Source organism: Rhizobium sp. LC145, assembly GCF_001005825.1.
In the GTDB taxonomy this organism is placed as follows: Bacteria; Pseudomonadota; Alphaproteobacteria; order Rhizobiales; family Rhizobiaceae; genus Neorhizobium.
Window position 1 is genome coordinate 559,838 of the sequence record NZ_LBHV01000003.1, and the last position, 55,756, is coordinate 615,593.

61 protein-coding genes (2 of these 61 cut by a window edge) are annotated in these 55,756 nt (G+C 62.2%); 46 read left to right on the top strand and 15 right to left on the bottom strand.

The annotated features are described in order from the left end of the window. The 13 genes from YH62_RS11085 to YH62_RS11145 all read left to right on the top strand — a co-directional run. A protein-coding gene (locus YH62_RS11085; protein ID WP_046794219.1) for a globin-coupled sensor protein crosses the window boundary here: on the top strand, window positions 1-1,114 show its 3' portion. 509 nt of this gene lie to the left of the window's left edge; 1,114 of the gene's 1,623 nt are visible here — the last part of the coding sequence; the start codon falls outside the window, past its left edge; the stop codon is at window positions 1,112-1,114. Beyond that, window positions 1,114-1,407 (top strand): STAS domain-containing protein, encoded by a 294-nt coding sequence (locus YH62_RS11090; protein ID WP_046794220.1) that lies wholly within the window; start codon window positions 1,114-1,116, stop codon window positions 1,405-1,407. Before YH62_RS11085 ends, YH62_RS11090 begins: the two co-directional genes overlap by 1 nt. 2 nt (window positions 1,408-1,409) lie before the next feature. Further along, the gene (cheY1, locus tag YH62_RS11095) at window positions 1,410-1,775 is read left to right on the top strand and encodes a chemotaxis response regulator CheY1 (protein WP_046794221.1); all 366 of its coding nucleotides are present in this window, start codon (window positions 1,410-1,412) and stop codon (window positions 1,773-1,775) included. Between the two features lie 16 nt (window positions 1,776-1,791). Then, window positions 1,792-4,074, top strand: coding sequence for a chemotaxis protein CheA (locus YH62_RS11100; protein WP_046794222.1), 2,283 nt, complete (start codon window positions 1,792-1,794; stop codon window positions 4,072-4,074). Between the two features lie 3 nt (window positions 4,075-4,077). Continuing rightward, window positions 4,078-4,545 carry a chemotaxis protein CheW gene (locus YH62_RS11105; protein WP_046794223.1) on the top strand — a complete coding sequence of 156 codons (468 nt, stop codon included), beginning with the start codon at window positions 4,078-4,080 and terminating at the stop codon, window positions 4,543-4,545. Then, window positions 4,542-5,450 carry a protein-glutamate O-methyltransferase CheR gene (gene cheR / locus YH62_RS11110; protein WP_046794224.1) on the top strand — a complete coding sequence of 303 codons (909 nt, stop codon included), beginning with the start codon at window positions 4,542-4,544 and terminating at the stop codon, window positions 5,448-5,450. The genes YH62_RS11105 and cheR overlap by 4 nt, the downstream gene beginning before the upstream one ends. Beyond that, the gene (cheB, locus tag YH62_RS11115) at window positions 5,447-6,487 is read left to right on the top strand and encodes a protein-glutamate O-methylesterase CheB (protein ID WP_046794225.1); all 1,041 of its coding nucleotides are present in this window, start codon (window positions 5,447-5,449) and stop codon (window positions 6,485-6,487) included. Before cheR ends, cheB begins: the two co-directional genes overlap by 4 nt. Then, window positions 6,488-6,877 carry a response regulator gene (locus YH62_RS11120; RefSeq protein ID WP_037158816.1) on the top strand — a complete coding sequence of 130 codons (390 nt, stop codon included), beginning with the start codon at window positions 6,488-6,490 and terminating at the stop codon, window positions 6,875-6,877. It abuts the gene before it with no gap. Beyond that, a complete protein-coding gene (gene cheD, locus YH62_RS11125) occupies window positions 6,874-7,428 on the top strand; it encodes a chemoreceptor glutamine deamidase CheD (protein ID WP_046794226.1) in 555 nt (184 codons plus the stop codon). Before YH62_RS11120 ends, cheD begins: the two co-directional genes overlap by 4 nt. Window positions 7,429-7,470: 42 nt before the next feature. Beyond that, entirely contained in the window at window positions 7,471-7,857 is a 387-nt protein-coding gene (locus YH62_RS11130) for a hypothetical protein (RefSeq protein WP_046794227.1), read from the top strand. A 155-nt stretch (window positions 7,858-8,012) separates the two neighbouring features. Further along, window positions 8,013-9,686 carry a flagellar basal-body MS-ring/collar protein FliF gene (gene fliF, locus YH62_RS11135; protein WP_046794228.1) on the top strand — a complete coding sequence of 558 codons (1,674 nt, stop codon included), beginning with the start codon at window positions 8,013-8,015 and terminating at the stop codon, window positions 9,684-9,686. A 288-nt stretch (window positions 9,687-9,974) separates the two neighbouring features. Further along, window positions 9,975-10,709: a helix-turn-helix transcriptional regulator gene (locus YH62_RS11140; RefSeq protein WP_052760388.1), complete on the top strand. Its 735-nt coding sequence runs from the start codon at window positions 9,975-9,977 to the stop codon at window positions 10,707-10,709. A 9-nt stretch (window positions 10,710-10,718) separates the two neighbouring features. Continuing rightward, on the top strand, window positions 10,719-11,468 hold the full coding sequence (locus YH62_RS11145) for a helix-turn-helix transcriptional regulator (RefSeq protein ID WP_046794230.1): 750 nt from the start codon (window positions 10,719-10,721) through the stop codon (window positions 11,466-11,468). Window positions 11,469-11,510: 42 nt separating this feature from the next. On the opposite strand, the gene YH62_RS11150 is transcribed toward YH62_RS11145, so the two are convergent. The 6 genes from YH62_RS11150 to motA all read right to left on the bottom strand — a co-directional run bounded on the left by YH62_RS11150 (window position 11,511) and on the right by motA (window position 16,694). After that, entirely contained in the window at window positions 11,511-11,951 is a 441-nt protein-coding gene (locus YH62_RS11150; protein ID WP_046794231.1) for a hypothetical protein, read from the bottom strand. A 5-nt stretch (window positions 11,952-11,956) separates the two neighbouring features. After that, a complete protein-coding gene (gene flhB / locus YH62_RS11155; RefSeq protein ID WP_046794232.1) occupies window positions 11,957-13,033 on the bottom strand; it encodes a flagellar biosynthesis protein FlhB in 1,077 nt (358 codons plus the stop codon). 166 nt (window positions 13,034-13,199) lie between these two features. Beyond that, window positions 13,200-14,249, bottom strand: coding sequence for a flagellar motor switch protein FliG (fliG, locus tag YH62_RS11160; protein ID WP_046794233.1), 1,050 nt, complete (start codon window positions 14,247-14,249; stop codon window positions 13,200-13,202). Between the two features lie 27 nt (window positions 14,250-14,276). After that, window positions 14,277-14,801 carry a flagellar motor switch protein FliN gene (fliN, locus tag YH62_RS11165; RefSeq protein WP_046794234.1) on the bottom strand — a complete coding sequence of 175 codons (525 nt, stop codon included), beginning with the start codon at window positions 14,799-14,801 and terminating at the stop codon, window positions 14,277-14,279. A gap of 73 nt (window positions 14,802-14,874) precedes the next feature. Beyond that, the gene (locus YH62_RS11170; protein ID WP_046794235.1) at window positions 14,875-15,828 is read right to left on the bottom strand and encodes a FliM/FliN family flagellar motor switch protein; all 954 of its coding nucleotides are present in this window, start codon (window positions 15,826-15,828) and stop codon (window positions 14,875-14,877) included. Next, complete coding sequence (gene motA, locus YH62_RS11175) at window positions 15,825-16,694, bottom strand: flagellar motor stator protein MotA (RefSeq protein ID WP_046794236.1); 870 nt, start codon at window positions 16,692-16,694, stop codon at window positions 15,825-15,827. Before motA ends, YH62_RS11170 begins: the two co-directional genes overlap by 4 nt. Before the next feature lie 199 nt (window positions 16,695-16,893). Between motA and YH62_RS11180 the strand changes: the two genes are divergently transcribed. The 29 genes from YH62_RS11180 (at window position 16,894) to YH62_RS11320 (ending at window position 42,350) form a co-directional block, all read left to right on the top strand. After that, window positions 16,894-17,673: a DUF1217 domain-containing protein gene (locus tag YH62_RS11180; protein ID WP_046794237.1), complete on the top strand. Its 780-nt coding sequence runs from the start codon at window positions 16,894-16,896 to the stop codon at window positions 17,671-17,673. A gap of 1 nt (window position 17,674) precedes the next feature. Further along, window positions 17,675-18,409 carry a flagellar basal-body rod protein FlgF gene (flgF, locus tag YH62_RS11185; RefSeq protein WP_046794238.1) on the top strand — a complete coding sequence of 245 codons (735 nt, stop codon included), beginning with the start codon at window positions 17,675-17,677 and terminating at the stop codon, window positions 18,407-18,409. 21 nt (window positions 18,410-18,430) lie between these two features. Further along, window positions 18,431-19,828 (top strand): flagellar protein export ATPase FliI, encoded by a 1,398-nt coding sequence (gene fliI, locus YH62_RS11190; RefSeq protein ID WP_046794239.1) that lies wholly within the window; start codon window positions 18,431-18,433, stop codon window positions 19,826-19,828. 3 nt (window positions 19,829-19,831) lie between these two features. Next, window positions 19,832-20,395, top strand: a complete 564-nt coding sequence (locus tag YH62_RS11195) for a hypothetical protein (protein ID WP_046794240.1) — start codon at window positions 19,832-19,834, stop codon at window positions 20,393-20,395. 53 nt (window positions 20,396-20,448) lie between these two features. Then, a complete protein-coding gene (flgB, locus tag YH62_RS11200) occupies window positions 20,449-20,835 on the top strand; it encodes a flagellar basal body rod protein FlgB (protein WP_046794241.1) in 387 nt (128 codons plus the stop codon). 4 nt (window positions 20,836-20,839) lie between these two features. Beyond that, window positions 20,840-21,259: a flagellar basal body rod protein FlgC gene (gene flgC, locus YH62_RS11205; protein WP_046794242.1), complete on the top strand. Its 420-nt coding sequence runs from the start codon at window positions 20,840-20,842 to the stop codon at window positions 21,257-21,259. Then, window positions 21,256-21,591: a flagellar hook-basal body complex protein FliE gene (locus YH62_RS11210; RefSeq protein ID WP_046794243.1), complete on the top strand. Its 336-nt coding sequence runs from the start codon at window positions 21,256-21,258 to the stop codon at window positions 21,589-21,591. Before flgC ends, YH62_RS11210 begins: the two co-directional genes overlap by 4 nt. A gap of 18 nt (window positions 21,592-21,609) precedes the next feature. Continuing rightward, on the top strand, window positions 21,610-22,302 hold the full coding sequence (locus YH62_RS11215) for a flagellar hook-basal body complex protein (protein ID WP_046794244.1): 693 nt from the start codon (window positions 21,610-21,612) through the stop codon (window positions 22,300-22,302). Window positions 22,303-22,333: 31 nt separating this feature from the next. Next, window positions 22,334-23,827, top strand: coding sequence for a flagellar hook-associated protein FlgK (gene flgK, locus YH62_RS11220; protein WP_046794245.1), 1,494 nt, complete (start codon window positions 22,334-22,336; stop codon window positions 23,825-23,827). 3 nt (window positions 23,828-23,830) lie between these two features. Further along, window positions 23,831-24,916 (top strand): flagellar hook-associated family protein, encoded by a 1,086-nt coding sequence (locus tag YH62_RS11225; protein ID WP_046794246.1) that lies wholly within the window; start codon window positions 23,831-23,833, stop codon window positions 24,914-24,916. 38 nt (window positions 24,917-24,954) lie between these two features. Further along, window positions 24,955-25,302: a flagellar biosynthesis regulator FlaF gene (gene flaF / locus YH62_RS11230; RefSeq protein WP_046794247.1), complete on the top strand. Its 348-nt coding sequence runs from the start codon at window positions 24,955-24,957 to the stop codon at window positions 25,300-25,302. Further along, the gene (gene flbT / locus YH62_RS11235; RefSeq protein ID WP_046794248.1) at window positions 25,299-25,748 is read left to right on the top strand and encodes a flagellar biosynthesis repressor FlbT; all 450 of its coding nucleotides are present in this window, start codon (window positions 25,299-25,301) and stop codon (window positions 25,746-25,748) included. Before flaF ends, flbT begins: the two co-directional genes overlap by 4 nt. Beyond that, complete coding sequence (gene flgD, locus YH62_RS11240) at window positions 25,739-26,227, top strand: flagellar hook assembly protein FlgD (RefSeq protein WP_046794249.1); 489 nt, start codon at window positions 25,739-25,741, stop codon at window positions 26,225-26,227. The genes flbT and flgD overlap by 10 nt, the downstream gene beginning before the upstream one ends. 32 nt (window positions 26,228-26,259) lie before the next feature. Then, window positions 26,260-26,526 (top strand): flagellar biosynthesis protein FliQ, encoded by a 267-nt coding sequence (gene fliQ / locus YH62_RS11245; RefSeq protein WP_046794250.1) that lies wholly within the window; start codon window positions 26,260-26,262, stop codon window positions 26,524-26,526. A 113-nt stretch (window positions 26,527-26,639) separates the two neighbouring features. Further along, window positions 26,640-28,727: a flagellar biosynthesis protein FlhA gene (flhA, locus tag YH62_RS11250; RefSeq protein WP_046794251.1), complete on the top strand. Its 2,088-nt coding sequence runs from the start codon at window positions 26,640-26,642 to the stop codon at window positions 28,725-28,727. Beyond that, a complete protein-coding gene (fliR, locus tag YH62_RS11255) occupies window positions 28,724-29,476 on the top strand; it encodes a flagellar biosynthetic protein FliR (protein WP_046794252.1) in 753 nt (250 codons plus the stop codon). The genes flhA and fliR overlap by 4 nt, the downstream gene beginning before the upstream one ends. Window positions 29,477-29,487: 11 nt before the next feature. Further along, window positions 29,488-29,907, top strand: a complete 420-nt coding sequence (locus YH62_RS11260) for a hypothetical protein (RefSeq protein ID WP_046794253.1) — start codon at window positions 29,488-29,490, stop codon at window positions 29,905-29,907. Between the two features lie 123 nt (window positions 29,908-30,030). Then, window positions 30,031-30,588 carry a rod-binding protein gene (locus YH62_RS11265; RefSeq protein ID WP_046794362.1) on the top strand — a complete coding sequence of 186 codons (558 nt, stop codon included), beginning with the start codon at window positions 30,031-30,033 and terminating at the stop codon, window positions 30,586-30,588. A 25-nt stretch (window positions 30,589-30,613) separates the two neighbouring features. Continuing rightward, window positions 30,614-30,979: a hypothetical protein gene (locus YH62_RS11270; RefSeq protein ID WP_046794363.1), complete on the top strand. Its 366-nt coding sequence runs from the start codon at window positions 30,614-30,616 to the stop codon at window positions 30,977-30,979. After that, entirely contained in the window at window positions 30,979-31,521 is a 543-nt protein-coding gene (locus tag YH62_RS11275; protein ID WP_046794254.1) for a hypothetical protein, read from the top strand. The genes YH62_RS11270 and YH62_RS11275 overlap by 1 nt, the downstream gene beginning before the upstream one ends. Window positions 31,522-31,652: 131 nt before the next feature. Further along, entirely contained in the window at window positions 31,653-32,294 is a 642-nt protein-coding gene (locus YH62_RS11280; protein ID WP_197082519.1) for a hypothetical protein, read from the top strand. 89 nt (window positions 32,295-32,383) lie between these two features. Next, entirely contained in the window at window positions 32,384-34,084 is a 1,701-nt protein-coding gene (locus YH62_RS11285) for a hypothetical protein (protein ID WP_046794256.1), read from the top strand. 130 nt (window positions 34,085-34,214) lie between these two features. Next, the gene (gene folD, locus YH62_RS11290; protein WP_046794257.1) at window positions 34,215-35,114 is read left to right on the top strand and encodes a bifunctional methylenetetrahydrofolate dehydrogenase/methenyltetrahydrofolate cyclohydrolase FolD; all 900 of its coding nucleotides are present in this window, start codon (window positions 34,215-34,217) and stop codon (window positions 35,112-35,114) included. 145 nt (window positions 35,115-35,259) lie between these two features. Next, window positions 35,260-36,621 carry an ABC transporter substrate-binding protein gene (locus YH62_RS11295; protein ID WP_046794258.1) on the top strand — a complete coding sequence of 454 codons (1,362 nt, stop codon included), beginning with the start codon at window positions 35,260-35,262 and terminating at the stop codon, window positions 36,619-36,621. A gap of 187 nt (window positions 36,622-36,808) precedes the next feature. Beyond that, entirely contained in the window at window positions 36,809-37,822 is a 1,014-nt protein-coding gene (locus tag YH62_RS11300; protein ID WP_046794259.1) for a sugar ABC transporter permease, read from the top strand. Window position 37,823: 1 nt separating this feature from the next. Further along, entirely contained in the window at window positions 37,824-38,984 is a 1,161-nt protein-coding gene (locus YH62_RS11305) for a carbohydrate ABC transporter permease (protein WP_046794260.1), read from the top strand. Between the two features lie 35 nt (window positions 38,985-39,019). Next, window positions 39,020-40,675, top strand: coding sequence for an alpha-glucosidase family protein (locus YH62_RS11310; RefSeq protein WP_046794261.1), 1,656 nt, complete (start codon window positions 39,020-39,022; stop codon window positions 40,673-40,675). A gap of 18 nt (window positions 40,676-40,693) precedes the next feature. After that, on the top strand, window positions 40,694-41,782 hold the full coding sequence (gene ugpC / locus YH62_RS11315) for a sn-glycerol-3-phosphate ABC transporter ATP-binding protein UgpC (RefSeq protein WP_046794262.1): 1,089 nt from the start codon (window positions 40,694-40,696) through the stop codon (window positions 41,780-41,782). Window positions 41,783-41,993: 211 nt separating this feature from the next. Continuing rightward, the gene (locus tag YH62_RS11320; protein ID WP_046794263.1) at window positions 41,994-42,350 is read left to right on the top strand and encodes a hypothetical protein; all 357 of its coding nucleotides are present in this window, start codon (window positions 41,994-41,996) and stop codon (window positions 42,348-42,350) included. Between the two features lie 33 nt (window positions 42,351-42,383). Here YH62_RS11320 and YH62_RS11325 read toward each other — a convergent pair whose 3' ends face one another. The 6 genes from YH62_RS11325 to YH62_RS11350 form a co-directional block, all read right to left on the bottom strand. After that, window positions 42,384-42,806: a type II toxin-antitoxin system VapC family toxin gene (locus YH62_RS11325; protein ID WP_046794264.1), complete on the bottom strand. Its 423-nt coding sequence runs from the start codon at window positions 42,804-42,806 to the stop codon at window positions 42,384-42,386. A 227-nt stretch (window positions 42,807-43,033) separates the two neighbouring features. Beyond that, window positions 43,034-44,851 carry a phosphogluconate dehydratase gene (gene edd / locus YH62_RS11330; protein ID WP_046794265.1) on the bottom strand — a complete coding sequence of 606 codons (1,818 nt, stop codon included), beginning with the start codon at window positions 44,849-44,851 and terminating at the stop codon, window positions 43,034-43,036. A 99-nt stretch (window positions 44,852-44,950) separates the two neighbouring features. Next, entirely contained in the window at window positions 44,951-45,649 is a 699-nt protein-coding gene (pgl, locus tag YH62_RS11335) for a 6-phosphogluconolactonase (protein ID WP_046794266.1), read from the bottom strand. 5 nt (window positions 45,650-45,654) lie between these two features. After that, window positions 45,655-47,127 carry a glucose-6-phosphate dehydrogenase gene (gene zwf / locus YH62_RS11340; RefSeq protein ID WP_046794267.1) on the bottom strand — a complete coding sequence of 491 codons (1,473 nt, stop codon included), beginning with the start codon at window positions 47,125-47,127 and terminating at the stop codon, window positions 45,655-45,657. A 108-nt stretch (window positions 47,128-47,235) separates the two neighbouring features. Further along, the gene (locus YH62_RS11345; protein WP_082118319.1) at window positions 47,236-48,525 is read right to left on the bottom strand and encodes an FAD-binding oxidoreductase; all 1,290 of its coding nucleotides are present in this window, start codon (window positions 48,523-48,525) and stop codon (window positions 47,236-47,238) included. A 19-nt stretch (window positions 48,526-48,544) separates the two neighbouring features. Then, window positions 48,545-49,903, bottom strand: coding sequence for a glutamine synthetase family protein (locus YH62_RS11350; protein ID WP_348625754.1), 1,359 nt, complete (start codon window positions 49,901-49,903; stop codon window positions 48,545-48,547). Window positions 49,904-50,110: 207 nt separating this feature from the next. Between YH62_RS11350 and YH62_RS11355 the strand changes: the two genes are divergently transcribed. The 4 genes from YH62_RS11355 (at window position 50,111) to YH62_RS11365 (ending at window position 54,730) form a co-directional block, all read left to right on the top strand. After that, window positions 50,111-51,292, top strand: coding sequence for an NAD(P)/FAD-dependent oxidoreductase (locus YH62_RS11355; RefSeq protein WP_046794270.1), 1,182 nt, complete (start codon window positions 50,111-50,113; stop codon window positions 51,290-51,292). Between the two features lie 142 nt (window positions 51,293-51,434). Next, entirely contained in the window at window positions 51,435-51,566 is a 132-nt protein-coding gene (locus YH62_RS31000) for a hypothetical protein (protein ID WP_280950050.1), read from the top strand. 168 nt (window positions 51,567-51,734) lie between these two features. Further along, window positions 51,735-53,579 carry a methyl-accepting chemotaxis protein gene (locus YH62_RS11360; protein WP_046794271.1) on the top strand — a complete coding sequence of 615 codons (1,845 nt, stop codon included), beginning with the start codon at window positions 51,735-51,737 and terminating at the stop codon, window positions 53,577-53,579. Window positions 53,580-53,866: 287 nt separating this feature from the next. After that, window positions 53,867-54,730 carry a LysR family transcriptional regulator gene (locus YH62_RS11365; protein WP_046794272.1) on the top strand — a complete coding sequence of 288 codons (864 nt, stop codon included), beginning with the start codon at window positions 53,867-53,869 and terminating at the stop codon, window positions 54,728-54,730. 49 nt (window positions 54,731-54,779) lie between these two features. On the opposite strand, the gene YH62_RS31005 is transcribed toward YH62_RS11365, so the two are convergent. The 3 genes from YH62_RS31005 to aceA form a co-directional block, all read right to left on the bottom strand. Further along, entirely contained in the window at window positions 54,780-54,902 is a 123-nt protein-coding gene (locus YH62_RS31005) for a hypothetical protein (RefSeq protein WP_280950052.1), read from the bottom strand. Next, a complete protein-coding gene (locus YH62_RS11370; protein ID WP_046794273.1) occupies window positions 54,899-55,135 on the bottom strand; it encodes a hypothetical protein in 237 nt (78 codons plus the stop codon). The genes YH62_RS31005 and YH62_RS11370 overlap by 4 nt, the downstream gene beginning before the upstream one ends. Before the next feature lie 183 nt (window positions 55,136-55,318). Then, window positions 55,319-55,756 carry the 3' end of an isocitrate lyase gene (aceA, locus tag YH62_RS11375; protein WP_046794274.1) on the bottom strand. It continues 852 nt past the right edge of the window, so the window shows 438 of its 1,290 coding nt (coding positions 853-1,290); its start codon lies beyond the right edge, outside the window — the gene reads right to left on this strand; it ends in the stop codon at window positions 55,319-55,321.

The following is a 55,756-nucleotide window of genomic DNA, read 5'->3' on the forward strand; positions in this document are numbered from 1 at the left end:
CGTTTCGCTGCGTTTCAACGAACAGCGCCAGAAGCATCAGCGCGCGCTTGCCGAGCAGCGCGAGGCCGACCAGGTGGAAGTGGTGCAGCTCTTCTCGGGCGTGGCCGCCTCGCTTGCCGAGCGGGACCTTACGGTAACCGCTCCGATGGATGTCCCGGAAGCCTATGGCGAACTTGCAGCGCTTCTTGGCCAGGCCGTGGAGACCATGCGCACCTCCGTCGAGCGGGCGGAAACGCAGGGGAGGGAGGCGGCAGGCCTTTCCGAAACGCTGGGCCGGGATGCGCGCACCTTCGCCGCCGCTTCCGTCGAGCACGCAGATCGCCTTGAGGAGGCAGCGCGCCAGCTCACGGCGATCACCGGCAAGGTGAGGGAAAGCGCTGCCGAAACCGCGGCGGCGGAAAAAGCGGCCGCGGCGACGCGCCGCTCCGTCGAACAAAGCGGTGAAGTGGTGGGACGCGCGATCAACGCCATGGCGGATATCGAAGCCTCCGCGGAAAAGATCGGCCAGATCATCGGTTCCATCGACGAGATCGCTTTCCAGACCAATCTCCTGGCGTTGAACGCCGGCATCGAGGCTGCCCGCGCGGGCGAAAGCGGCCGCGGCTTTGCCGTCGTCGCCCAGGAAGTGCGCGCGCTCGCGCAGCGCTCGGCGGAAGCCGCCCGCGAGATCAAGTCGCTGGTCAACGGCACCAAGACGCAGGTCGATGCGGGCGTGGAAATGGTCCACCGCACGCAGGATGCCATCGGCGGTATCGTCCGGCAGGTTTCCGAAATCAACGATGCCATCGCCGGCATCGCCCGCGAAAGCGGAGAGCAGGCCGCCGGTCTGGACCGGGTGAGCGCCGAAATCGGCGTGATCGGTGAGGGTGTCGCCGCGAATGCCGGCATCGCTTCCCGCGCGGGAGGGGGCGCCGACGAGCTGCACAGCGTGATCGTCGAGCTCGGCCGCACGATCCGCGAGTTCCGCATCGAAAGACAGACCCGCTACCAGTCGGATGCGCCTCGGCCGCCGGCCATGAAAGCCTCGCCGTCCCTCGTTGCAATCGGCTCCTCGGCCGGCGCGCGTTTCGGCGAGGACGAGTTCGAAATGCACAAGCGACAGGGAATGAGCTGATGGCGAGCAATAAGCCTGCACCGGGGAGCTTGAAGCTTTCCCCGATACTGGACCTGAACGAGGCTTCCGTGCTGCACGGCAAGCTGATGTCCATGCGCGGAAGCGACGTCGTCATCGACGCTTCGGACGTGGAACGCGCCGGCGTGCAATGCGCGCAGGTGCTTGTCGCCGCGGCCAGGGCCTGGGCGGCGGATGGAAAGTCTTTCCTGGTCGAGAGTGCCTCGGATGCCTTCGACAAGACGGCGCGGCTCATCGGCATCGATGCCAAGCAATTGGTTGCTAAGGAGATTTGAGCATGAAGAAGAAAGTGCTGACCGTGGATGACTCGCGGACGATCCGGAACATGCTTCTGGTGACGCTGAACAATGCCGGCTTCGAGACCATTCAGGCCGAGGATGGCGTGGAAGGCCTCGAGGTTCTCGAAGGCGCCAACCCCGACGTCATCGTGACCGACATCAACATGCCGAGGCTGGATGGCTTCGGTTTCATCGAGGGCGTGCGCCGCAACGAGAAGTACCGCGCGGTGCCGATCCTCGTGCTGACCACCGAAAGCGACCAGGAAAAGAAGAACCGGGCGCGCCAGGCCGGTGCGACCGGCTGGATCGTCAAGCCCTTCGACCCCGCGAAACTGATCGATGCGATCGAGCGTGTAACTGCCTGAACCGGGATTTCCTCCGATGGACATGAACGAAATCAAAGAGATCTTCTTTCAGGAATGCGAAGAGCAGCTCGCTGAACTGGAATCCGGTCTTCTCAAGCTGAACGACGGGGATCGCGACCCCGAGACGGTGAATGCCGTTTTTCGCGCCGTTCATTCCATCAAGGGAGGTGCTGGCGCCTTCGGGCTCGATGACCTCGTCTCCTTCGCGCATGTCTTCGAGACGACGCTGGATTGCGTCCGCTCCAACCGCCTGGAGCCGACACCCGACGTGCTGAAGGTGATGCTGAAATCGGCCGACGTGCTGGCCGATCTCGTGACAGCCTCGCGCGATGGAGGCAGCGTCGACGCCGCGCGCAGCCGTGGCCTGGTGAAGGAACTCGAGGCGCTTGCCAATGGTGAGCTGCCGGCCCCTTCCGTTCATACCGAGGCGGCCGCTGCAAAGCCGGCCGAGGCCGCTCCGCAGCCGACCGATGAAAGCGGCTTCCAGCCCATTCCGTTCTCCTTCGACGGGTTTGACGAAGAGGACGAGGTGACGCTCGAAGGCTCCGCCTATGAGATCGTCTTCAAGCCTCGCCGCGAGCTCTATTCGAAGGGCAATGAGGCGGCACTTCTCCTGCGCGACCTTTCCCGCCTGGGCGAGATGAGCATCCATTGCGATACGGACGCGCTGCCTGCCCTGGACCAGATGGACCCGGAGGAGGCCTATTTCGCCTGGAAGATTTCGCTGAAGACGACCAGGGGCGAGGAGGATATCCGGACGGTCTTCGAATTCGCCGAATGGGATTGCGATCTCGAGGTGAAGCTCGCCGAACCGGCTCGTCCGGACGAAGAGCAGCCGATGGTGCCGGTTCCCTTCGATCTCTCGATCCTGGACGAGACGCCCACCTCGGAAGAGGAAAGCGAGGAGCCCTCGGCCTCCGGAATCGTCGCTGCTACTCTCGCGGCTGCCGAGACCGCCACGAACGTCACGCGGCTTGCGAGCGTCGCGGCGCGCGTGGCCGAGCGGCAGGAAGCGTCGGCGGCCGCCGCCGCACCCGCGATTGCCGCGCAGAACACGGCCGCCGCTTCCAGCGCCGGCCAGACGATCCGCGTCGATCTTGACCGTGTGGACCGGCTCATCAACCTGGTGGGCGAGCTCGTCATCAACCAGGCGATGCTTTCCCAGAGCGTCATCGAGAATGATGCGACCGGCACCTCCTCCATCAACATGGGTCTCGAGGAGCTGCAGCAGCTCACCCGCGAGATCCAGGATTCGGTCATGGCGATCCGCGCCCAGCCGGTGAAGCCCGTCTTCCAGCGCATGTCACGCATCGTCCGCGAAGTGGCCGACATGGTGGGCAAGTCGATCCGCCTGGTGACCGAGGGCGAGAACACGGAAGTTGACAAGACGGTCATCGACAAGCTGGCCGAGCCGCTCACGCACATGATCCGCAATGCCGTAGACCACGGTATCGAGACGCCTGAGAAGCGCGAGGCCGCCGGCAAGTCCCCGGAAGGCACGATCAAGCTCACCGCGAAGCATCGTTCGGGCCGCATTCTCATCGAGCTGCAGGACGACGGTGCCGGCATCAACCGCGAACGCGTGCGCCAGAAGGCGATCGACAACGACCTGATCGCGGCGGATGCGAACCTCACCGACGACGAGATCGACAACCTGATCTTCATGCCGGGCTTCTCGACCGCCGACAAGATTTCCGACATTTCCGGCCGCGGCGTCGGCATGGACGTGGTCAAGCGCTCGATCCAGGCGCTCGGCGGCCGCATTTCGATCTCGTCCAGGCCGGGACACGGCTCCACCTTCACCATGAGCCTGCCGCTGACGCTCGCCGTGCTCGACGGCATGGTCGTGACGGTCGCGGGCCAGACGCTGGTGGTGCCGTTGACGGCGATCGTGGAAACGCTGCAGCCGGAAGCCTCCGCCATCCATTCCTTCGGCGCGAACCACCGGCTGATTTCGATCCGCAATTCCTTCTGCCCGCTGGTCGATGTCGGCCGTATCCTGAACTTCCGCGCCATCCAGGCGAACCCGGTCGAGGGCGTCGCGCTGCTGGTGGAATCGGAGGGCGGCGGCCAGCGCGCCCTGATGGTGGATGCCATCCAGGGTCAGCGCCAGGTGGTCATCAAGTCGCTCGAAGCGAACTACACCCATGTGCCGGGCATCGCGGCCGCCACCATTCTCGGCGATGGTCGCGTCGCCCTCATCCTGGATGTCGATGCGGTCGTTGCGGCCTCGCGCGGCCAGGCCCTTAAACCGGAATTGGCGCTGAAGCCTGAAATGCCTCTTGCAGCCGCGGGATAATCCATGTCGTACGCCGTGAAGAATCTGACCCAGGGAAGCCGCGAACTCATCGCCTTTCGCATCGGCGAGCAGGAGTTCTGCGTGAACATCATGTCGGTCCGGGAAATCCGCGGGTGGACGCCCGCAACCCCCATGCCGCATGCGCCTGCCTATGTGCTGGGCATCATCAACCTGCGCGGCGCGGTGCTGCCGATCGTCGATCTGTCGGCCCGGCTCGGAATGAAGCCGACCGAGCCCTCTCCCCGCCACGTCATCATCGTGGCGCAGGTGAAGAGCCGGGTGGTGGGCCTGCTGGTTGAGGCCGTTTCCGACATCCTGACGGTTACAGACGAGAACATGCAGCCGGTGCCGGAAATCTCCTCCGATATCGAGAAACAGTATGCGCGGGGCATTCTCGCCATCGAAAAGCGGATGATCTGCATGATCGAGCTGGATGCGCTCTTCCCCGAGAAGGAAAGCGAAGCCGCATGACGTCCCTGGGCCTTGCCGAAAGCCGGCAGCATCCCGATGAGATCATGGCGAACGGAGAATATCCGCTGACGCGCCGCGATCTCTCCGAAATCGCGGCGATGATCTATTCCGATGCCGGAATCTATCTGAACGAATCCAAGGCCTCGCTGGTCTATTCGCGGCTGTCGAAGCATATCCGCGCGCTCGGCCTCAAGGGTTTCCGGGAATATTGCGCGCTCGTCGCCTCGCCGGAAGGCGCGGTCGCCCGGCGCGAGATGCTCTCGCATCTGACGACCAATTTCACCCGTTTCTTCCGGGAGAACCACCATTTCGAGCACCTGCGTGATCACGTACTGCCGGGGCTCATTGCCCGTGCGAAGAACGGCGGCCGCGTCCGCATCTGGTCGGCGGCCTGCTCGGACGGGCAGGAGCCCTATTCGATCGCGCTGACGGTTCTTTCCATGCTGCCGAACGCGGCCGATTACGACTTCCGCATCCTGGCGACCGATATCGACCCGAAGATTCTCGCGGCTGCAAAGGCCGGCATCTATGACGAGGGCGCGCTGGAGACGGTCTCGCCGCCCATGCGCAAGCAATGGTTTCGCGAGGTGGAGGCGGGCGGCCGCCGCAAGTTCCAGGTCGATGACCGGGTCAAGAAGCTCATCACCTTCAACGAGCTGAACCTGATGGCCCAATGGCCGTTCAAGGGAAATTTCGACGTCATCTTCTGCCGCAACGTCGTTATCTATTTCGACGAGCCGACGCAGATGAAGATCTGGTCGCGCTTCGCAGCACTCCTTCCGGAAGGCGGCCACCTCTATATCGGCCATTCCGAGCGCGTCTCGGGAGACGCCAAGCATCTCTTCGACAACACGGGTATCACCACCTACCGCCATATCGGCAAGAACGTGGGGAGGAAGGCATGAGCGCCCCTGCACGCGTTCTCGTCGTCGACGATTCCCCCACCATGCGCGGGCTGATCACGGCCGTGCTGAATTCCGATCCGGAAGTCAACGTGATCGGCCAAGCCGGCGATGCGCTCGAAGCGCGCGAAGCGATCAAGCGGCTCGATCCCGACGTGGTGACGCTGGATATCGAAATGCCGAACATGAACGGCCTCGATTTCCTCGAAAAGATCATGCGGCTGCGCCCCATGCCGGTCATCATGGTTTCGACGCTGACCCATAGGGGCGCGGACGCGACGCTCGCGGCACTCGAGATCGGCGCTTTCGACTGCGTCGGCAAGCCGGTTCCGGGCGATGTCCGGCCGTTCGTCGATCTCGCAGAGAAGGTAAAGGCGGCGGCCCGCTCGCAGCGCCGCGGCCGCAGTCCGGTTTCCGCTCCCGCCGTCACGCCGGCTGCCGACTACAGGGTCGGCCGCAAGATCGTGGCGATCGGCTCATCGACCGGGGGCGTGGAAGCACTGATCACGGTGCTGCAGAAGTTCCCGAAGAACTGCCCGCCCACCATGATCACTCAACATATGCCGCCCACGTTTACCAAAAGTTTTGCGGAGCGGCTTAATCGTATCTGCGCTCCCGTGGTGCAGGAAGCGACCGATGGCGCGCGGCTGGAGATCGGCAAGGTCTATATAGCGCCAGGTGGCGACCGGCATCTCCAGGTGGTCAATCCGTCGGCCCCGAGCTGCCGCCTTGTCGAGCGGGAACCGGTCAACGGCCACAGGCCGTCGGTGGATGTCCTGTTCGATTCGGTCGCGGAACTCGCCGGCCGCAGCGCCGTCGGGGTGATCCTGACGGGCATGGGCCGCGATGGAGCGGCCGGACTGCTCCGGATGCGCAGCGCAGGCGCGCGCACCATCGGGCAGAACGAAAAAACCTGTGTGGTCTACGGCATGCCGAGGGTTGCCTACGAGATGGGAGCCGTCGAGCAGCAATTGCCGCTGGGCTCCATCGGAGAAGAAGTTTTGAAATTAACTGCCGCCCGGAAGGAAGGTACCGAATAAATGTCTCTCGCGGAAAAAATCAAAGTCCTGATCGTCGATGATCAGGTGACCAGCCGCCTGCTGCTCAGCGACGCTCTGACCCAGCTCGGTTTCAAGCAGATCACCGCCGCCGGCGATGGCGAGCAGGGCATGAAGATCATGGCCGAACAGCCGCATCACCTAGTCATCTCGGATTTCAACATGCCGAAGATGGACGGCATCGGCTTCCTGCAGGCCGTCCGCAGCAATCCGAACACGAAGAAGGCCGCGTTCATCATTCTGACCGCTCAGGGCGACCGCGCACTCGTGCAGAAGGCCGCCCAGCTCGGCGCCAACAACGTTCTCGCCAAGCCGTTCACCATCGAGAAGATGAAGGCAGCCATCGAGGCCGTGTTCGGAGCGCTGAAATGACAGACGCCGCCGCGGCCAGGCGTGTCCACATCATCCAGGGCGAGTACAAGGTCGAAAACGACCCGAACGTCGTCCTGGCGACGATATTGGGCTCATGCGTGGCTGCCTGTCTTCGCGATCCGGTCGCCGGTGTCGGCGGCATGAACCATTTCCTGCTCCCCGGCTCCGGAGGCGCGGCAGCCTCCGGCGGGGATGCGACGCGCTATGGCGTGCATCTGATGGAACTGCTGATCAACGGTCTCCTGAAGCGGGGAGCCCGACGCGACAGGCTGGAGGCGAAGATCTTCGGCGGCGCGAAGACCATTGCGAGCTTTTCGAACGTCGGTGAGCAGAACGCGGCCTTCGCCATGCAGTTCCTCAAGGACGAGGGCATTCCGGTGGTCGGCTCGTCCACCGGGGGCGAGCACGGCCGCAAGCTCGAATACTGGCCGGTCAGCGGCAGGGCGCGCCAGTATCCGCTCACCGGCGCCGAAACGCAGAAGACCGTGGCCATGGAGCAGCGCCCGGTGCGCGCGCCCAAGCCCGCCGAAAGCTCCATCGAATTCTTTTAGCCCTGAAACGCTCTAAGCAATGCCTTTTCCGGCGAGGAAACCATGAACGAAGTCGTCACACACGCCGCCTCTACCGAGGAATCCCTTCCTGAGGTCCTGATGCGGCTGGTTTCCGAACTCCACGACGTCGCCTATCTCATCGAGCGCGTCGAGCCGCAGCTGCTCGAGCTTGGCGGACCCGACGTCCTCCAGTCGCCGGAGAGCATCAAGGTACTGCAAGGCATCGATCTCGCCGTCCAGAAGACGCGGGGGCTCGCCGAATTCATCGACACCATCACCGCTACCATTCCGGACCAGTGGACCGTAGACGTGTCCACCGCGCTCAGCCTCGTCAAGCTTGCCGACATGCGCAAGGCGCTGGCGAACGGGCTCCGTCACGGTCATTCCCAGCCGCTCGGCAAGGCAGCCGGCGATTTCGATTTCTTCTGATTGCGGGCCTTCTTGCACGGCTGGCTATAAATCACCCGCCACTTTTCACCGTCCCATGAGCGTCGAGCGCACTCGTCCGAAACGCTCGCACAAGCTTCGCTTCCTAGGGTGAGCCTGGAAAAGGCTCTATTTCCTTGTTTGCGATGTGGGACAGAATGAATCTGTTGGCTCAATTTTCACCTGTTTTCAAGAATCTGGCGGGTCTCGGCCAGACGCGGCTCATTGCGTTGGCCGGTGTCGGCGTGCTGTCGATCGCGATCGTGCTCGCGGCGGCGATTTTCGTGAACAAACCCGCCTATGAGACCTTGTATGTGGGGTTGGAAACCACCGACCTGAACCAGGTGAGCATGGCGCTTGCCGAAGCCAGCCTGCCATTCGAGGTCGGCCCGGACGGGACGAGTATCCGGGTGCCGGTCGGCAGCACGAGCAAGGCGCGCCTTCTGCTCGCCGAGCGCGGCCTGCCGAACAGCGCCAATGCCGGTTACGAACTCTTCGACAATGTCGGTTCGCTCGGTCTTACCTCCTTCATGCAGGAAGTCACCCGGGTGCGGGCGCTCGAAGGGGAGATCGGCCGCTCGGTCCAGCAGATCAACGGCGTGTCCGCCGCCCGCGTCCACATCGTCATGCCGGATGTCGGCAACTTCCGGCGCGGGGAGCAGAAGCCGACCGCCTCCGTCATGATCCGTGCGAGCACGTCGGCCGGCCGGAAGGCCGCGGCAGCGATCCGGCATCTGGTGGCCTCCGCCGTGCCTGGTCTCGATGTCGATGACGTCACCATTCTCGATTCCACGGGCCAGTTGCTGGCCGCCGGCGACGAATACGGTAACAACGAACTCAACCGGTCCCTGAACATCGTCCAGACCGTCCAGCAGGAAGTCGAGTCGAACATCGACAAGGCGCTTGCGCCCTTCCTCGGAATGGACAATTTCCGCTCCAGCGTGACGGCCCAGCTCAACACCGACAGCCAGCAGATCCAGGAGACGGTCTTCGATCCGGAATCGCGGGTCGAGCGTTCGGTGCGGGTCACCCGCGAAGAGCAGCGCTCGCAGCAGTCCCAGAACGATTCCGCGACGACCGTCGAGCAGAACGTGCCCCAGGCCGCGCCCGAGCCGGGCGGAGCCGCCGGTCCCCAATCCTCCGACCAGTCGAACAAGCGCGAAGAGCAGACCAATTACGAGATCAACTCGAAGACGGTCGCGACCACGCGTAACAGCTACCAGATCGAGAAGCTCTCGGTGGCGGTTGTGGTCAATCGTGGCCGGATCGCCAAGATGGTCGGCGAGCCCGCGGACCAGGCCAAGATCGATGCCTATCTCGCCGAGATGCAGAAGATCGTGACCTCGGCCTCCGGTCTGAACCCGGAGCGCGGCGACGTTGTTACGCTGACGGCAATGGACTTTCTCGAGACCCAGCTTCTGGATGAAGCTGCGGGCGGCCCCGGCGTCATGGAATCGCTCAGCCGCAATCTCGGCACCATCGTCAACTCGCTTGCCTTCGTCGCGGTCGCCTTTCTCGTGGTCTGGCTCGGCATCCGTCCGCTGGTGCGCAGCGTCACCGGCACCGGCGTTGCAGCGGAGACGACGGCGGACGCAGCCGGCCTGGAACTGCCCGACTTCTCTCCGGCCGGCGGCAGCCCGGGACTCATGGAAGGTTTCGGCGCGGACTTCGGGTTCGACAGCTCCGACGATCTTCTGGGCGGAGGCGACGAGGGCGGCTTCAACCGCCGCCTCAAGGAAGGTCCGGAACGGCGTCTCTCCCGCATGGTGGAGATCAGCGAGGAGCGCGCCGCCAAGATTCTCCGCAAATGGGCGGTCGACGAAGCGGCCTGAGCAGCCTTCACAAAAAAATGATCAGCATGGGCCGGACAAAATCCGGCCCATGCCTTTTAATGCATGTGTACATTCGGTCCACGACAGGCGTATCAGTAGACGCTGTCGTCCAGGCCACAGGAAACGGCGGAAGCTCCAATGGCGATTCCCCGGACGTTTCCTACAATGCTCTCGATTTAATGAGACGCGCCGAACCATGATGGTGGGCCTGCGGGAATGCGGCAGCGAGTATTTTGTTGGAGGTGAACTTGCCGGGACATGCGTCCCTGCAAGGCGATACAGATAGGAATGGGGTTGTTGGGGGCAGACACGGCATCGGAGGGGCGACATTTGGAGCCCACGGACACCAAGGCCTTGTCGCGCGAACAGCTGGCCCGGCGGATCACTGTTGCCGCGGGCGCCAACAACATCCAGGCCGTCATGCGCATCCTGGCCGATTATGTCGGGGCCTCACACTTCCTGCTCGCCAGATACGACCTCATTCAGGAACAGGGCCTCGATTTCATCGTCACCTCCAACTGGCCCTTCGATCTCGTTCGCAGGCTCGGATCGGAACTTGCGAGCGGTTACTCCCGCTCGACCGAGCTGGAAAAATGCCTTTCCCTGCTGACGCCGACCTTCTCGGTGCTGCCGGAAGATGCGCAGGTTCCGCATGAACTCGGCAGGCGATATTGTTCTCTTACCTTCTGCGTCGGGCGCACGCGCTTTTCCCTGATGCTGCTGTTCCTCGAAGGAGCCATCCTGTCCCAGGAGCGCCTGCGTGAGATCGGATTGCTGGCGGCCTACGGAGCGAGCTTCGCGGAGAGCAGGGATGTCCGCTCCGAGCGGGATTTCGAACTGACGGAACGCGAGCTCGAATGCCTGTTCTGGATCGCGGAGGGCAAGACCAGCGACGAGATTGCCGTCATTCTCGGTATCTCGCGCAATACCATCAACAACTACATCACCAGCGTGATGCGCAAGACGGCGACGAAAACCCGCTCCGAGGCGATTGCCTATGCGGTGCGGAACAATCTGGTTTAGGCGGGGCATATGGCGTATACACGCGGCGGTTCAGAAGGCCAGGGGGGCATCCAGTATCTGCGCCTCCAGCGCGCTTCCAGCCGATCGGATATCTTTCCGAAAATGATCGCCATGCAGAAGAATCTGAAGGCCCGCAACTTCGCGGTCTTCCGGATCGCCGGCGCCGGCCTGCCGAACAAGCGCAAGCTGGTCTGCGAGCTGGAGAATTGGGGCGCGGGCGGTCTCGAGAACGGCAACAGGCTCATCGAAGGCTATGGCGAGGTTTTCCTCGAACATATGGAACTCTCGCTGTTGCCGCTGATCTGGCGCGGCGCGGACGCAACCGGGGCCGGCTCTGCCGAGGCTGGCGAACTTTCTCCCCTTGTCCGCCGGCTCGAACCGGACGTGGTGCCGGTTTCCGGCGTCGCCTTTCCGGTGCGGCTCGGCGCGCTCGGCAACGGCTATGCCGTATTCCTCGGCAATTCGATGGATCTGGGAAGCGATGCCATCATCGAGCAGCATATCCGCAGTTGCCAGGTGATGATGGACCTGCTGGCCCTCGACGAAAAGCGAAGCGTGCCCGCCGAATCGCTCAGCGAGCGCGAAATCTCCTGTCTGCAGCTCGCCGGTGACGGCAGGATCAGCGAGGAGATTGCCGAAATCCTTGGGCTTTCGGTTCACACCGTCAATGCCTATCTCGGCTCGGCGACCATCAAGCTGGATTCGGTCAACCGCATCCAGGCGATCGCCAAGGCCATCCGGCTCGGCTACATCAACTGACGCAGGCCGTCGGTCCGCGTCAGTCCGTACTGCATTAGATGGCTAAAACACCGCCGCGGAGGATTCGCTCCGCATGAATTGCGCTTCCGCAAGGCTCCGCTCCAGAAAAGCGGTGTTCTCCTCCGGGCTCTCCGACGGATCGTGAAAGGCGATGTGATCGATCTCGATGCCCGCCTGCGCGTCGGTCAGTGTCAATCGCGCGTAGACGTTTATGCCCGGCGGCTTGATCTCGAGGTCGAGGATGACCTCCGCGGGACCGCTCCATTCCAGCCTGTATTCTCCGCCGGCGCCGAAATTGACGGTTCCGGGGTGGAAATAAAGCTCCGCGGCCGAGGCGACCAGGTCGGAGAGATTGCCGTAGCATTCGAAGCGCAGCAGGGAAATGAGGTCTGCGGCGTCGAGAAGGCGCAATTCCGTCGCCACGGGGCTCAGGGCTCGGGCGAGGATCTTTTCACGTTCTGTGGAATGGGAGCATTTCTTCATGACGCCTAGCGTGTCCGTTGCTTGAGCGACCGGGTTGCGTAGACCCGGTGCACGAGTTCTGCCACTGCCTTGTAGAAGGCTGGTGGTATGACACTATCTACCGAGACTTGCGCAAACATGGAGCGCGCAAGCGGCGGGTCCTCGAAGACGGGGATGGCATTGGCCTCCGCGATCTCGCGAATTTTCAACGCGATGAGATCCTGGCCCTTGGCGACGACGATCGGCGCATCGTTTTCTTCCCGCACATAGCGGAGCGCCACCGCATAGTGGGTCGGGTTGGCGATCACCAGCGTGGCGCGGGGAACATTGTTGATCATGCGCCGGCGGGCGCGGTCGCGCGCCACGGATCTCTGGCGGGATTTGACCAGCGGATCGCCCTGCGACTGCTTGTGTTCGTCCTTCACTTCCTGCTTCGTCATCTTCAGCTCGGTGAACCAGTGATGGCGCGTCCAGAGGAAATCGATGACCGAAAGCACGGCGGTCGACAGCAGGATGACGACGACCATCTTGCGCGTGATCGTATCGAGCTTGACGAGAATCACCTGCGGATCGGAAAACATCGCGTCCAGCGAGGCGAAGAACTCGCCCCGCAGCGCGAAATACATGATGATCGAGACGACGACGATCTTGAATACCGATTTGCCGAACTCGATCAGGCCCGGCAGGCTGTAGATGCGCTTGAAGCCCTTGGCCGGCGAAAGCCGTGACGCCTGCGGCCTGATTCGCTCGAGCACCAGTGACGGCATGTTCTGCGAGATCGAGGACACGATGCCGAATACGATGAAGAGCAGCATGGCGGGCGCCAGCACCGCGGCGGCGGCCCAGGCAAGATGCACGCCGAGCGAAATCAGGTCCTGTGTATTCTCCAGGCGCCATTGATCGGGCTGCTCGAAGAGGTCCTTCAGCGTTTCGCCGAGTTGCGAGACGCTTGAGGGAAGAAAGAAGACGAGAAAGAGATAGAAGGCGAGCGTCGAGGCGAAGATCGTCACCTCGCGGGAAAAGGGCACATTGCCTTTCTCGGCCGCCTCGGTCAGCTTCTTGGCTGTCGGGCTTTCTGTTTTGCTGTCTTTATCGTCCGACAAGGCTCATCCCTGCACGCGAATCGGCTCCCTGCCTCGCTTCACGTTATCTCATTGCCGGCTAAATCCCATTCGGGACGGCAAAAAGCCTGTGTACGAGAGTGCCAAAACGGCAAGGGCGGAACCGGCATCAGCCCGCTCCGCCCCTTAATAGTTTTCATATTCAGGCTCAGGCGGCTTCCGCGGCCTTCTCGTCCTCGGTCTTCTCCTTGAGCAGGATCTGGCCAGAATTGGAAAGCCGGATCGCTTCCTGGGCGATGGCGCGGCGGGCGATGGCGATCTCGCGCGGGTTGAGCGGCGCGCCGAGAACTTCCAGATCGGACTCGATCATGCGGCGCTGGCGAGGGCTGATCGCCGAAAGGACGCATTCCTTCATCTCGACCGTCGCGCCGCGCAGCGCCATGGTCAGCACGTCGGATGCCACGTCGTTGAGCAGAAGAACACGGCTGCGTTGCGGCATGTACAGAAGGTCCTCGAAAAGGAAGATCTTCGGGCGCACCTTGGTCGCGGCTTCCTTGCTGATCGATTCCAGCGAGGTGAGAAGCGTATCGACCTGCGGCTTTTCGAGCTCGTTCATCAGCTCGGCGACCTTGTTCGTGCCATTGGAGTTGCGCTCCGCCTCGATGGCCTTGGTAAGCTCGACCACCCGGTTCTCGATGATCTGCGCGGCCTTCGGGCTGACTTCCTTCATGTTCACCGTGCGGTTCATGACATCGGCGCGGCGGCTTTCGGGAAGCTTGAGCAGAACCTTGGCGCCGAAGGAGGAAGGCATCATCGAAAGGATGTAGGCGATCGTCTGCGGGTGTTCGCGCGAGACGAACTTCGCCACGAATTCCGGCTCGGCTTCCTGCAGCTGATCCCAGATGGAGGCTTCATAGGCCTGGAAGGCCGTGCGGCGGCCGAGCAGCCCGTCGACTTCTTCCGGCGTCAGGCCTTCCTCCAGGATGGCCTCGATCGCCGTGGCATTGTCCATGAGGCCCGTGCCTTCGGTGAAGAGGTCCTCGAATTCGTTGACGAGCTGGGCGAGCTCGTCCGGCGGGATTGCCCGGAGCGTCTGCGCCGAAGCGATGATCCGCTGCAGTTCGTTCTGGGTGAAATACTTGAGAAGTTTGCCGGCGACGCCCTTGCCCATAGCGAGGAGGACAGCCGCCGCCTTTTCAGTATGGGACAACGGCTTCTCGGCGACTGCACCGCCACCGAAATCGTCAAAGTCCATCATGGCCTTTCCTCTCTGTCCCCACAGGGATCAGGTTCTTCTCGTGCTCAGCACTTCCGTCAGTTTCACGCCGAAGCGCGTGTCGTCGTGTTCCAGCACGGTGATTTCACCCTTGCCGATCCGGCGTCCGTTGACGGTGATTTCCACGGGCTCGCCGATCCTCTTGTCGAGGGCGATGGTCGCGCCTTCCTCGAGGTTCATCAGACCGGAGACCTGCATGCGGCTGGAGCCGAGGACGATCTCCACGTCGATCGGGATATCCATGATGAGGTCGAGATTGGCGTTGAGCGCGCTGCCAGGTTGCGGCATGGCTTCCGCGGAAGCGGAGAAATTCTCGCTACCGAAGCCTGCGCCGTTCATGTCGAACCCGCCGCCGAAGGCCGGGGTCTCGGCGGCGGAAAAATCGCTGCCGCCGATGTCGAAATCGGCGGGCGGCACGTCGGCATCGGCCTTCAGCACGCCGCGCAGATCGTCGATGGCCTGATCCAGTGCGACTTCATTGCCGACCGGCATCAATGCGTCGTCTTCGGTAAGGGGTATTTTCTTCGTAGCCATGCGATCATTATTCCCATTGAAACTTGCGTCAGCCTGCCCTTGGCGAATGAGACATGCACTCGGCTTGCGAGGCTCATCCCATAAGGTGCTTCAGGATCTCGTCGTCGGTGCTGATATTGTCCTTCACGCGGACCGTATAGCGCTCGCCCGAACGCCCGAACTCGCACGAATACATGTCCTTGCCGTTGGCGCTCACCCGAACCTGCACGTCTCCCTTGTCCTTGAAGGCGATGATATCACCCACCGCGAGCCGGGAAACCGTACCGAGCGTCAGGGCCTGCAGGCGGATCGTCGCCTCGAGCGTCACCTGGGACCGGCGGACTTGCTCTTCCATCCGCTCGGTCCATTCCTGCTTGCTCTTCGAAACCTGCCCTTTCGATCTCGGTGCGACCACCTTGGTCTTCAGGAAGGCGCGCTGGGGAATGATGAGGGCGAATTCCGAAACGACCGGGCCGAGCTCCAGCCCCATGCGGATCGCGACGCCGTATTCGAGCGGAGCGGCCTCGTCCGGCTGCGGCCGGTCTTCCGCATTGAGGGGCCGTTCGAGGCTAGCCTCGAAGCCGCCGGGCGCGTTGACGCCGGAGCGCAGAACATTCGCCATACGATCGAACACCATGGACGCAAGGTCGAGTTCGATATCGGAAAGCGGCCGCTCGATCGGCTGTTCGACGGTATGAGGACCGGCGCCCAGCATCAGCTCCATCAGCGCGATCACGAAACTGTTGCCGCAGGCGAACACGAAATTCGGGCACCAGTTGCGCAAGGTCCCGTCGGTAAGAGCGAAGGTATCCCCCAGGTCGGCGATCAGATCCGGCATCAGGCCGGATGTGCAGCCCTGATAGGAGACGGCGATGTCGATGCCGGTTTCGCTCTGGAACACGTCGGGGAAGAATTCGGTGTAGAGCTGCGCGAACTCGCCGCCGATCCTCTCGACCGTATTTCTGTCGCCGAGCCCTCCCGTCAGCTTCGCGAGAAGGGCGTGGTTCATGGCTGGTGGTGTGCTTCGCATCGCCTGGCTCATCGTCATGCCGCCTTTTCACCGCCCGGATTCATCATTTCCTGCTCGACGGAGTCGATCGACGGGCGCTCCTTGTTGGAAATCGTCTTGCGGCCGTATTCCAGAGCGACCTGCGGCACCGAGCCGTTCATGTAGGCGAGCAGGGTCTGCTTGACGATGATGTAGAGCCGGTGCTGCTTGTTGCGCACGATCTTGATCTGCGAGGCGAGCGGGTTGCAGACCGAGTAGGAAAGCACGATGCCGAGCATGGTGCCGACGAGGGCCGCGCCGACCAGGCCACCGAGAACTTCCGGCGATTCGTTGATCTTGCCCATCGCCTTGATGACGCCGAGCACGGCCGCGACGATGCCGATGGCGGGGAAGCTGTCTCCCATGGCGGTGATCGCGTGATACGGCTTCATCTTGTCGTGGTGCATGGTCTCGATTTCCTCGTCCATCAGCGCCTCGATCTCGTGGCTGCGGGCATTGCCGATGATGATGAGGCGCACGTAGTCGCAGATGAACGCGGTCAGTTCCTTGTTCTTCAGCACGGCTGGAGCGGACAGGAAGATCGAGGATTCTTCCGGGTTGTCGATATGGGCTTCGATCTCGTTGCGCGATTTGGTGCGCAGGTCGCGCATCAGCGAATAGAGCACGCCGAGAACGTCGAGATAGTCCCGCTCCTTGGGCACGACATTCCTGAAGGCTTCGCCCAGCGCCTTGCCGGAATCCTTCACGACCTTCATCGGGTTCGCCATGATGAAGCCGCCGATCCCCGCACCGCCGATGATCACCAGCTCGAACGGCTGGACGAGTACGTCGATGTGGCCGCCCATCGCCATGTAGCCGCCGATGATGCAGCCGAAGGTGATGACGAAACCGATGATAATGTTCATCCCATACCTGCGCTTGGTCGTTGTCCAATGCTCTCGGGATAAGGCGTCTGGCTTGCGTGAGGCTGGTTGGCCAAGCGTTTTCACCTGCGGGAAACGGAACAGTTTCGCGCAAGTCTTTTCCCATAGCTTCGGCAGGATCGGACCGGATTGCCGGCCGTAGAGCGATCTCCCGCGTTTTCCACGAATTTGGGCGAAGAAGATGATCACGACCTATGTCAGCTATACCCTGATCAGCCGCGACCTTCCGAAGTCGCTGGCCCGCGTCGCCGAGAAGCCGGATGTGGCGCGCGAGACGGAATATTATCTTTCCAAGATCGGCAGCATCAAATCGGTCGACGAATTCATGGCCGACAGCCGCCTTTATAACTATGCGCTGAAGGCGCATGGCCTGGAGGACATGGCCTATGCCAAGGCCTTCATGCGCAAGGTGCTGACCGAGGGCAACCGCGACGAGAACGCCTTCGCCCGCCAGCTGTCGGACAGCCGCTATGCGTCGCTGGTCGAATCGCTGAATTTCGAGACTCACGGCGCGGCGGCGACATCCTTCGAACGGGCGCAGAAGGGCGTGGTCGACAAATTCCAGCGCCAGACCCTGGAAGAGGAGGCGGGCGAGGAAAATCCCGGCGTGCGGCTTGCGCTTTATTTCGCGCGCACGGCTCCTTCCATCAAGTCTGGCATGGAAATCCTTGCCGACGACGCGCTCACGGAAGTGGTGCGCACCGTCCTCCAGATGCCCGTCGAGATGGCGTCGCTCGATGTCGACCGCCAGGCGGCCTTCATCGAGGAGGCTCTGAACATCGAGGATTTCCAGGATACGACGAAGGTCAACAAGTTCCTGGAGCGCTTCTCGGCCATGTGGGAGCTGCAAAATCCCTCCGATACCGGAACGAGTGCATCGGCGCTTTTTGCTCCCGCGTCGCAGGGGATCTCGCCCGATCTGCTTCTTTCCATCAATAACCTGAAACTCGGAGGCAAATGACATGCAATCCGGACTTTACGTCGGCATTTCTTCGCAGATCGCGCTGGAGCGCCGCCTGAACACGATCGCCGACAACATGGCCAACATGAACACGGTCGGGTTCCGGGCGACCGAGATCAAGTTCGACGAGGTCATGAGCAAGACGCGCAACGAGCAGAACGCCAAGATCGCATTCGTGACACAGGGCAACGACTATCTCGCCACGCGCACCGGGCAGTTGCAGCAGACGGGCAATCCGCTCGATTTCGCCGTCAAGGGCGATGCCTGGTTCGCGCTCGATACGCCCGCCGGCCAGGTGCTGACCCGTGACGGCCGCTTCACGATGGACGAAACCGGCCAGCTCCGCTCGATCCGAGGCTTTTCCGTTCTCGGTGCCGGCGGCGCGCCGATCCAGCTGAACCGCGACGGTGGTCCGCCGAGTGTCGGCGCCGACGGCATCATCATGCAGGACGGCCGGCCGGTCGCCAATCTCGGCCTCTTCACCGCAGACGTTTCGCAGGGCTACCTGCGCTACGACAACAGCGGCGTGATCCCCGTTCAGGCGCCGCAGCCGGTGGTCAACAATTTCGAATACGGCGTGGTCCAGGGCTATGTCGAGCAGTCGAACGTCAACGGCCTCGGCGAGATGACCGAGCTGATCCAGGTCAACCGTGCTTTCGAGAGCATTTCCGCCCTGATGCGGGATTCCGAATCCTCCTTCGGCGAGGCGCTCAGGACCCTCGGCGGCGCCCGATAAGGCTGAGAGAGACAACGGATCATGAGCATTCAGGCAACGGTATTCGAAACGGCAAATGGCGGAAGGCTGGCGCAGCTGGCCGGGCTCACGACGCGTTATGCCGATCCGGCGTTCTCGGTCGCGCCGGGCGGGCATGTGCGCACCATCGCTGCCGGGCACTATACCGTTGCAGGGCTTTCGCGGCATGTGCGGCTCGGCGAGTTCGTGGCGCATCGCAGCGCCACCGGCATCCATCTTGGCGAAGTGGTGCGCGTCGAACCCGACCTCGTCTATGTCTGCCCGATCGAGCCCGGCGAACCGATCGGCATCGGCGATACCGTCATCCGCAAGGGCGCCTTTCGCGTCGCGCCCGACGATAGCTGGTGCGGCCGCACCATCAATGCCCTTTGCGAACCGATAGACGGCAAGGGGCCGCTCTCGAAAGGCCTCGATCCGCGTTCGATTTCCAGCACCGCGCCGCCTTCCATGACGCGCAGCCGGGTCGAGACCGGCTTTCGCACCGGGGTGCGCGCGATCGACATCTTCTCGCCGCTCTGCCTCGGCCAGCGTCTCGGCATCTTCGCGGGCTCGGGCGTCGGCAAGTCGACGCTGCTTTCGATGCTGGCGCGCGCCGAAGCTTTCGACAAGGTGGTGATAGCCCTCGTCGGCGAGCGCGGCCGCGAGGTGCGCGAATTCATCGAGGATACGCTCGGCGAGCATATGTCGAAGTCGATCGCCGTCGTTGCGACGAGCGATGAAAGCCCGATGCTGCGGAAGATGGCGCCGCTGGTCGCAGTCACCATCGCCGAGCATTTCCGCGACAAGGGTGAAAACATCCTCTTCATCGTCGACAGCGTCACGCGTTTTGCCCATGCGATCCGCGAGGTGGCGGTCGCCTCCGGCGAGCCGCCGGTGGCGCGCGGTTATCCGGCCTCCGTCTTCACCGAGCTTCCGCGCCTTCTCGAACGGGCGGGGCCGGGCGTCGAAGGCACGGGCACGGTGACGGCGATCATCTCGATCCTCGTCGATGGCGACAACCACAACGATCCGATCGCCGATTCCACCCGCGGCATTCTCGACGGCCATATCGTGCTCGACCGCAGCCTGGCGGAGGAAGGGCGCTATCCGCCGATCAATCCGCTGGCATCCATTTCCCGTCTCGCCCGCAAGGCCTGGACACCGGATCAGGAAAAGCTGGTTTCGCGGCTGAAATCGCTCATCCATCGCTACGAGGAGACGCGCGATTTGCGGCTCATCGGCGGCTATCGCACCGGCAGCGATCCCGATCTCGATATGGCGATCAAGCAGGTGCCGGTGATCTATGACGTGCTGAAGCAGACGCCGGGAGAAAAGCCCGCGCCGGATGCCTATGCCGATCTTGCGACGGCGCTCAGGGCTGGCGCGGGTCAGCCGCCGGCACCGCCCGCCAGACAGAGGTAGCAGATCGTGAAGAAGAAAGAAGAGCCCATGGCTTCGGCCCAGTTTCCCAGGAAGGCATCGCGTCTGAGCGACCGCGTGCTGGTCGCCACTGGCCTGGCGCTCGCCACTGCATCGGCGCTGTTCCCATGGTATGTCTTCTTCAACCAGGACAAGTTCGGCATCAACGCGAGCGATCTGGACCGAACCCGCGATCTGCCGCCGATGGCTCCGCGCGACGTCTTCAGCGTTTCGCCCCTCGCCATGGTGGACAACACGCCGGACGAGGCGTTGCCGGCTCCGCTCCAGCCCCTGGATAGATTGACCACGGCCACCGTCTCCTCGATCGGCGAGGAACGGCAGACCGGTCCGTTGATCGAGGAGCAGCCATTTCCCGGCAAGGGCAGTTTCCGTCTTCTCCATGTCGCCAACGGCCGCGCCCTCATAGAGGACGGATCGGGCATGTACATGGTCCGCGTCGGTTCGACCCTGCCGGACGAAAGCAAGCTTGCGAAGCTGGAGCAGCGCGAAGGCCGCTGGGCCATCATCACCTCTGCCGGCGAAATGGTTCAGGAGCCGGAAAGCCCGTAAGTCTGACGCAAGTTTACCGGCCTAGGCTTCGACGCAAAGATGGAGAGAAGCCTATGCAACCGATTCAACTGTTTGCCCTCGCATCGCGCCAGGCCGAGTGGCTTTCCGTGCGGCAGGAAGTTGTTGCCGGCAACATCGCCAACGCCAACACCCCCAAATACACGGCCAAGGACGTGACCCCCTTCGAGGCGGTTTTGAACCGGACCTATGTGCCCATGGCCCGCACGCACGCAGCGCATCTCGCCGAAAGCGCACTGAGCGACGACATCCGGATAGAGGACAGCGAACTCAACAACGAGATCGGCATGCAGGAATCCGGCAACACCGTCTCGCTGTCGCAGGAAATGACGAAGACGGGCGAGATCAAGCGGCAGTACGAGCTCGGCACCAATCTCGTGAAGTCGTTCCACAACATGATGTTGATGACTGTAAGAAGGTAAGATCATGGATCCTCTTTCAGCCGCGTCCAAGATTGCCGGCTCGGGACTTGAGGCGCAATCCACGCGCCTGCGCATCGTCTCGGAAAATATCGCCAACGCCCGCACGACCGGGGATACGCCCGGCGCCGATCCCTATCGGCGCAAGACGATCACCTTCGGTGAGGTGATGGATGCCAGCCGGCAGGTGGACCTCGTGGGCGTCAAGAAGCTCGGCGTGGACAATTCGGAATTCCACGAGGAGTTCGATCCCAATCATCCGGCAGCCGACGAGCGCGGCATGGTCAAGACGCCCAACGTCAACCTCCTGATCGAGATGGCGGACATGCGGGAAGCCAACCGCTCCTATGACGCCAATCTCCAGGTGATCAAGCAGACGCGGGAACTCGTCGCCTCCACCATCGACCTTCTGAAGAGCGGACAATGATCGACAATATTCAAAAAGTCAGTTCCCTTTCGCTGACCCGCGGCCTCGACGAAGCCACAAGCGAAACCACCTCCAGCCTTCGCGGCGCCGGGCAGGTCTCCGGCGAAAACACGGGCCTCAACTTCGCAAGCGTCCTCGGCAACGTGGCGACGGACGCCATGAACAGCCTGAAGGGCGCGGAGGCCATGTCGTTCAAGGCGATCGAGGGCAAGGCGAACACCCGCGAGGTGGTCGATGCGGTTCTTGAAGCACAGCAGTCCCTTCAGACGGCGATCGCGCTGCGCGACAAGATCGTCTCCGCCTATCTCGAAATCACGAAGATGCCGATCTAACGCATTGAGGACGAAGACATGAGAGCGCTTTCAGTCGCGGCGACGGGCATGGATGCCCAGCAGACCAATCTCGAGGTCATCGCCAACAACATCGCCAATATCAACACGACCGGCTACAAGCGGGCCCGCGCGGAATTCGCCGACCTGCTCTACCAGACCGAGCGCGCCCAGGGCGTGCCCAACCGTGCCAACCAGGCGATCGTTCCGGAGGGCGCCAATATCGGCCTCGGCGTGCAGACGGCGGCCGTGCGCAACATCCATACGCAAGGCGAGCTGACCCACACGGAAAACAGCCTCGATCTCGCACTCGTCGGCCGCGGCTGGTTCCAGATCCAGACGCCTGACGGCAACACCGTCTATACCCGCGCCGGCGCGTTCAACCAGAATGCCGACGGCCAGCTCGTGACGATCGACGGCTATACCGTCGTCCCCAACATCGTCTTCCCGGCGAATGTTCAGAGCCCGGACATGCTGAAGCCGCTGGCCGGCAACGTCTACAGCCAGAGCAACGATTCCGGCGTCATCGTCATGGGTTATCCCGGCAATGGCAGCTACGGCAAAGTCCTCTCCGGTGCGCTGGAAGATTCCAACGTCGATATCGCCGAGGAGCTCACCAGCATGATCGAGTCTCAGCGTAACTACACGGCGAACTCGAAGGTTTTCCAGACAGGCTCCGAGCTCATGGAAGTCCTGGTCAACCTGAAGAGATAAAGAAGCCTAGAGGTTTGTAGAGGCAGTCGAAATGTCACTCTCGTCCGCAATGTCCACGGCTCAGTCGATCTTCAACAACACCGGCACACAGTCGTCGGTGGTGGCGAAGAATATCCAGAACGCCCAGAACCCGAACTATGTTCGCCGTTCTGCCGTGTACGTCACCGGTGGTGCCGGCGCTCTCGTCGTCGGCATCGAGCGGGCGCAGAACCTTTCCCTGCAGCGCCAGACCATTGAAAGCACCTCGTTTGCGACCGGCCAGCGCACCGTGCTGACCGGCCTCACGGAAATCAAGAGCCTGCTCGGCGGCAACGACTACGAGAACTCGCCGGAGGTGCGGCTGAGGGCGCTCTTCAACAACCTCAACGCCTATGCGGCCACGCCCAATGATGCCACGGTGGGCACCACCGTGGTGTCGAGCGCCCAGGATGTCGTCAACACGCTAAACACCACTTCCAAGGAACTGCAGGCCATCCGCAAGCGCGCGGACGAGCAGATCAAGGAAGACGTCGATACGCTGAACAACCTGCTGAAGCAGTTCGAGGCGGCAAACAACAAGGTCAAGAGCGCGACTGCCGTCGGCGGCGATCCCAATGACGCGCTGGACGAGCGCGACACTGTCCTCAAGCAGATTTCCGAAATCGTCGGTGTCACCAGCTATGTCCGCGAAAACAACGACATGGTGCTCTATACCTCGGAAGGCACCACGCTGTTCGAGACCGTGCCGCGCGCGGTGACCTTTACTCCGACAAATACATATGATGCCGCGACCACCGGCAACGGCATTTATATCGACGGCGCGCCCATGAAGGCGGGCGTCGGTGCGGATACCAGCGCCAAGGGCTCGCTCCAGGGGCTCCTGCAATTGCGCGACGAGATCGCGCCGCAATTCCAGACCCAGCTCGACGAGATTGCGCGCGGCGTGATCGTCGCTTTCGCCGAAACCGGACCGGACGGCACCCTGACGCCGCTCACGGGCCTCTTCACCTACAAGGACAGCTTCGGGGTTCAGCAGACCGCCATTCCCGCCTCCGGCGCGATTGTCCCCGGCCTTGCCTCGCGGATATTCGTCAATCCCGCGGTCGTCCCGCCGGCCGGCAACCCGACGCTGCTGCGCGACGGCGGCATCAACGATATCGACACCGATCCGGCCACGCCAAATCCCTATATCGTCAACAGAGATGGCGCGAGCGGCTTCTCCGATCTGCTCGACAAGTATTACAAGGCAATGGACGGCGCTATCCCCTTCGACCCGGCAACGGGGATCGGCGGCAACAAGGACCTCTTCTCCTTTGCAGCCGATTCCGTCGGCTGGCTCGAGCAGCTTCGCAGCTCCGCGACGGTCGCGGACGAGACGAAGACCGCGATGCTCAGCCGCGCCATGGATGCCTATTCGAGCCAGACCGGCGTGAACCTGGACGAGGAAATGTCCCTGCTGCTCGATATCGAGCAATCCTACAAGGCTGCCGCCAAGCTCATGGCTGCCGTCGACGAAATGTTGCGGGCCCTCATGGAGGCAGCATAAATCATGAAAACCTCTTTCATCTCTTCAATGTCCATGCAGACGACGCTGCGCCACACGATGGCCAAGGCGCAGCAGCAGTTGACCGCCGCCACCAACGAGGCGGCCACCGGCGTCCACAACGATATCGGCGTCGCGCTCGGCTCGGCAACCGCCCGCAGCCTGGATTTGAACCGCGACGTCATTCGCATCCAATCCCTGATCGATACCAACGCCATCGCTACGCAGCGCCTGGAATCCTCCGACGAGGCGCTCGACAAGATGGCGCAGTCCGCCCAGAGCGTGCTGGCTGGGCTTCTGGCGCTGACCGATAGCAGCCAGACGGTGAACGCCGTCAAGCAGACCATCGAGGCCAATCTCACGGCCTTCACGGGCTTTGCGAATTCGGCGGTCAAGGGCGAATATCTATTCTCCGGCGTGAACACCGATGTGAAGCCGCTGGAGGATTACTCCGCCGCGAATTCTCCGATCCAGGCGGCCGTCGATCGCGAACTCCAGGCGTTCAAGGCGGCCAATGGCATTGCGACCGATGCGGGCTTCACGAAGGACCAGATGGAAACCTTCTTGGGCGACCTGGAAAAGAAGTTCATGGGAGAGGAGCCGATCACCAGCCCTCCCCATCCAGCACCGCTGGAAAGCACCGACTTCTGGACGGCCTTCGTGTCGAACGCCAGCGACGTGAACATGAAGAGCCGCATCAGCCAGGGGGAGATCGTGCAGACCTCCACCAATGCGAATACCGATGGCATGCGCAGCTTCGTGTTCGGCTCGATCGTAGCGATCGAGTTCCTCGGCGGGGATTTCGCGAACGTGCAGGAAGCCGTCGTTCAAAAATCCCGAGACGCGATCGGGCGCGGCGAAACCGGCATCACCGCCGAGCGCAGCTCGCTGGGTCTCTCCGCCGAACGGGTCAAGAAGGCCGATGAGTCGCTCAAGGCGCAGCAGACGATCATCAAGAACCATCTGCTCGAACTGGAAGGCATAGACGTGGAGGAGGCTTCGGTCCGCGTCAACGCGCTCAAGCTTCTTCTCGAGACCTCTTACACGCTGACAGGGAGGCTCCAGAGTCTGAGCCTGGTAAACTACCTTTGATGTCAAAAGGTAGCCTCATGAAAATGAAGGATACGTGAATGTACCAGTTTTCATATGCCGAGATCATGGAGGATGGCGTCGCGGACGCCAAGGAGCGTGAGCGGCAGACCCTCGAGCGCTCGATCGAGCTTCTGACGGCGGCGCGCGACGAGGGGAAATATTCGCGGCACACCATCGAGGCGGTCTTCTATACGCGCCGTGTATGGATCAGGTTCATCGAAGACCTGAAGCAGCCGGAAAACGAGCTCGACGTGGAGCTCCGGGCCAATCTGATCTCCATCGCGATCTGGATATTGAAAGAGTGCGAGAAGATCAGGACGCGCCAGTCCGAGAACTATCAAGGCATTATCGACGTGACCACCATCATCAAGGATGGATTGAAATGAAAAGTACGCTGCGCATCTCACTGAAATCCGGCGAAAAGATCTTCATCAACGGCGCCGTACTTCGCGTCGATCGGAAGGTTGCGCTGGAATTCCTGAACGACGTCACGTTCCTGCTCGAAAACCATGTTCTCCAGCCGGAGGATGCGACCACCCCGCTGCGGCAGCTCTATTTCATCGCGCAGATGATCCTGATCAATCCGGAAGGCAAGGAACAGTCCACGACGCTTTTCCGCAAGTCGGTCGCCATGCTGCTGACCTGCTTCCGCGACGAGGAGATCCTGGCGGAATTGAAGCGTGTCGATGGTCTCGTCATGTCCGGCCGGGCTTTCGATGCCCTGAAGGCGATCCGCGGGCTCTATGCGGCGGAGGATCGCATCCTCAACAGCCAGGAGATGGCGCCGGCAACGGTCGAACAGATCCGCAAGGAGATCGCGCCATGGCGGTAGATACGGTCGGCGCGGTAGCCTCGAATCCCTGGGCCAATGCGGGCGCCTCCAATTCGGCGTCCAATGCCGCCAGCCTGAACTATAACAGCTTCCTGCAGCTCCTCATCGCGCAGATGAAGAACCAGGACCCGACCGAGCCGATGGACGCCACGGAGCAGATTTCCCAGCTCGCGACGTTCTCTCAGGTCGAGCAGACGATCCAGACCAACTCGCACCTGAAGAGCATGCTCCAGGCGGAAGCGCTCACGCGCGCGAGCGATCTCGTCGGCAAATACGTCAAGAGCGCCGACGACAAGATCATGGGCGTGGTCAAGGAAGTCGAGGTCTATAGTGATGGCGTCATCGTCATCACCGACAAGAAGGAGAAGGTCCTGCTGCAGGCGGGCGTCGTCTTCTCCAACCAGCCGATCGAGGTCGATCCTCCGAAAGAAGAGGGATCGACCGGCGGTTCGGATAGCGATACAGAGGCCGAAACGTAACGCCCGAATGAGTCGGGCTCGGGAATACGGCAATGAACGAAGCCGACGCCTTGGATATCATGCAAGCGGCGATCTGGACCATCCTGATCGCCTCCGGCCCCGCAGTTCTGGTGGCCATGGTTGTCGGCGTGGTGATCGCGGTTCTCCAGGCGCTCACGCAGGTCCAGGAAATGACGCTGACCTTCGTGCCGAAGATCGTGGCGATCATGATCACCATCGGCATCTCGGCGCCCTTCATCGGCGCCCAGATCAACCTCTTCGCCAATCTGGTCTTTTCGCGCATCGAATCCGGCTTCTAGCCGGCTTTTTCCTTCCGTCCTCCTCCTGCCACCCTCGCGCAAGCTTCGTCCGCTAGTCAAGCAGACGAACCGGCAGCATGTCTGCCACCTTCTCATGAAGAGACGGGACCGCTATGGCGCAACCACCTGCACTCTCCATTCCGAAGGTCGCTCCGAGCGGCCGGGACATAGGCTTCGCGCTCGGCATTATCGCGATCCTTTGCATCCTCTTCCTGCCGATCCCGACATTTCTGATCGATGTCGGTCTGGCCTTCTCGATCGCCTTTTCGGTGCTGATCCTGATGGTGGCGCTGTGGATACAGCGCCCGCTGGATTTCTCCTCCTTTCCGACCATCCTCCTGATCGCGACGATGGTGCGCCTGTCGCTCAACATCGCGACGACCCGCGTGATCCTCTCCCACGGCAACGAGGGACACGATGCGGCGGGCGGCGTGATCGCGGGCTTTTCGAGCCTCGTGATGTCCGGCGATTTCGTGATCGGCGTGATCGTCTTTTTGATCCTCGTCACGGTCAACTTCATCGTCATCACCAAGGGCGCGACGCGTATCGCGGAAGTCGGCGCCCGCTTCACCCTCGATGCCATCCCAGGCAAGCAGATGTCGATCGACGCCGACCTTTCCGCCGGCATCATCGACGAGAAGGAGGCACAGCGCCGCCGGCGCGAGCTCGAGGAGGAAAGCTCCTTCTTCGGCGCCATGGATGGTGCCTCGAAATTCGTGCGCGGCGATGCGATCGCCGGCCTCCTCATCACCGCCATCAACATCTTCGGCGGCATCATCATCGGCTATTTCCGCCATGGCATGCCGATCGGCGAAGCCGCCGACGTCTTCGTCAAGCTGTCGGTTGGTGACGGTATCGTCTCGCAGGTTCCCGCACTCATCGTTTCGCTCGCCGCCGGCCTTCTGGTCACCCGGGGAGGAACCGCGGGTTCGACCGACAAGGCGGTCGTCGACCAGCTCAGCGGCTATCCGCGTGCGCTTTCCATGGCAGCGGCGCTCATGGGCCTGCTGGCGGTCGTTCCGGGTCTGCCCATGCTGCCGTTCATGGCGCTCGGCGGTGTGATGGGCTTCGGCGCCTGGCTGGTGCCGCGCCGCATCGAGGCCGAGAACAAGGCCCGCCGCGAGGACGAGGAAAAGAAGGTCGTCGAGAGCAAGGAAGCGGAAAAGGATTCGGTCAAATCCGTTCTCAAGACGGCGGAGATCGAACTGGCGCTCGGCAAGCAGGTCTCCACGCGCCTATTAGGCGCGCATCAGGAGCTCGCCTTCCGCGTCGGCAAGATGCGCAAGAAGTTCGCCGCCCAATACGGTTTCGTAGTGCCGGAGATCAAGGTTTCCGACGACATCTCCATTCAGGAGAAGTCCTACCAGATCCGCATCCACGGCACGACCGTGGCCTCGAATGCGCTGCGCGTCGGCGAAGTGCTCGTGGTGACCGGGGCGGGCCGCAAGCCGAGCATTCCTGGCGACGAAATCCGCGAGCCCGCTTTCGGAATGCCGGCGGTTTCGATCCTCGAGACATTCGCCGAAGATCTGAAGCGTGAAGGCTTCCAGCCGATCGACAATGTTTCCGTGGTGCTGACCCACGTTTCGGAGGTGATCCGCAACAATCTTCCGCAGCTTCTCTCCTACAAGGACGTGAAGGTTCTCATCGATCGCCTCGATCCGGAATACAAGAAGCTCGCCGACGAGATCTGCTCCTCGCATATGTCCTATTCCGGGCTGCAGGCCGTGCTCAAGCTGCTGCTTGCGGAACGCGTCTCGATCCGCAACCTTCACCTCATCCTGGAAGCGGTGGCCGAACTCGCCCCGCATGTGCGCAAGACCGAGCAGATCGTCGAGCACGTGCGCGTGCGCATGTCTCAGCAGCTCTGCGGCGATCTCGCTGACAACGGTGTGCTGCGCGTGCTCCGCCTCGGCACCAAGTGGGACATGCTGTTCCACCAGGCGCTCAAGCGCGATGCCAAGGGCGAGGTGGTGGAGTTCGATATCGATCCCCGCAGCCTCGAGGAGTTCAGCGAGCAGGCGACGAAAGTTATCCGTGAATTCATGGACCGCGGCCTGCCTTTCGTTCTTGTAACCTCGCCGGAAACACGCTCCTATGTGCGCATGATCATCGAGCGACTCTTCGCCACGCTGCCCGTTCTCTCCCATGTGGAACTCGCCAAGGGGCTCGAAATCAAGATATTGGGCGCCATCTCGTGATAACCGACCCCCAGGGGACCATTCTTGCACTTTTCCTGGCATTCTGCCGCATGGGAGCGTGCGTGATGGTCCTGCCGGGGTTCGGCAGTGCGCGTATCTCCACCAATATCCGTCTTTTCCTCGCCGTCGCGATCTCCATGGCCGTGCTGCCGGTGCTATGGGACACCATCTATCCGCGGGCTTCCGAGCCGACCGCCACCTATCTCGGCCTGATCGCCAGCGAAACGCTGATCGGCGCCGTCTACGGACTGATCGCCCGTCTCTATGCGCTGGGGCTGCAATTCGCCGGCACGATCGTCGCCATGTCTATCGGGTTCACCGCGCCGGGCGGGCATGACGTGCTGGAAGATACCTCCGAGAACCAGCTCACCACGCTTCTGACCTTCAGCGGGCTATTGCTGCTGTTCATGCTGGATTTCCACCATGTGGTCTTTCGCGCGCTGGTCGAATCCTATGCAGCGACCCCGGTTGGCGCCATCGCCGATCCGCAGCGGATGCTGATCACCCTGACCGATACGCTGAGGGCCTCCACCTATCTGATGCTGCAATTGGCGAGCCCCTTTCTCATCTACGGCCTGATGTTCAACGTGGCGATCGGCCTCATCAACAAGCTCGCGCCACAGATCCCGGTCTTCTTCATCTCCACGCCCTTCCTGCTGGTGGGCGGCATCTTTCTTCTCTACCTCTCCATCGCGGTGATGATCCGGCAGTTCGCCGGCGGATTCGCCCCGATCTTCCTGTCGTTCTGAAGGAGAGCGGAATGGCGGCGGATCAGGGACGCAGGTCGGAGAAACTGAAACGCCTCGTGGCGGTGCAACGTCATCTCGAGAAGATGGCGGAGAACGATCTTGCCGCGACCAGCCGACACCGCGTCGAAGTAGCCGAATCGATGGATGTGGTGATCGAGGCGATCGGCTCCATGCACCCGATCCATCGGCAGTTTTCCCATGAATATGCGGAGCGCTTCGGCCGCCTGACGGTAAAGGAGCGGCAATTGGCGGGAATCCAGCAGGCCCAGGAGGCGAGGATGCTGAAAGAACGCACCAAGGCCGACCGCCTGGAAGACCACATGAAGGCCGCACGCGTGCTCGAGGATCGCGAGGCAGAGGACAACGCCATATACGAGCTCCTCGAAATGACCTTGGCCGCGCCAGCCTCCAGCAAGCTTCGCACGTCATAGTCCCGTCATCTGACGCGATTCCCCGAAGGGTAGTTTCTTTCTCGGAACGCGCTGTTGGAAATCGACAATCCTGTGTGGACCCGTGGCGGCGGGTGTTTCGCAGTCGTGATGAAGGGAGCTGAAGTGGCTATATCACCTCCGAGCGATCTGGTCCTGGATGTCGTCCGTGCCGCGGACCCGACGGAAGTCCAGGCGGCTCAGGCAAAGCTGAGGGCAAACAAGGCGGCCTTTGCCGCAACCAGTCTGGCGGAAGCCGGCGCCGGCTTCGGCGCGGCCGTCGATATTCTCGACACACCGGCGACGAAGGCGGGGCTCGGCAATGCCGCGCTCTCCAAGAAGACCGCCGAAATGCCGGAAGAATATCGCAAGTTCGAGGCCAGCATCCTGCAGACCTTCGTGAACTCCATGCTGCCGGAAGACAGCGCGGAGGTTTATGGCAAGGGTTCGGCCGGCGAATTCTGGAAGAGCATGATGGCCGAACAGGTCGCCGAGGAAATGTCGAAGCGAGGCGGCATCGGCATTGCCGAGCAGATGTATTCCCAGGCGCTGGCGCGCGCCGAGCGCGGTGGCATGGTGAACGCCACTACGGATGAGCATGACCGCACCCGTGCCATGAGCATGATCACCGATTTCGAGCGAAAGGTACTTGGCGTTTCAGCCACAGAGAAGGGCGAGGCCTGATATGAACCATACCGGGACAGAACATATGGAAGCCGTTTCGAACGATTATCGCATCAAGTCCGTGCTCGGACGGCTCGAAATGATCATCGACAATGAGAATCAAAGGATCGGCAGCGATCCCGAGTTCGACCTCAAGGTTTCCAACGCGCACAAGAGCCGTTGCCTTTACGAACTTACCATGCTGTTCCGCAGCACCGATCCCGAGGAGTTCGCGGCCGCTCATATCGACCAGATGCACCACCTCAAGAGCAAGCTGGCGCTGAACGCCCGCCGTGTCGAGGCGCATCTGCATGCGGTGCGTTCGGTGGCCGATCTCCTGAAGGACGCCGCCCGCGAGGCGGAGGGCGACGGCACCTACACCCAGGAACAATTCCTTTATAGCGAGAACTGATGCTGAAGCTCCTTCTCACCGGTCTGTGGGTCTGCGTCGTCACTCTGGGGGCGGTGTATTTTTCCGTGCAGATGGCCGCCGCTCCCGCGCCGGTCGATGAAGAGGCGGCCAGGAGGAACATGCTGGAGCTGGTGCGCGGCGAATCGATCACCGTTCCGCTGATCGATAACGGCGCCATCACCGGCTACTTCCTTGGGCGCGTCTCCTTCATGATGGACAAGGAGAAGATCAGGTCCGTCCAGCTGCCGATGACGGAGCTTATGACCGACCAGCTCTTCACCCTGCTCGTCGGCAACAAGATGGTCGATCTCGGAAACCCCGGCGCCTTCGACCTGGAGACCTTCCGCAGCCGCATCAAGGAAGACATGAACCGGAAGCTCGGCGATACAATGGTGGCCGAGGTTCTGGTCGAACAGCTCGACTATCTGTCGAAAGAGGACATCCGGAACAATGCCTCTCGCGGCGGGCGAAATCCCATGGCTCCCGTAAAGATCATCGAGGGAGCGAAAGTCGACGATCCCGGAACTGCCTCGGGACATTGAACTGCGGCCTCGAAGTGGCGCAAAATCGGGCGGGCCGCTCGCATTTTAGCGAAAGGCTTAAACGCGGCTTCACCGCTATGCGGATAGAAAGCAGGTCAAGCTTTCTTCGTGCCGAGTGGTAGATGCGGTCGATGTTCGTTCAGTCTTTCGCGCCCCTGCGCCATATCTTCGGTTTTCCCGTGCTGGAGATGGACTGGAACGGCGCGCTCGCCTTCTTCGAGGGACACCTCGCGACTTCCCGGCAAAGGCTGGCGGTTTCGTTTTTCGATGAGGGCGCCGCCCTGCGGCAACTGGTTGACCCCGCCTATCGTAACTCCCTTTCGCACCGGATCTTGCTGCCGGCGGCGGGTGCGCCGTTGAGGGCATGGGAGTGCCTGACCCGAAAAGGCTCCGCTCCTACGCATTTCCGGGCGGACCAGTTCGTACCGGCGTTTCTGACCTTTCTCGCCGAGGGCCGCCGCGTAGCGCTTGTCGGAGACGAGGCCAGTGGCATCGGGCGGCTGCGCGAAGAGCTTTCCATCCATGCGCCCTGGCATGAAATCGTGGCGATCGCCGCTTCGGAAATCGCCGAATATCGAAATGATGTCTTCGATGTGATCCTCGTGCAGGCGAGCAACCCGGCTGAGGAGCAGCGCATCGAAACCCAGCTTTCCTCCCTGCACACCGGCCTCATCATGATGACCGGCACCAAGCTTGCCGGCTTCGTGGCAGAGAGGCCGGCATTCAGGGTCTCTGCGGCCACCGCGCCCCTCGAAACAAGCGCAGCGGCTTGAGGAATTAACCTTTTCTTTGCCATGAAAATTTAGGCTGCCTTAATCATGGCGGCGCGGGCCTGCGCCGTCGGTTAGCGCGGTCATGATCCATGTACGACCCCGAGAAGCATACGCAAACTCCTGACCGGGAACGGCTGCTGCCGATCCCGCATGATGTCACGCGCTCATCGGGCCGGTGGTTGGGTCTGCGAAGTGCCTTCCTGAAGATTGCTGCGCTCACGGCAATCGGGGCTGTCCTGCCGCTCCTCTTCAACGATTTTTGGCCGAGGGACTTCGCGGCCGAGACGCGGCTGAAGGTCGAAGCCGCGGATGCGGACGACAAATCGATTGCCGAAGCGGCGGCGAACCTGCGCTCGAAGGCCCATCTCGATCATCTCATCCGGGAGCTGGATCTCGGCCGCGACAGCGAGTTCGCGGTTGATCGCACGAGCGTGTTCAGGCTCGTTCTCGACATCGTCTCGGGCCAGGAAACGACGGTCGGCAAGGCTGAAGCCGGAATTCGCCGCCGGCTCGCGGAGGCGATCGCGGTGCGCTACGATCCCGCTACCGGCGAGGTCTCGATTTCGGTCACGGCGGACCGGGCGGATGAGGCGGCCCGCATAGCCAATGCGCTGGGCGGCATGCTGCGCGACGAAACGGCGGCGACCGGCCTTCGGCGCGCTGATCCGGCGCTGGAAAATCTCCGGCAGGCGTTCGAGAAGGCCCAGGCTGATCTCTCCGGTTTTCTTGCCGGCGTCGATGGCACGAGGCTCGCACAACTGCGCCGGGCGGATGGCGAGGAGAGGGCGCTGGCCGCGCAGGTCTCCGGCACCGAGGCGGAACTGACCGGCCTCAGGCGGAAACTCGGCCAGGCATCGGAAATGACGCTGGCCGATGTCCTCGACAATCCGCTGCCGAACAGCCTCGAATTCACCGCGCTCGACTATCAGCGGCAAAGGCTCGTCGAGGCGAAGCTTACAGTCGATCAGCTCTCGGCCGAGCTCGGTCCGCGTCACCCGCGCCTGCTCGCCGCTCAGGCCGCTGTCGACAGCGTGCGCTCGGATATCGGCAAGGCGCTGGACCGGCTGAAAGCCTCCCTGAAGGATCAGGAAGCGGCGACGGCAAAGCGGCTCGCGGAACTTAAAGCCAGGCAGCGGAAGACATCACCCGACAAGCAGATGGTCGAAACCGGAACCAAGCTCGCGGCCTTGGAAGGCGAGGCGGAGGAAGCGCGTTCCCGTTATCTTGAAGCCATGCGGCGCTCCAAGGCGACCTCCACCCCCGCGCCGGCAGCGGCTCAGGTCATATCGGCCGCGAATGCCGGGAATGCCCGGCCTCTCGGTCCCTCTTCCCTGGTGCTTGCCGGCATTGGCGGGGCTGCCGGTTTTGCTCTCGGAAGCACGCTCACCTATTTCACCCGCCGGCGTCCCGAGGAAATCGACATCGATGCTCTCTTGGAAAACGAGGACTTGCTTGCCGTGGAGAACGCCGGCGAGACGAGGGAAGAGCCGCCGCTGGACGTGGAAATCGCTTCGTCTGACGTAATGGAAGAGGAAGCAGCTCCTGCTCCGTCGCATGACGTGGCTGCCAACGATACTCCCTTCGGCGATCGGATCCGCGCGATCCTGATGGCGAACCGCATTCCCGAGCGCGAGGCGGACCTGCCGCCGCTGGTCGCCGCCGCAATCGCTGAACAGAGGGTCAGGGCCGCCGGCCGCCAGGAGGAGGTGCTCGAATTGCGCCGCGATATGGCGGAGCTTCGCGAACGGGTACAGTCCTATACCGCCCGGCGGGCCGCTTCCGGCCGCTGATTGCGACACCAAGATCCTTGCATTTTCCGCTCGAGGACAGCATAGGGCGCTGACGGGCAAATTCTGCAGTTTGCCACTTTGTAGATTGGGCTGCTCTGTAGATTGACGGCGAAAAACGGGAGACACGCACGTGGCATTCGTGATCGATGGAAAAGAAGCGGCGGCATCCGTAATCACCGCGGTAAGCGAGGCGGCAGCGTCGCTCGAGAACCTGACTGGCACCAAGCCGGGCCTTGCGGTGGTCATCGTCGGCGATGATCCGGCAAGCCACGCCTACGTCAATTCCAAGAGCCGGATGGCAAAGCAGTGTGGTTTCAACTCGATCCAGCACAGCCTGCCGGAAGAGACCACGCAGGAAGAGCTGGAAAAGCTCGTGCGCGAGCTGAATGCCGATCCTGCCGTGCATGGCATCCTCGTGCAGCTTCCATTGCCGAAGCACCTGAATTCTGAGCCGGTCATCGGGTCGATCTCGCCGGAGAAGGACGTCGACGGCCTGAACGTGGTCAATGCCGGCAAGCTGGCGACGGGCGATCTCGCAAGCGGTCTCATCTCCTGCACGCCGGCCGGCGCGATGATCCTCGTCAACAAGATACACGGGCCTGATCTTTCCGGCCTCAATGCGGTGGTGATCGGCCGCTCCAACCTGTTCGGCAAGCCGATGGGCCTTCTGCTGCTTTCCGCCAATGCCACCGTCACCATGGCACATTCGAAGAGCCGCGATTTGCCCGCCATCTGCCGCAATGCCGATATCCTGGTCGCCGCCGTCGGTCGTCCGGGCATGGTGAAGGCCGATTGGGTGAAGCCGGGCGCGACCATCATCGACGTGGGTATCAACCGCGTCCCCGCACCTGAAAAGGGCGAGGGCAAGAACAAACTGGTCGGAGACGTGGCCTTTGCGGAATGCGCGGAAATCGCCGGCGCGATCACGCCCGTTCCCGGCGGTGTCGGCCCTATGACGATCGCCATGCTGATGGCGAATACGCTGATTGCCGCCCATCGTGCGGCGGGCCGCCCGATCCCAAAATTCTGACCCTTCCGCGCGCCGCGCCAAATCCCCCTTGTCTTGAGGGGTATTGACTCCCCCGGAGGCGCGTTAAATCTCTTCCCATGCTTCGGGTTTCCGGGCAGGCTGAAGTTCGACCATGCATAATGGAACGAAACGGGAGGAGAATGTGATGAAGCTATCGCTTTTGATGGGCGCCGCTCTTGCAGCCCTTGTCGCGGGCTCGGCAGGCGCGCAGGAATTGAAATTCCCGCCGGGCGAGGATTCCCGCTTCAACTGGAAGAGCTATGAGGATTTCAAGGCCGCTCATTCGGACCTCAAGGGACAGCCGCTGACGGTTTTCGGTCCTTGGCGCGGGGAGGATGAGGCGCTTTTTACAAGCGTCCTCAATTATTTCATCGCAGCGACCGGCATCGATGCCCGCTACTCCTCCTCGGAAAACTACGAACAGCAGATCGTCATCGACACGCAGGCCGGTTCGCCGCCGAACATCGCCATCCTGCCGCAACCGGGCCTGCTCGCCGATCTGTCGGCCAAGGGATTCCTGACGCCGCTCGGCGAGGAGACCGCCACCTGGGTGAAGGAGAATTACGGGGCCGGCGAGAGCTGGATCGGGTATGGCACCTACAAGGGCAAGGACGGTCAGGAAGCGTTCTATGCCTTTCCATACAAGGCGGACGTCAAGTCGCTGGTCTGGTACGTGCCGGAGAACTTCGAGGAAGCCGGCTATGAAGTCCCGACCACCATGGAAGACCTGATCAAGCTCAGCGACCAGATCGTGGAGGATGGCGGCGTGCCTTGGTGCATCGGCCTCGGCTCCGGCGGCGCAACGGGGTGGCCCGCGACGGACTGGGTGGAGGACATGATGCTCCGCACCCAGAGCCCGGAGACCTATGACAAATGGGTCAGCAATGAAATCAAGTTCGATGATCCGGCGGTTGTCGGAGCGATCGAGGAATTCGGCAAATTCGCCAAGAACGAGAAATATGTCAGCGGCGGGCTCGCGGCCGTAGCCTCGACCGATTTCCGCGACAGTCCCAAGGGTCTCTTTGATATTCCGCCGAAGTGCTACCTGCATCACCAGGCATCCTTCATTCCGTCGTTCTTCCCGGAAGGTAAGGAACTCGGTACGGATGCCGACTTCTTCTACATGCCAACCTGTGCCTCGAAACCGGAGCTCGGCAAACCGGTCCTCGGCGCCGGAACGCTGGTGGCGATCACCAGGGATTCGCCGACCGCCAAGGCCTTTATCGAGTTCCTTAAGACCCCGATCGCCCACGAGGTCTGGATGGCCCAGTCCGGTTTCCTGACGCCGTATAAGGGTGTAAAGCCCGAGGCCTATGGCAACGACACGTTGCGCAAGGAAGGCGAGCTTCTGATCACGGCGACGACCTTCCGCTTTGACGGCTCCGACCTGATGCCGGGCAAGATCGGCGCGGGCGCCTTCTGGACCGGCATGGTCGATTATGTCGGCGGCAAGGATGCTCAGACGGCTGCCGGTGATATCCAGAAGGCCTGGGAAGGTCTGAAATAGGTCCGGACAGGCGCTCGATGAATCAGCCCCTCACCCCGCCTCCGCTTCGCTCGGCGATCCTCTCCCCGTAAACGGGGCGAGGGGGACCGGGAGGGTGCGGCATATACCTTCTCCCCGCTTGTGGGGAGAAGGTGCCGGAAGGCGGATGAGGGGCAGTATGAAACAGGCTTAAGCGAGAGGGGCACTTATGGCATCGCAGATCGTGTCGGCCTTCGGGGCGGTGATCGTCGGCGTTTTCGCCTGCGCCTTGTATTACTGGCTTTCGGACAAGCTGCTGCAGGTCATCTTTCCGGTGCCCGAAGGCAATGTCCGCGCCGCCTCGGTAAACCTCAATCGCCGCGCGGTCGTGCGGCCTTGGCTGTTCATGGGGCCGGCACTCATTCTTCTCGTCGTCTACCTCGTCTATCCGGTGCTCGCGACCTTTGTGCTCTCCTTCTACGATCGCTCCGGCGTCAACTTCGTCGGGTTGGCCAATTACCGCTGGGCGGTTTCGGATGCGCAGTTCCGCCAGTCGATCTTCAACAATATCCTCTGGCTTGCCGTGGTGCCGGCTGCCTGCACCTTCTTCGGCCTGGTGATTGCGGTTCTCACCGATCGCATATGGTGGGGCAATATCGCCAAGAGCCTCGTCTTCATGCCGATGGCGATCTCCTTCGTGGGCGCCTCGGTGATCTGGAAGTTCGTCTACGAATATCGCGGCGGCAACGAGACGCAGATCGGCCTCCTGAACGCCATCGTGCAGTTCTTCGGCGGCGATCCGCAGGTCTGGATATCGCTGCCCTTCTGGAACAACTTCTTCCTGATGGTCATCCTGATCTGGATACAGACCGGCTTTGCGATGGTGATCCTGTCAGCCGCGCTGCGCGGTATTCCGGAAGAGACGATCGAGGCGGCGGTGATCGACGGCGCCAACGGCTGGCAGATCTTCTGGAAGATCATGGTACCGCAGATCTGGGGCACGATCGCGGTCGTCTGGACGACGATCACCATCCTGGTGCTGAAGGTCTTCGATATCGTACTGACCATGACCAATGGCCAGTGGAACACCATGGTGCTCGCCAATCTCATGTTCGACTGGATGTTCCGCGGCGGCGGCGACAGCGGCCGAAGCGCCGTGATCGCGCTCGTCATCATGGCGGCCGTGACCCCGATCATGATCTGGAACATCCGGCAGGCGAACCGGGAAACGGGAGACCATTGAGATGAATGCCGCAGCAAGCTTGCGCCGCATCGGCCTTCCGCGCCTCGTCGTCCATTTCGCGGTGCTTCTCATCTGCATCGTCTGGCTGATCCCGACCCTGGGCATCCTGATGACATCCTTCCGGGAGCCGGCGCAGATCACCTCGTCCGGCTGGTGGACGGCCTTCACCAGCGCCGCCCAGACGAGCGCCGCAAGGCTCGCAGACCCTTCGACCGCACGGCAGGAGGGTGCCAATTACGTGATTTCCGGCTCGGTCTTCGAGGAAGGGCAGGGCGGTACGGTCCGGGCCTTCGGCACGCGCGTACAGGAGCCGGCCGCCTATCCCGCTGGGCAGCCGGCCGATCTCGGCGACGGCGAAACGTTGACGATCAACGAGGACGGCAGCTACACCTATGCAAAGGCCGGCCCTTTCGACGGGGAGAGGGGACGCCGCGTCTATCTCCAGGTCGCCACGCCGCCGTCCTTCACAACGGAAAACTACAATACTGTCCTCACCTCGCAAGGGATCGGCCAGGCCTTCGTCAATTCGCTGACGGTCGCCATTCCCTCCACCATCATCCCGATCCTGATCGCCGCCTTTGCGGCTTACGCCCTCTCGTGGATGGAGTTTCCCGGCCGGGCGCTGCTCATCGCCATGGTGGTGGGCTTGATCGTCGTGCCGCTACAGATGTCGCTCATTCCGCTTCTGAGGATGTACAACGAAATCGGCGGCCTGCTCGGCGTGCCTTCGCGAAGCTATGCCGGCATCTGGCTTGCCCATTCGGCCTTCGGAATGCCGCTCGCGATCTATCTTCTGCGCAACTATATCGCCGGCCTGCCGAAGGAGATCATCGAATCCGCCCGGGTCGACGGCGCAAGCGATTTCGAGATTTTCCTGAAGATAGTCCTGCCGCTCTCCTTCCCCGCTCTTGCCTCTTTCGCGATCTTCCAGTTCCTGTGGACATGGAACGATCTTCTGGTGGCCATGGTTTTCCTCGGAACCGGACGGGACCAGCTCGTCCTGACGGGAGCCTTGAACGCGCTTCTGGGCTCCCAGGGGGGGAAATGGGAAATTCTGACCGCATCCGCCTTTATCACCATCGTCGTTCCTCTGCTCGTCTTCTTCCTCCTCCAGCGGTATCTCGTCAGAGGCCTGCTGGCCGGCTCGGTAAAAGGCGGCTGAAACAGCGATAAAACTGACAAGAAACAGGATTTGGAATGGCTATTTTCGCCGAGAACAATGCGGCCCCCGACAAGGATTGGTGGCGCGGCGCCGTCATCTATCAGATTTATCCCCGCTCCTTTCAGGATTCCAACGGTGACGGCATCGGTGACCTCAAGGGCATTACCGCGCGCCTCTCGCATGTGGCGGCGCTCGGTGCCGACGCGATCTGGATTTCGCCGTTCTTTCCCTCGCCGATGAAGGATTTCGGCTACGACGTTGCCGATTACTGCGGCGTCGATCCGATGTTCGGAACGCTGTCGGATTTCGACGGCCTGATCGCCGAGGCGCACCGGCTCGGCCTCAAGGTGATGATCGATCTGGTGATATCCCATAGTTCCGATCAGCATCCATGGTTCCTCGAAAGCCGGTCGAGCCGCTTCAATCCCAAGGCCGATTGGTATGTCTGGTCGGATGCCAAGCCGGACGGCACTCCGCCCAACAACTGGCTGTCGATCTTCGGCGGGTCCGCCTGGCATTGGGACCCGACGCGCATGCAATATTACATGCACAACTTCCTGATGTCGCAGCCGGATCTCAACCTCCATAATCCCGAAGTGCAGGATGCGCTGCTCGACATGACGCGCTTCTGGCTGCGGCGCGGCGTCGATGGCTTCCGGCTGGATACGATCAACTTCTACTTCCACGATAAGGAATTGCGGGACAACCCTTCGCTCGAGCCTTCGCGCCGGAATGCGGCCACGGCCCCCGCCGTCAATCCCTATAATTTCCAGGAGCATATCTACGACAAGAACCGGCCGGAGAACCTGGAATTCCTCAAGCGTTTCCGCGCTGTCCTGGAGGAGTTTCCGGCGATCGCTGCCGTCGGTGAGGTGGGCGACAGCCAGCGCGGGCTCGAGATCGTCGGCGAGTACACCTCCGGCAACGACAAGATGCAGATGTGCTATGCCTTCGAATTCCTGGCGCCCGATCCGCTCACGCCGGAGCGCGTGAGGAATGTCCAGAACGCCTTTTCCGCGGCCGCCCCCGATGGCTGGGCCTGCTGGGCCTTCTCCAACCACGACGTGGTGCGCCATGTGAGCCGCTGGGGGGGCGAGGTTCTCGATCGCGACGCCTATGCCAGGATGCTCTCGGCGATCCTGCTCACCCAGCGCGGCTCCGTCTGCATCTATCAGGGAGAGGAACTGGGGCTGACCGAAGCCGATATCGCCTACGCGGACCTTCAGGATCCCTACGGCATTCAGTTCTGGCCGGAGTTCAAGGGGCGCGACGGATGCCGCACGCCGATGGTGTGGGATGCCCAGGCGCTGCAGGCGGGCTTTTCGACGGCCGAACGCCCCTGGCTGCCTATCCCGGTAGAGCACCAGATGCGGGCGGTCAGCTCGCAATACGGCGATCCGGCCTCGGTGCTGGAGCAGTATCGCCGCTTTCTGGCGTTCCGCAAACTGCATCCGGCTTTCGCCAAGGGTGATATTCTCTTCCTGCCTCAGGATGGCTCGCTGCTTGCCTATAAGCGGCAGCACGGCAATGAGGTGCTGCTGTGCATGTTCAATGTAAGCGCGGTGCCGATCGCGACAGAACTGCCGATCGGCGACTGGGAGGTGCTGACCGGCCACGGTTTCGAAAACGGCTGGGAAGGCAATCGGGTGGAACTGCCCGCCTGGGGGGCGTTCTTCGCCCGCCACGCATAGAGAAGAAGAGGGGGCAACATGGCCGGCGTCGTTCTGAAGGATATCCGGAAGGCATATGGTTCGGTGGAGGTGATCCACGGGATAGATCTGGAGATACGACAGGGAGAGTTCGTCGTCTTCGTCGGCCCTTCCGGCTGCGGAAAATCGACGCTGCTCCGGATGATCGCCGGCCTGGAAAGCATCACTGGCGGCGAGATGCGGATCGCCGAACAGGTCGTCAACGACGTGCCTCCTTCCAAGCGTGGCATCGCCATGGTCTTCCAGTCCTATGCGCTCTATCCGCATATGACGGTCTACGACAACATGGCCTTCGGCATGCGGATCGCGCGTGAGAGCCGGGACGAGATCGAACGGCGGGTCCGCGCGGCGGCGGAAATCCTGCAGCTCACGCCTTATCTCGAGCGCTTGCCCAAGGCGCTTTCCGGCGGTCAGCGGCAGCGTGTGGCGATCGGCCGGGCGATCTGCCGCGATCCGAAGGTCTTTCTCTTCGATGAGCCGCTTTCCAATCTCGATGCGGCGCTGCGCGTCGCCACCCGTATCGAGATCGCCAAGCTTAACGAATCCATGCCGGATACGACGATGATCTACGTCACGCACGATCAGGTGGAGGCGATGACGCTGGCCGACCGGATCGTCGTGCTTTCCGCCGGCCGCATCGAACAGGTCGGCGCGCCGCTGGAACTTTACGAGCGACCGGACAACCTTTTCGTCGCCCGCTTCATAGGCTCTCCGGCCATGAACATCATTCCGGCGACGGTGACCGAGACGGGTGAGGCGACGGTCGTGGAGCTCAAGGGCGGCAAGTCGGTGCGTGTGCCGGTGCCGTCGGCCGCCTCGGAAAAGGGGAGCGTCGCCAGTTTCGGCGTGCGCCCGGAGGACCTGACGATCGCAACGGGCGAGGATTACCTCTTCGCAGGCCAGGTCTCGATCGTCGAGGCGTTGGGCGAGGTGACTTTGCTCTATGTGGAAGGTCTCACGAGCGAGGAGCCGATTATCGCGAAGATCCCCGGCATTCTCGACGTGAAGAAGGGAGAGACCATGCGTTTCTCGGCCGATCCGAAGAAATTGCATCTCTTCGATACAGCCGGCCAGAGTTATCGCCGCTAATTGCTAAGGTCTTTCAAACGCTCTGTTAAACTTCATCGGCTAGTCTTTTTTCTGCGTAAGGCGATGAAGCCGAATACATCAGGGAATGACCCCGCGCGGAAATAACCCGTTGCGGCTCGACGTGGATGCGTCCTCCCAACGGAAAGGGAGACAGGTCGTGGGTGCGGCAGCAAGTAGCGGAAATCATTTTCTAAATAGAGAAGAGTCTTTCATGTACGACCGGGAGAGCCGGTTCAAGATGGAAGACACAATGAATGCGGCGCGCATCGAGTATACCGAAAAGGGCGTGCTGAACATGGCGCAACGCCGATGCGACGTGCTGCGCATCTCCCGCAGCGGCGCCGTTCTTGGCCTGCTGACGCAGTATAAGCTGCCGGAACAGTTCTATCTCGATATTCCGGACGCCCGCATCTCCAAGATCGGCTGTCTGCTGATGCGCGCCAACATGAACAACACGATCGATGTGCGTTTCCTAAGCCTTCTCAGCCAGAAGGACCTGGACCGTATCTTCGTGTTCAGCACGCACCCCAGCCATCGCGACCGGACGCTGGATATTCGCAGCTGGTGAGCGGCTCCTGAAAGGGCGGCTCGAAATCTCCATCTAGCAGGCTATGATTTCGAGGTATCCTGGGACACACAACTCGGCTATCGCCTTATCCCGTGTAACAAGCGGGATTTTCTTAATTCTTGCCGTTGCTATGAGATAGCAATCACCGGGATCTTTGTGGCCGGTCACAGCAACAACTTCCGCAGCTTCCAGCGCAATTCGGTGGGTTATCGGAGCAACCTTCGCGGTAGTTTCCCGAATTGCGGCGCGGAACCATTTTGACACCGTCGCATCGCCGAGCTGCGGAGCATTGTTGGGTTTGCGCACCGCCAGCGGTAATTCCCAGGCGGTGATGGGAGAAACATAGAGGTTTCCGGCAGCTTGGCCCTGACCAATGGCGACAAGGGCCTCGTTTGAGAGGTCTGCCCCTTTCACCAGCCAATAGAGAGCGTGGGTATCGAGCAGAACTCCCGCCAAGGTCCGTTAGCCTATTTCCGTTCTTCTTTGAGAACCTGGGGCGCAATCGGTTTGGTCAGGTCGACGCCTTTGTTTATCGGCAGATCGATACCCTTTAGCGAGCCAGCGCCACGTACGGTGACCAGCTTCCCCGTTTTCGTGTCACGGACGGTTATCACGGATTGTGCTGAACTCTTTGCCATAGGGTCTTATAGCCTGTTCTATGCGTGAATGCGAGTGGTTCTCATTCACGCAAACACGCTGGCGCCCTGGTCGGCCGGTCCCGCATTGCGCCGGAAGCTGGCGAAGAGTTCGCGGCCCATGCCGAACTCGTTTTCCGAAAGATCGGTTTCGGCAAGCGGGCGGGCGGCAAGTTCGGCGGCGTCGACAAGCACTTCCAGCGTACCGGCGACCGCGTCGAGGCGGATCATGTCTCCGTCCCTGATCCTGGCGATCGGGCCCCCGTCCGCAGCCTCGGGCGTGATGTGGATCGCGGCCGGCACCTTGCCCGAAGCGCCGGACATGCGCCCGTCGGTGACGAGCGCCACCTTGAAGCCGCGGTCCTGCAGCACGCCGAGCGGCGGCGTGAGGCGGTGAAGTTCCGGCATGCCGTTCGCCTTCGGTCCCTGGAAACGCACGACGGCGATGAAATCGCGGTTGAGCTCGCCGCGCTTGAAGGCGTCCTGCATTTCCTGCTGGTCATGAAAGACGATGGCCGGTGCCTGGATGACGTGGCGCTCCGGCTTGACGGCGGAGATCTTGATGACCGACCGGCCGATATTGCCGGTCAGCATCTTGAGACCGCCGGTCGGCTGGAAGGGGGCCTCGATACGGGCGAGCACCTTCGGATCGCCGCTCTCGTCCGGGATCGGCTCACGCATGACGGAGCCGTTCGCATCGAGCTTGGCTTCGACGGTATAGGCTTCCAGTCCATGGCCGAAGACGGTGCGGACGTCATCGTGGAGCAGACCCTTCTTGAGGAGCTGCTTGATGAGGAAGCCGATGCCGCCTGCGGCATGGAAGTGGTTCACGTCGGAAAGCCCGTTCGGATAGACGCGGGCCAGCAGCGGTATGATGTCCGAAAGCTCGGAAATATCCTGCCAGGTGAGCTGGATGCCGGCCGCTCGCGCCATGGCGACCAGGTGCATGGTGTGATTGGTCGAGCCACCGGTGGCATGCAGGCCGACCACGCCGTTGACGATCGAGCGCTCGTCGATCATCTCGCCGGCCGGCGTGAATTCGTTGCCGAGTGCGGTAATGGCGAGCGCCCGCTTGGTCGCTTCGCGGGTCAGCGCGTCGCGCAGCGGCGTGCCGGGATTGACGAAGGAGGCGCCCGGCATATGGAAGCCCATGATCTCCATCAGCATCTGGTTGGAATTGGCGGTGCCGTAGAAGGTGCAGGTGCCGGGACCGTGATAGGATTTCGATTCCGCCTCCAGAAGCTCGGCGCGGCCGACCTTGCCTTCCGCGTAAAGCTGGCGGATTCGCGATTTCTCGTCGTTGGGCAGGCCGGTGGTCATCGGACCGGCCGGAATGAAGACGGCCGGCAGATGGCCGAAGCTGAGCGCGGCGATCACGAGGCCGGGCACGATCTTGTCGCAGATGCCGAGGAAGAGGGCGGCATCGAACATGTTGTGCGAGAGCCCGATGCCCGCCGCCATGGCGATCGCATCGCGCGAGAAGAGCGAAAGCTCCATGCCCGGCTGGCCCTGGGTCACGCCGTCGCACATGGCCGGAACGCCGCCGGCGACCTGGGCGATGCCGCCGGCCTCCCGCGCCGCATCCCGGATGATCGCGGGATAGGTTTCATAAGGCTGGTGGGCCGAGAGCATGTCGTTATAGGCGGTGATGATGCCGAGATTGGGAATGACGTCTCCCGCGAGCGCCTCCTTCTCGGCGGGGGAACAGACCGCGAAGCCATGCGCGAGGTTGCCGCATGAGAGGACCGCCCGGTGCGGCCCTTTGCTGGAAGCGCGCCGTACGCGGTCGAGATAGGCTTCGCGATGCGGCTTCGATCGTTCGACGATACGGGCGGTGATCGCCTCTATGCTGGAATGGGCGGCCATGGTCTAGTCCTCTTCGTCCATCCCGGCTTGGGAGGGGCGCGAAGCCGGCCGGGATCGGGTTCTCTCAATGTTTCCGGCGGGTAGCCGGCATGGGGCGCCTTACGGCGCCCAATAGATATCGACCGGCGAGCTTGCGCGATTGAGCACGGCGCGGATCGGCATCTCCATCTCGTCGGAGCCGGATTTCGCCTTCTCCAAGACCTCTTTCTTCCCTTCGCCCTCGATATGCAGAACCAGGAAGCGGGCATCCGAAAGGCTGGCGAAGGAGAATGTCAGGCGCTCTTCGCCGGCGCCGTCAGCCGTCATGGTCAGCACGCCGCGCGGACCGGAAGGATCGAGCGCTCTCTTCAGGTTGTTGCCATGCGGGAAGAACGAGGCCGTATGGCCGTCCGTTCCCATGCCGAGGATCGCGACATCGAAGGGATTGCCGATGCCGGCAGCCTTTTCCGTGGCGACAGCCGCTGCCTCGCCGATCGAGGCGCGGTCATAGTAGAGCGGGAAGAATTGGGCGGCCGCCGCCTTGCCCATCAGGAGGTGCGTGGCGACCAGAAGATGGTTCGAGCGCGGATTGTCGGCGGGCACGAAGCGCTCGTCCACCAGCGTGACCGCGACCTTGGACCAGTCCATATCGCGGGCCGAAAGCGCCTCGAAAAATTTCTTCGGCGTCGACCCGCCGGAGACGGCGATCGATGCGCCGCCCCGCTCTGCGATGGCCGCGGCGAGCCGCGAGGAGACCGCTTCCGCCAGCGCTTCGGCCAGCGTCGCGGCGTCGGAAAAAGAATGCAGCTTCGCCGTCATCGCCGTCACCCCTCATGCCAGGTGCGGCCGTCGCGCTCGATCAGTGCGATGGCCTGGCTCGGTCCCCAGGTGCCGGCGGTATAGCCCTGCGCCTGCTGGCCGGTCACTTCCCAGCCCTTGAGGATCGGGTCCACCCAGCGCCATGCGGCTTCCACCTCGTCGCGGCGCATGAAAAGCGTCTGGTTCGAGCGGATCGTGTCCATCAGCAGCCGCTCATAGGCATCCGGATTGCGGACCGAGAAGGATTCGGCAAAGCTCATATCGAGCGAAACCTCGCGCAGGCGCATGCCGCCGGGACCGGGGTCCTTGATCATCAGCGACTGCTTGACGCCCTCGTCCGGCTGCAGCCGGATGATGAGCTGGTTGGCTGAGATGCGCCCAGCCGACTGGTCGAAGATGTTGTGCGGGATCGGCTTGAAGGTGATGACGATTTCCGAAACGCGGTTGGCAAGCCGCTTGCCGGTGCGGATATAGAAGGGCACGCCCGCCCAGCGCCAGTTGCCGATCTCCGCTTTGATGGCGACGAAGGTCTCGGTGTTGGAGACGCCGCCCTCAAGCTCTTCGAGATAGCCCTTGACCGGACCTCCGGCCGATGCGCCGGCACGATACTGGCCGCGAACGGTAACCTGCTCGGCATTGGCTTCGGTGATGGGCTTCAATGCGCGCAGCACCTTCAGCTTCTCGTCGCGGACGGATTCGGAATCCATCGAGGCCGGCACTTCCATGGCGACCAGGCAGAGAAGCTGCAGGATATGGTTCTGCACCATGTCGCGCAGCGCCCCGGCGGTGTCGTAATAGCCCGCGCGGCCTTCCAGGCCGACGGATTCTGCCACCGTGATCTGCACGTGGTCGATATGATTGGCGTTCCAAAGCGGTTCGTAGAGCGCATTGGCGAAGCGCAGCGCCATCAGGTTCTGCACCGTCTCCTTGCCGAGATAGTGGTCGATGCGGAAGATCTGCTCTTCACGGAAGACGCTGCCGATTGTGTCGTTGAGTGTCAGCGCCGAGGCGAGATCGCGGCCAATGGGCTTCTCCACGACGATCCGCGTGGATTTGGTGATCAGTTTATGATCGCGGATCTTTTCCGAGATCGGCCCGAAAATGCCGGGAGCCACGGCCAGATAGAAGGCGCGGATGCGATCCTTGCCGTCGTCCAGCAGCTTCTTCAGCGCATCCCAGCCCTGGTCCGACTTGGCATCGACGGAAACGTAGAAAAGCCGCTGGCAGAATTTCTTGACTTCCGCCTCGTCGTATTCGCCTTTCTTCAGATGCTCCTTCAGGGCATCGTCCGCGAACTTTCGATATTCGTCGTCGGAAAGCGTGCTGCGTGAGGCGCCGATGATGCGCGTCGGCTCGCTGAACTGGCCTTCGATCTGGCGGTGATAGAGGGCCGGCAGGAGCTTGCGCTCGGCAAGGTCGCCCGTGCCGCCGAATACGACACAATCAAAGGGTTCAACAGGAATGATCTGGCTGCTCATACGCTGGTCTTTCGTCTTCGTATGGTTGGAGGCTTGTTTAATCTAATCGATTTAAAAAGGCTAGCCCGATTTGGGGCATGGCGGATAACTTGTTGGCGCGGCGCCTTGTCACAGCCTGTCGCGCAGGGCAAACCACGTCAAGGCAAGGAATAGCAGCGGCGTGCGCAGGTGCCGCCCGCCGGGGAAGGCGGGAACGTCGAGCGCCTCGAGAAGATCGAGGTCCGTCGCCTTGCCGCCGACCATATCAGCATAGAGTTTGCCACAATAGTTTGACAGCATGACGCCATGCCCGGAATAGCCGCCGATCGAGGTGACGCCCGGCATGACCTCCCGCACGAAAGGCTGGCGCGGCATGGTAATGCCCACATTGCCGCCCCAAGCATGGGTGACTTCGACGTCTTTCAGTGCCGGATAGGTTTCGACGATCTGGCGGCGGATGGCATCGGCGGTGTCCTGCGGATTGCGTGACGAGTAGACCTCGCGGCCTCCGAAGAGGAGGCGATTGTCACGCGACTTGCGGAAATAGCGCACCACGAAGCGCGAATCGGCAACCGCCTCGCCGCCTGAAAGCACCTCCGGAAAATCGTCGAGCGGCGCGGTCGCGGCGATGAAGGAGCCGATCGGCATCACATGCGCGGCCGTCACCGGTTCCAGATTGCCGATATAGGCATTGGTCGCGATCAGCGCCCGGTCGGCCGTGAGCGTGCCTTTCGGCGTATCGATCATGATCTTGCCCGAGGCACGCCTGATCGCCGTCGCCTGCGTCATCTCGTGGATCTGCGCGCCGGCCTCCTTCGCCACGCGGGCGAGGCCGACCAGGAGTTTCAGCGGGTGGATATGGCCGGTGCCGGTGTCGCGCACGCCGCAATAATAGCTTTTGCTGCCGACCCGTTCGGCCGTCTCGCGTGCGTCCATGAAGGAAAGATGCGGATAGTCGTAACGCTCCGCGGCGATCTCGGCATTGGCCTGATATTCCTTCTCGTAGCCGGGCTTGTGGGCGACGTTCATCTGTCCCGGCATGTAGTCGATATCGATGCCGTGAGCGGCCGCGAAGTCGAGAAGATGGCGCTTGGCGTCCTCGGCCATGTCGAACAAGGCCTTGGAGCGTTCGTAGCCGATCTTCCGCTCCAGCTCCTCCGGCCACGAGCGCTGACCCGTGCCGAACTGGCCGCCATTGCGCCCCGAAGCGCCGTCGCCGAGCCGGCAGGCTTCGATCAGCGCGACCGAAACGCCAGCCTTGGCGAGGTTGTAGGCCGCCTGCAGGCCGGTGAAGCCGCCGCCGACGATCGCCACGTCGACGGTCCTGGAACCGTCGAGCGCGGGATAGACGGGGCGTTCACCGATTGTCGCCTGATACCAGGAAATGCCGGGCGCTATGGGGCTCTGCCATGAATTCACGATGCGGTACTCATGTTACTCAGACGTTCAGAAGCAGGAATTCCCGCTCCCATGGGCTGATCACCTGCATGAAGGTCTCGAACTCACCGCGCTTGACGCCCGCATAGAGCCCGATGAACTCGGGGCTGAACACGTCCGTCAGCGCGGGTTCGGATTCCATCAGCGACACCGCCTCGAGCAGGCCGCGCGGCAGGTCGATCGAGCCTTCGTTCGCCGAATCCTCCGTCGGCGGGTCGGGCTCGATTGCGCGCAGGATGCCGAGCAGCCCGCAGCCGAGCGAGGCGGCAAGCGCCAGATAGGGATTGGCGTCCGAGCTCGGCAAGCGGTTCTCCACCCGGCGCGCCGCGGCATCCGAAACCGGCACGCGGAAGGCGGTGGTGCGGTTGTCGTAACCCCAGGCATTGTTGACCGGCGCCGCCATGTCGGGGGTCAGGCGGCGATAGGAGTTCACATAGGGCGCCATCATCACCAGCGCCTTCGGCACATAGGTCTGCATGCCGCCGATGAAGTGGAAGAATTCCTTGGAGGGCGATCCGTCGGGATTGGAGAAGACGTTCTTGCCGGTCGCGATATCGACCACCGATTGGTGGATATGCATCGCCGAGCCTGCCTGGCCCTGCATCGGCTTGGCCATGAAGGTGGCGTAGATGCCGTGTTTGAGCGCCGCCTCGCGGATGGTGCGCTTGAACAGGAAAACCTGGTCGGCAAGCTCGATCGGATCGCCGTGGCGCAGGTTGATCTCGAGCTGGGCAGGCCCTTCCTCGTGGATCAGCGTATCGATCTCTAATCCCTGCTTTTCGGAGAAATGATAGATGTCGTCGATCAGCTCGTCGAACTCGTTGATGCCGGCGATCGAATAGCCCTGGCCGCCGAGGATGGAGCGGCCGGAGCGGCCTTTCGGCGGACGCAGCGGATAATCCGGATCGTCGTTCTTGGCGACGAGATAGAATTCGATTTCCGGCGCCACGACGGGTTTCCAGCCGCGCTGCTTGTAGAGGTTGACGATGTTCTTCAGGACATTGCGCGGCGTATAGGCGACGGCCTGGCCGGTCGTATCCACGATGTCGCAGATCACCTGGGCCGTCGGATCGGTTTCCCAGGGCACGACTGAAAGCGTCGAAAGATCCGGCATCAGTTTGAGGTCGCTGTCGCGCGGCTCATAGCGGAAGTTGGCGGTTTCCTCCGGATATTCGCCCGATATCGTATGGCGATAGAGCGCCGAAGGCAGCGCCAGTGAGGTGTTCGAAGTGAACTTCGACGAAGGCATCATCTTGCCGCGCGGCACGCCTGCAAGGTCCGGCGTGATGCACTCCACGTCCTCTATGCCGCGAGCCCTCAGCCATGCCGCCGCTTCGCGCCAGTCGGAGACGCCGCGCAGGGAGGTGAGGGTGGGCTGGGTTGTGGCAGCTTTGAGGACGCTGCCTGTGGTGGACGTCGGGGTGGGTTTCTTTCGCGGCATGGCGCACCGGAGTGGGGTTGATCGGGAATCCCATCATAACCACTCATTGGCGATTGGCGAGGGGGCGGCATTGACTTTGAAGTAAGGATCGCGAACACCGCTGGCGGCGATTGAAAGGGGCAGCGCGTGGCGCGGAAATTCGACGTTGTGGTTCTGGGTGCCGGCGCGGCCGGCATGATGTGCGCGATCCGGGCGGGCGGGCGCGGCCGTTCGGTGCTGGTTCTCGACCACGCGAAGGCGCCCGGCGAGAAGATCCGCATCTCCGGCGGCGGCCGCTGCAATTTCACCAACATCCATGCGACGGCGAAGAACTACCTTTCCGGCAATCCGCATTTCGCAAAATCCGCGCTCGCCCGCTACACGCCCCGCGATTTCCTCGACATGGTCGAGGCGCATGGCATCGCATGGCATGAAAAGACGCTCGGCCAACTTTTCTGCGACGAGAGTGCCAAGGACATCATCCGCATGCTGCTCGCGGAAATGCGCAGGGTGAAGGCCGAACTCGAATTGCAGACCGAGATCACCTCGGTCGAAAAGGCAATCGACGGGTTTCGCCTTGCGACCTCTTCCGGTCCGATAGAAGCACAGGCCCTGGTCATCGCCACGGGTGGCAAGTCGATCCCCAAGATGGGGGCCACCGGCTTTGCCTACCGCATCGCAGAGCAATTCGGGCTGAAGGTGACGGAAACGCGCCCCGCCCTCGTGCCGCTGACCCTTGATCCGGGGCTCCTGGAAAAGCTGGCGCCCCTTTCGGGTATTGCCGTGCCGGCGGAGGTTCGCCATGGCAAGACCACCTTCCGGGAAGCACTGCTCTTCACGCATCGCGGCTTGAGCGGTCCGTCGATCCTGCAGATATCCTCCTATTGGCGGGAGGGCGACGAGATCACCCTCGTGGTCGAGCCGGATATGGATTTGGCGGCCATGCTCAAGGCCGCGCGCGGACAGAACGGCAGGCAGGCGCCGCAGACGGTGCTTGCCGAGACATTGCCGAAGCGGCTCGCCCAGTTCTTCGTCGAAACGCGCGGCATAGCAAGCCATCTCGCCGACCTTTCGGACAAGGCGATCCACGCGCTGGCCGCTTCCATCCAGAGCTGGACGATCCGCCCGGCGGGGTCCGAGGGATACCGCACCGCGGAGGTCACCTCCGGCGGCATCGATACGTCCGGGCTGGATTCACGAACGATGGAAGCCAAGGCCATACCCGGCCTCTATTTCATCGGCGAATGCGTGGACGTGACCGGCTGGCTCGGCGGCTATAATTTCCAATGGGCCTGGGCCTCCGGCCATGTATGCGGGGAAGCATTGTAGGAGCCGGCTGATTCAGCACTTTTTAATGTGCCGGCGCGATCCTGCCTTAATCCAAGCAAAGTCCTGCTCATATTTGTTTGGGTGAGTGCCGGTCTGCTGCCCTGCGGCAGAAAATAACAACAAGTGTTTCGAGGCTATTTCCATGCAGAAAAAACGCGCTCGTGCCATTGCCATCGCAACAACCCGCGACGCCGAACGTTTCGCTCGCCTGCGCCTTCTTGCGATCACTATTAGCGCAGTAGCGGCATTGCTTGCCCTGCCGGTTCTGTTCTGACAGCTCGGAACGGATTGCGAGTGTAAACTGCTCCTTAAAGGAGGAGTAAACAGCGGCGATTAACGCAACAGGCCGCAGCACTAGACCTGACGACAAGCCAATTCAGTAAATTTTTACATAGTTCTAATAAAAAGGTCCCACGCCAATCTATTTTGGAAAGCTGGGCCCATGCGCGGAATTCTTCCGTCTTCGATTGCCACCCGTATCGTCTTTCTCTGTCTTTTCCTGATCTTTGCCGCGGTCTCTGCCGTGGGCGGGCTTACCTATGCTTATCTGCGCGCGGATATCATGAATACGGCGCTGCGCGACGCCAAGGAAGCCGCCCGCGCCATGGGGCTTCTCTATGAGACCGACGTGGAGGGGGCGCGGGTCGAAATCCGCGACGCCGAACTCGTCCGCGCCATCCAGGGCCAGGGCTCGGTGGCCGATCATGATCTCGTGGACCGCACGGCCAAGTCGATCGACGGCGTTGCGACCGTCTTCGAGAAGCAGGGCAGCGAATATGTCCGCATCTCCACGAACGTGAAAACCGAAAAGGGCGAGCGTGCGATCGGCACCAAGCTTGCCGCCAATCATCCGGCGCAGCCCTTTCTTGCCCGTGGCGAGGCCTATTTCGGGCCCGCCGTTCTTTTCGGCCGGGATTTCATGACCGGCTATTTCCCGATCACGGATGCTTCCAAAGCCGTCACCGGGCTGCTCTTCATCGGCATTCCGATGGAGGTCTATTTCGCGCAGATGACGTCGCTTTTCCATGTCGTGCTCGCCACCTCGCTCGTGGCGCTCGCGGTGGTCAGCCTTTTGAGCTTCCTTGCCCTGCGTGCCCTGATACGTCCGCTCGGCATCCTGACCGGCACCGTGCGCAAGATCGCCGAAGGCGATCATCATGCGGAGGTTCCCTACCTCGATAGCCGCACGGAATTCGGCAACATCGCCCGCGCACTGGAAGTATTCCGCGACAATGCCCGCGAGAAGCAGGTCATAGAGGCTCGCGGCGCCGAGGAGCGCGCCGGGGCGGAGGCCGAGCGGCAGCGCAACGATGTGGAAAAGCAGCGCGTCGATGCTCAGATCGATCTGGCCGTCACCGAACTCGGCAAGGCGCTTGCCCGGCTTGCCCAGGGCGATCTTTCCTCCGTGATCGATACCGGTTTCTCCGGCCGGCTCGAACAGCTCCGCCTCGATTTCAACGGCTCGATCATCCGCCTGCGCGACACGCTCTCTCACATCCGCGAAAGCACGTTCACGATTCAGCAAAGCAGCGCCGGCCTCAGCCATTCCTCGGCGGAGCTTTCCAAGCGCACCGAAGCCCAGGCCGCCTCGCTGGAGGAAACCGCTGCCGCCGTCGACGAGATCACCGTGACGGTCCGCTCCACCGCCGAGCGGGCGAGGGAAGCCAACGAGGCGGTGACGACGACGCGCAAGAGCGCCGACAGTTCCGGAACGGTGGTGAAGAACGCCGTCGAGGCCATGGGCCGCATCGAAGAGGCGTCGAAGAAGATCGAACTCATCATCGAGGTGATCGACGATATCGCCTTCCAGACCAATCTCCTGGCGCTGAATGCGGGCATCGAGGCGGCGCGCGCGGGCGAAGCCGGCAAGGGCTTCGCGGTGGTGGCGCAGGAAGTGCGGGAACTCGCGCAGCGCTCGGCGGGCGCCGCCCACGAGATCAAGGCGCTCATCAACCAATCCACCCGGGAAGTCGGCGCAGGCGCTGGCCTCGTGCAGCAGGCGGGCGAGGTGCTGGCGGCGATCAGCCGGCAGATCGCGGGCGTCAGCCAGCATGTGGAAATGATCGCCACCGCAAGCCAGGATCAATCCGCGGCGCTGCAGGAGATCAACACCTCCGTCAATCGCATGGACCAGATGACCCAGCAGAACGGCGCCATGGTCAGCGAAACCAGCGAGGCAAACCGGCGCCTCGCCGAAGAGGCGGATGTGCTCAGGCAGCTTGTCGAGCAGTTCCGCATTGGGGGCGACGATGCGGTCCAGCGGGAGCGGCGTCCCCGGGCGGCATAAGGGCATCGTCACAATGGGCGGTCTGCGGGCCGCCCATTTTCATCGCTCGTTCGCGGCTCAGCCATTTTGCGAGCCGGCTGATCCAGCGCGGCAGCGGCTGACCGAAGTCACGATAGAAGCGTTCCTCCGCATGGCGGTTATGCTCGGGCAAATTCATTTGCCGCTTCATGACGATAGCTGCGACTGTCTCGTACATTTGATGACTCCTTCGCTTGAAAAGCCATCTCCTCTATTAAGCGCAAAAATCTGCTTCTTGAACAGCCGGGATCGGGCTATGTTTTTCACCCATGAAAAACATCGGCTGGGACGCTTACGAACTTTTCCTCGAGGTCGCGCGCCATGGCGGGCTTTCCGGTGCTGCCGGGGTGACGGGGCTCAGCCCCGCCACCATCGGAAGACGCATGCTGGAACTGGAAGAGGCGGTCGGGCGTCCGCTCTTCATCCGCAGCCGCACGGGCTATAGGCTGAGCGGCGAGGGCTCGCTTCTCCTCGATCAGATACTGGAAATGGAAGGTGCCGCCCGACGCATCGATGCCTGGAAGCGGCAGGGCTCCGGTTCGGCCCTCGTCCGGGTTGCCTGCGGCACCTGGCTTGCCTGGATGTTCAACCGCAATTTTTCGGCGATCCGCACGGAAAGCGATGATTTCCGGCTGGATTTCTTCATCGCGGAGCGGCGCGCGGCGCTCACCCATCGCGAAAGCGATATCGGCATCCGTGCCTTCGAACCGGAGGAGCCTAACCTTGCGACGACCAGGCTGGGAGAGGTGGCCTATGCGGCCTACAGGGCCCGCTCGGCCCATCCCTCGACGGCGGAAAAGTGGCTCGCCGTATCGGAAGAGGATGCCATCTCCGCCTATCTGCGCTTTCCGCACGAGGTGCGCGCCGGGCAGATCGTCGTGACGGTCAACAGGCCGCGTTCGCTGCGCGATCTGGCGCTTGCCGGCGCGGGCACCGCCGTGCTGCCCTGTTTCGTCGGCGATCAGGATATCCGGCTTGTCCGGGTAGGGGAGGAGATTGCCGAGCTGCGCCACAGCCAGTGGATCGTGATGAACAATGACGATCGCCACCGGCGCGAAATCCGCACGGTCGTGGATCGCATGGTAAGCCTGGTCCGGGGGCACGCGGAACTCTTTGCCGGACGTCGGCCATAACCTTGAGTTTCCCCGCATGCGGAAGGCGCCCGGTTAAGGGCGCCTTCGTTCAGCGCTTGAGGCGCGCGATGACAGGGCTCGGAACGTAGCCCTGGCGATTGCCTGCCCGCTGGCTCAGGCCTGCAAGGCTGAGCAGCATCGCCGCGAGGGCGAGTGTCGTAAGCACCATCATCTGTTGCTTGCGATCACAACGGGGATCATGAGATCGCCCCAGTGGCCGTCTCCGCCATGATGGCGCGCGGAGCGGACGAGTTCCACGGAAACGCCCGCCTCGACCGCCTTTATGACGGAATGGTTGAGCCGGTGCAGGTCGTTGGCCAGCGAACGGATCGCCGCCTGCTGATCGGCCGTCATGCTGGTGGATTGCTCTTCTGCGCGTTCCTTGACGCGGGTCTGGACGTTCATGGCATTTCTCCTCTCTCGGGGTTCTTGAAAAATGACCCCTCCCCAGCCCCTCCCCACAAGGGGGAGGGGGACTATGCCGCGCGTCTCGTATTCCACCTCAAACTCATGGGGTGAGTAAGGGTAGGAGGGTCGCTGCTGGTAGCCCCTCCCCCTTGTGGGGAGGGGTTGGGGAGGGGTAGCTCGTTACTCCGCCGCCGGGCGGAACTGGTCGTGCTCGGTCGACTCCTTCATGGCGGTGGTGGACGAAAGCCCGCCGGGGATCGTCATGGAGACGGCGTCGAAATAGCCGGTGCCCACCTCGCGCTGGTGTTTGGTCGCCGTGTAGCCGTTCGCTTCTGCCGCGAATTCGGCTTCCTGCAGCTCCGAGTAAGCGGCCATCTGCCGGCTCTTGTAGCCGCGAGCGAGCTCGAACATGCCGTGGTTCAACTGGTGGAAGCCCGCGAGCGTGATGAACTGGAACTTGTAGCCCATCGCGCCCAGCTCGCGCTGGAACCTGGCGATCGTCGCGTCGTCCAGGTTCTTCTTCCAATTGAACGAAGGCGAGCAGTTATAGGCGAGGAGCTTGCCCGGATGCGCCTTGTGCACGCTTTCCGCGAACCTCCTCGCCTGCTCCAGATCCGG

Bases quoted from the DNA above. Each gene is read 5' to 3' on its own strand.
- YH62_RS11360 (WP_046794271.1), top strand. From the start codon at position 51,735: ATGCGCGGAATTCTTCCGTCTTCGATTGCCACCCGTATCGTCTTTCTC.
- YH62_RS11100 (WP_046794222.1), top strand. From the start codon at position 1,792: ATGGACATGAACGAAATCAAAGAGATCTTCTTTCAGGAATGCGAAGAG.
- YH62_RS11225 (WP_046794246.1), top strand. From the start codon at position 23,831: ATGAAAACCTCTTTCATCTCTTCAATGTCCATGCAGACGACGCTGCGC.
- YH62_RS11090 (WP_046794220.1), top strand. From the start codon at position 1,114: ATGGCGAGCAATAAGCCTGCACCGGGGAGCTTGAAGCTTTCCCCGATA.
- motA (WP_046794236.1), bottom strand. From the start codon at position 16,694: ATGAACATTATCATCGGTTTCGTCATCACCTTCGGCTGCATCATCGGC.
- YH62_RS11130 (WP_046794227.1), top strand. From the start codon at position 7,471: ATGAACGAAGTCGTCACACACGCCGCCTCTACCGAGGAATCCCTTCCT.
- zwf (WP_046794267.1), bottom strand. From the start codon at position 47,127: ATGAGCAGCCAGATCATTCCTGTTGAACCCTTTGATTGTGTCGTATTC.
- ugpC (WP_046794262.1), top strand. From the start codon at position 40,694: ATGGCCGGCGTCGTTCTGAAGGATATCCGGAAGGCATATGGTTCGGTG.
- YH62_RS11140 (WP_052760388.1), top strand. From the start codon at position 9,975: ATGGGGTTGTTGGGGGCAGACACGGCATCGGAGGGGCGACATTTGGAG.
- YH62_RS11210 (WP_046794243.1), top strand. From the start codon at position 21,256: ATGATCGACAATATTCAAAAAGTCAGTTCCCTTTCGCTGACCCGCGGC.
- YH62_RS11150 (WP_046794231.1), bottom strand. From the start codon at position 11,951: ATGAAGAAATGCTCCCATTCCACAGAACGTGAAAAGATCCTCGCCCGA.
- flhA (WP_046794251.1), top strand. From the start codon at position 26,640: ATGGCGCAACCACCTGCACTCTCCATTCCGAAGGTCGCTCCGAGCGGC.
- YH62_RS11285 (WP_046794256.1), top strand. From the start codon at position 32,384: ATGTACGACCCCGAGAAGCATACGCAAACTCCTGACCGGGAACGGCTG.
- pgl (WP_046794266.1), bottom strand. From the start codon at position 45,649: ATGACGGCGAAGCTGCATTCTTTTTCCGACGCCGCGACGCTGGCCGAA.
- YH62_RS11145 (WP_046794230.1), top strand. From the start codon at position 10,719: ATGGCGTATACACGCGGCGGTTCAGAAGGCCAGGGGGGCATCCAGTAT.
- fliQ (WP_046794250.1), top strand. From the start codon at position 26,260: ATGAACGAAGCCGACGCCTTGGATATCATGCAAGCGGCGATCTGGACC.
- cheB (WP_046794225.1), top strand. From the start codon at position 5,447: ATGAGCGCCCCTGCACGCGTTCTCGTCGTCGACGATTCCCCCACCATG.
- fliI (WP_046794239.1), top strand. From the start codon at position 18,431: ATGAGCATTCAGGCAACGGTATTCGAAACGGCAAATGGCGGAAGGCTG.
- YH62_RS11180 (WP_046794237.1), top strand. From the start codon at position 16,894: ATGATCACGACCTATGTCAGCTATACCCTGATCAGCCGCGACCTTCCG.
- flaF (WP_046794247.1), top strand. From the start codon at position 24,955: ATGTACCAGTTTTCATATGCCGAGATCATGGAGGATGGCGTCGCGGAC.
- fliN (WP_046794234.1), bottom strand. From the start codon at position 14,801: ATGGCTACGAAGAAAATACCCCTTACCGAAGACGACGCATTGATGCCG.
- YH62_RS31005 (WP_280950052.1), bottom strand. From the start codon at position 54,902: ATGATGGTGCTTACGACACTCGCCCTCGCGGCGATGCTGCTCAGCCTT.
- flgB (WP_046794241.1), top strand. From the start codon at position 20,449: ATGCAACCGATTCAACTGTTTGCCCTCGCATCGCGCCAGGCCGAGTGG.
- flbT (WP_046794248.1), top strand. From the start codon at position 25,299: ATGAAAAGTACGCTGCGCATCTCACTGAAATCCGGCGAAAAGATCTTC.
- YH62_RS11310 (WP_046794261.1), top strand. From the start codon at position 39,020: ATGGCTATTTTCGCCGAGAACAATGCGGCCCCCGACAAGGATTGGTGG.
- YH62_RS11320 (WP_046794263.1), top strand. From the start codon at position 41,994: ATGTACGACCGGGAGAGCCGGTTCAAGATGGAAGACACAATGAATGCG.
- flgK (WP_046794245.1), top strand. From the start codon at position 22,334: ATGTCACTCTCGTCCGCAATGTCCACGGCTCAGTCGATCTTCAACAAC.
- YH62_RS11295 (WP_046794258.1), top strand. From the start codon at position 35,260: ATGAAGCTATCGCTTTTGATGGGCGCCGCTCTTGCAGCCCTTGTCGCG.
- YH62_RS11105 (WP_046794223.1), top strand. From the start codon at position 4,078: ATGTCGTACGCCGTGAAGAATCTGACCCAGGGAAGCCGCGAACTCATC.
- YH62_RS11270 (WP_046794363.1), top strand. From the start codon at position 30,614: ATGGAAGCCGTTTCGAACGATTATCGCATCAAGTCCGTGCTCGGACGG.
- cheY1 (WP_046794221.1), top strand. From the start codon at position 1,410: ATGAAGAAGAAAGTGCTGACCGTGGATGACTCGCGGACGATCCGGAAC.
- cheD (WP_046794226.1), top strand. From the start codon at position 6,874: ATGACAGACGCCGCCGCGGCCAGGCGTGTCCACATCATCCAGGGCGAG.
- YH62_RS11305 (WP_046794260.1), top strand. From the start codon at position 37,824: ATGAATGCCGCAGCAAGCTTGCGCCGCATCGGCCTTCCGCGCCTCGTC.
- YH62_RS11215 (WP_046794244.1), top strand. From the start codon at position 21,610: ATGAGAGCGCTTTCAGTCGCGGCGACGGGCATGGATGCCCAGCAGACC.
- fliG (WP_046794233.1), bottom strand. From the start codon at position 14,249: ATGATGGACTTTGACGATTTCGGTGGCGGTGCAGTCGCCGAGAAGCCG.
- flgF (WP_046794238.1), top strand. From the start codon at position 17,675: ATGCAATCCGGACTTTACGTCGGCATTTCTTCGCAGATCGCGCTGGAG.
- YH62_RS31000 (WP_280950050.1), top strand. From the start codon at position 51,435: ATGCAGAAAAAACGCGCTCGTGCCATTGCCATCGCAACAACCCGCGAC.
- YH62_RS11370 (WP_046794273.1), bottom strand. From the start codon at position 55,135: ATGAACGTCCAGACCCGCGTCAAGGAACGCGCAGAAGAGCAATCCACC.
- edd (WP_046794265.1), bottom strand. From the start codon at position 44,851: ATGGCCGCCCATTCCAGCATAGAGGCGATCACCGCCCGTATCGTCGAA.
- YH62_RS11280 (WP_197082519.1), top strand. From the start codon at position 31,653: ATGTTCGTTCAGTCTTTCGCGCCCCTGCGCCATATCTTCGGTTTTCCC.
- fliF (WP_046794228.1), top strand. From the start codon at position 8,013: ATGAATCTGTTGGCTCAATTTTCACCTGTTTTCAAGAATCTGGCGGGT.
- YH62_RS11300 (WP_046794259.1), top strand. From the start codon at position 36,809: ATGGCATCGCAGATCGTGTCGGCCTTCGGGGCGGTGATCGTCGGCGTT.
- flgD (WP_046794249.1), top strand. From the start codon at position 25,739: ATGGCGGTAGATACGGTCGGCGCGGTAGCCTCGAATCCCTGGGCCAAT.
- flgC (WP_046794242.1), top strand. From the start codon at position 20,840: ATGGATCCTCTTTCAGCCGCGTCCAAGATTGCCGGCTCGGGACTTGAG.
- YH62_RS11260 (WP_046794253.1), top strand. From the start codon at position 29,488: ATGGCGGCGGATCAGGGACGCAGGTCGGAGAAACTGAAACGCCTCGTG.
- YH62_RS11170 (WP_046794235.1), bottom strand. From the start codon at position 15,828: ATGACGATGAGCCAGGCGATGCGAAGCACACCACCAGCCATGAACCAC.
- cheR (WP_046794224.1), top strand. From the start codon at position 4,542: ATGACGTCCCTGGGCCTTGCCGAAAGCCGGCAGCATCCCGATGAGATC.
- YH62_RS11365 (WP_046794272.1), top strand. From the start codon at position 53,867: ATGAAAAACATCGGCTGGGACGCTTACGAACTTTTCCTCGAGGTCGCG.
- YH62_RS11275 (WP_046794254.1), top strand. From the start codon at position 30,979: ATGCTGAAGCTCCTTCTCACCGGTCTGTGGGTCTGCGTCGTCACTCTG.
- YH62_RS11120 (WP_037158816.1), top strand. From the start codon at position 6,488: ATGTCTCTCGCGGAAAAAATCAAAGTCCTGATCGTCGATGATCAGGTG.